This is a genomic window from Opacimonas viscosa, from assembly GCF_024199005.1.
GTDB lineage: Bacteria > Pseudomonadota > Gammaproteobacteria > Enterobacterales > Alteromonadaceae > Opacimonas > Opacimonas viscosa.
The window spans coordinates 1-57671 of sequence record NZ_JANATA010000015.1 but is presented as its reverse complement, the minus strand read 5'-3'; the positions used below and the strand labels follow the sequence as shown (position 1 = coordinate 57671).

At 42.4% G+C, this 57671-nt stretch carries 44 protein-coding genes, 1 tRNA gene, 1 other RNA gene and 1 riboswitch (1 of these 47 running past the window's edge); of the genes, 12 read left to right on the top strand and 34 right to left on the bottom strand.

Features of this window, described 5'->3' with window-relative positions; all coding sequences use genetic code 11:
* The 12 genes from NLF92_RS09160 to NLF92_RS09105 form a co-directional block, all read right to left on the bottom strand.
* On the bottom strand, positions 1-799 hold the 5' portion of the coding sequence (locus tag NLF92_RS09160) for a Wzz/FepE/Etk N-terminal domain-containing protein (RefSeq protein ID WP_254101073.1). Its footprint begins 167 nt before the window's first position; only the first 799 of its 966 coding nucleotides appear in the window; it begins with the start codon at positions 797-799; its stop codon lies off the left edge, out of view.
* Positions 800-810: 11 nt separating this feature from the next.
* Positions 811-3621, bottom strand: coding sequence for an SLBB domain-containing protein (locus NLF92_RS09155; RefSeq protein WP_254101071.1), 2811 nt, complete (start codon positions 3619-3621; stop codon positions 811-813).
* 36 nt (positions 3622-3657) lie between these two features.
* Positions 3658-4278: a hypothetical protein gene (locus tag NLF92_RS09150; protein WP_254101069.1), complete on the bottom strand. Its 621-nt coding sequence runs from the start codon at positions 4276-4278 to the stop codon at positions 3658-3660.
* Positions 4279-4433: 155 nt separating this feature from the next.
* The gene (locus NLF92_RS09145; protein WP_254101067.1) at positions 4434-6458 is read right to left on the bottom strand and encodes a YjbH domain-containing protein; all 2025 of its coding nucleotides are present in this window, start codon (positions 6456-6458) and stop codon (positions 4434-4436) included.
* A complete protein-coding gene (locus NLF92_RS09140) occupies positions 6458-6820 on the bottom strand; it encodes a MarR family EPS-associated transcriptional regulator (RefSeq protein WP_349293224.1) in 363 nt (120 codons plus the stop codon). Before NLF92_RS09140 ends, NLF92_RS09145 begins: the two co-directional genes overlap by 1 nt.
* Before the next feature lie 347 nt (positions 6821-7167).
* Entirely contained in the window at positions 7168-9351 is a 2184-nt protein-coding gene (locus tag NLF92_RS09135) for a YjbH domain-containing protein (RefSeq protein WP_254101063.1), read from the bottom strand.
* A gap of 197 nt (positions 9352-9548) precedes the next feature.
* Entirely contained in the window at positions 9549-11144 is a 1596-nt protein-coding gene (locus NLF92_RS09130; RefSeq protein ID WP_254101061.1) for an autotransporter outer membrane beta-barrel domain-containing protein, read from the bottom strand.
* Between the two features lie 253 nt (positions 11145-11397).
* The gene (gene rfaH, locus NLF92_RS09125) at positions 11398-11985 is read right to left on the bottom strand and encodes a transcription/translation regulatory transformer protein RfaH (protein ID WP_254101059.1); all 588 of its coding nucleotides are present in this window, start codon (positions 11983-11985) and stop codon (positions 11398-11400) included.
* A 142-nt stretch (positions 11986-12127) separates the two neighbouring features.
* Positions 12128-12204: transfer RNA gene (locus tag NLF92_RS09120), tRNA-Trp, on the bottom strand.
* A gap of 309 nt (positions 12205-12513) precedes the next feature.
* Positions 12514-13182 carry a nicotinamide riboside transporter PnuC gene (gene pnuC / locus NLF92_RS09115; RefSeq protein WP_254101057.1) on the bottom strand — a complete coding sequence of 223 codons (669 nt, stop codon included), beginning with the start codon at positions 13180-13182 and terminating at the stop codon, positions 12514-12516.
* 81 nt (positions 13183-13263) lie between these two features.
* The gene (locus NLF92_RS09110) at positions 13264-15471 is read right to left on the bottom strand and encodes a TonB-dependent receptor (RefSeq protein WP_254101055.1); all 2208 of its coding nucleotides are present in this window, start codon (positions 15469-15471) and stop codon (positions 13264-13266) included.
* A gap of 128 nt (positions 15472-15599) precedes the next feature.
* A riboswitch (TPP riboswitch) is annotated at positions 15600-15704 on the bottom strand.
* 200 nt (positions 15705-15904) lie between these two features.
* A complete protein-coding gene (locus NLF92_RS09105) occupies positions 15905-17818 on the bottom strand; it encodes a sensor histidine kinase (protein ID WP_254101053.1) in 1914 nt (637 codons plus the stop codon).
* A gap of 306 nt (positions 17819-18124) precedes the next feature.
* On the opposite strand from NLF92_RS09105, the gene NLF92_RS09100 reads away from it, so the two are divergent.
* Complete coding sequence (locus tag NLF92_RS09100; protein ID WP_254101051.1) at positions 18125-20761, top strand: GNAT family N-acetyltransferase; 2637 nt, start codon at positions 18125-18127, stop codon at positions 20759-20761.
* A 142-nt stretch (positions 20762-20903) separates the two neighbouring features.
* Here the strand turns inward: NLF92_RS09100 and NLF92_RS09095 are convergent, their stop codons facing one another.
* From NLF92_RS09095 to NLF92_RS09045, 11 genes are all read right to left on the bottom strand, one after another.
* Positions 20904-22211: a tetratricopeptide repeat protein gene (locus tag NLF92_RS09095; protein WP_254101049.1), complete on the bottom strand. Its 1308-nt coding sequence runs from the start codon at positions 22209-22211 to the stop codon at positions 20904-20906.
* Positions 22211-22825 carry an energy transducer TonB gene (locus NLF92_RS09090; RefSeq protein WP_254101047.1) on the bottom strand — a complete coding sequence of 205 codons (615 nt, stop codon included), beginning with the start codon at positions 22823-22825 and terminating at the stop codon, positions 22211-22213. The genes NLF92_RS09095 and NLF92_RS09090 overlap by 1 nt, the downstream gene beginning before the upstream one ends.
* A 4-nt stretch (positions 22826-22829) precedes the next feature.
* Complete coding sequence (locus NLF92_RS09085; protein ID WP_254101045.1) at positions 22830-23228, bottom strand: ExbD/TolR family protein; 399 nt, start codon at positions 23226-23228, stop codon at positions 22830-22832.
* Positions 23229-23240: 12 nt separating this feature from the next.
* Positions 23241-23765 (bottom strand): MotA/TolQ/ExbB proton channel family protein, encoded by a 525-nt coding sequence (locus NLF92_RS09080; protein WP_254101043.1) that lies wholly within the window; start codon positions 23763-23765, stop codon positions 23241-23243.
* Position 23766: 1 nt separating this feature from the next.
* On the bottom strand, positions 23767-25125 hold the full coding sequence (locus NLF92_RS09075; RefSeq protein WP_254101041.1) for a MotA/TolQ/ExbB proton channel family protein: 1359 nt from the start codon (positions 25123-25125) through the stop codon (positions 23767-23769).
* A 5-nt stretch (positions 25126-25130) separates the two neighbouring features.
* A complete protein-coding gene (locus NLF92_RS09070; protein WP_254101039.1) occupies positions 25131-25898 on the bottom strand; it encodes a DUF3450 domain-containing protein in 768 nt (255 codons plus the stop codon).
* Between the two features lie 241 nt (positions 25899-26139).
* The gene (locus NLF92_RS09065; protein ID WP_254101037.1) at positions 26140-28089 is read right to left on the bottom strand and encodes an alpha/beta hydrolase family protein; all 1950 of its coding nucleotides are present in this window, start codon (positions 28087-28089) and stop codon (positions 26140-26142) included.
* A 27-nt stretch (positions 28090-28116) separates the two neighbouring features.
* Entirely contained in the window at positions 28117-28998 is an 882-nt protein-coding gene (locus tag NLF92_RS09060) for a class I SAM-dependent methyltransferase (protein ID WP_254101035.1), read from the bottom strand.
* Positions 28999-29146: 148 nt separating this feature from the next.
* Positions 29147-31759, bottom strand: coding sequence for a TonB-dependent receptor plug domain-containing protein (locus NLF92_RS09055; RefSeq protein WP_254101033.1), 2613 nt, complete (start codon positions 31757-31759; stop codon positions 29147-29149).
* 406 nt (positions 31760-32165) lie between these two features.
* Positions 32166-32262: signal recognition particle sRNA small type (gene ffs / locus NLF92_RS09050), an RNA gene on the bottom strand.
* 61 nt (positions 32263-32323) lie between these two features.
* Entirely contained in the window at positions 32324-33373 is a 1050-nt protein-coding gene (locus tag NLF92_RS09045; protein WP_254101031.1) for a Glu/Leu/Phe/Val family dehydrogenase, read from the bottom strand.
* Between the two features lie 229 nt (positions 33374-33602).
* Here NLF92_RS09045 and NLF92_RS09040 point away from each other — a divergent pair, with 229 nt between their 5' ends.
* Complete coding sequence (locus NLF92_RS09040; protein WP_254101111.1) at positions 33603-34070, top strand: Lrp/AsnC family transcriptional regulator; 468 nt, start codon at positions 33603-33605, stop codon at positions 34068-34070.
* A gap of 8 nt (positions 34071-34078) precedes the next feature.
* Here NLF92_RS09040 and tyrR read toward each other — a convergent pair whose 3' ends face one another.
* From tyrR to pspA, 4 genes are all read right to left on the bottom strand, one after another.
* The gene (tyrR, locus tag NLF92_RS09035) at positions 34079-35632 is read right to left on the bottom strand and encodes a transcriptional regulator TyrR (protein WP_254101029.1); all 1554 of its coding nucleotides are present in this window, start codon (positions 35630-35632) and stop codon (positions 34079-34081) included.
* A 136-nt stretch (positions 35633-35768) separates the two neighbouring features.
* Positions 35769-36206 carry an envelope stress response membrane protein PspC gene (gene pspC / locus NLF92_RS09030; RefSeq protein WP_254101027.1) on the bottom strand — a complete coding sequence of 146 codons (438 nt, stop codon included), beginning with the start codon at positions 36204-36206 and terminating at the stop codon, positions 35769-35771.
* Complete coding sequence (gene pspB / locus NLF92_RS09025) at positions 36203-36442, bottom strand: envelope stress response membrane protein PspB (protein ID WP_254101025.1); 240 nt, start codon at positions 36440-36442, stop codon at positions 36203-36205. Before pspB ends, pspC begins: the two co-directional genes overlap by 4 nt.
* A 21-nt stretch (positions 36443-36463) precedes the next feature.
* Complete coding sequence (gene pspA, locus NLF92_RS09020; RefSeq protein WP_254101023.1) at positions 36464-37123, bottom strand: phage shock protein PspA; 660 nt, start codon at positions 37121-37123, stop codon at positions 36464-36466.
* Between the two features lie 244 nt (positions 37124-37367).
* On the opposite strand from pspA, the gene pspF reads away from it, so the two are divergent.
* Genes pspF through NLF92_RS08990 form a run of 6 tightly spaced genes read left to right on the top strand, consistent with a single transcriptional unit; the run spans position 37368 to position 43922 of the window.
* Entirely contained in the window at positions 37368-38525 is a 1158-nt protein-coding gene (gene pspF / locus NLF92_RS09015; protein WP_254101021.1) for a phage shock protein operon transcriptional activator, read from the top strand.
* Positions 38526-38527: 2 nt separating this feature from the next.
* Entirely contained in the window at positions 38528-40237 is a 1710-nt protein-coding gene (locus NLF92_RS09010) for an ABC transporter substrate-binding protein (protein ID WP_254101019.1), read from the top strand.
* Complete coding sequence (locus tag NLF92_RS09005) at positions 40237-41256, top strand: ABC transporter permease (protein WP_254101017.1); 1020 nt, start codon at positions 40237-40239, stop codon at positions 41254-41256. The genes NLF92_RS09010 and NLF92_RS09005 overlap by 1 nt, the downstream gene beginning before the upstream one ends.
* Positions 41249-42142 (top strand): ABC transporter permease subunit, encoded by an 894-nt coding sequence (locus NLF92_RS09000; RefSeq protein WP_254101015.1) that lies wholly within the window; start codon positions 41249-41251, stop codon positions 42140-42142. Before NLF92_RS09005 ends, NLF92_RS09000 begins: the two co-directional genes overlap by 8 nt.
* Entirely contained in the window at positions 42139-43143 is a 1005-nt protein-coding gene (locus NLF92_RS08995) for an oligopeptide/dipeptide ABC transporter ATP-binding protein (protein WP_254101013.1), read from the top strand. Before NLF92_RS09000 ends, NLF92_RS08995 begins: the two co-directional genes overlap by 4 nt.
* Positions 43143-43922, top strand: a complete 780-nt coding sequence (locus NLF92_RS08990; RefSeq protein ID WP_254101011.1) for an ATP-binding cassette domain-containing protein — start codon at positions 43143-43145, stop codon at positions 43920-43922. The genes NLF92_RS08995 and NLF92_RS08990 overlap by 1 nt, the downstream gene beginning before the upstream one ends.
* A 191-nt stretch (positions 43923-44113) precedes the next feature.
* Here NLF92_RS08990 and NLF92_RS08985 read toward each other — a convergent pair whose 3' ends face one another.
* Genes NLF92_RS08985 through NLF92_RS08975 form a run of 3 tightly spaced genes read right to left on the bottom strand, consistent with a single transcriptional unit; the run spans position 44114 to position 47313 of the window.
* On the bottom strand, positions 44114-45244 hold the full coding sequence (locus NLF92_RS08985; RefSeq protein WP_254101009.1) for a sodium ion-translocating decarboxylase subunit beta: 1131 nt from the start codon (positions 45242-45244) through the stop codon (positions 44114-44116).
* Between the two features lie 3 nt (positions 45245-45247).
* Positions 45248-47035, bottom strand: a complete 1788-nt coding sequence (gene oadA / locus NLF92_RS08980; RefSeq protein WP_254101007.1) for a sodium-extruding oxaloacetate decarboxylase subunit alpha — start codon at positions 47033-47035, stop codon at positions 45248-45250.
* A gap of 11 nt (positions 47036-47046) precedes the next feature.
* Positions 47047-47313: an OadG family protein gene (locus tag NLF92_RS08975; RefSeq protein WP_254101005.1), complete on the bottom strand. Its 267-nt coding sequence runs from the start codon at positions 47311-47313 to the stop codon at positions 47047-47049.
* Between the two features lie 704 nt (positions 47314-48017).
* Between NLF92_RS08975 and NLF92_RS08970 the strand changes: the two genes are divergently transcribed.
* Positions 48018-48230, top strand: a complete 213-nt coding sequence (locus NLF92_RS08970; protein WP_284700405.1) for a response regulator transcription factor — start codon at positions 48018-48020, stop codon at positions 48228-48230.
* A gap of 445 nt (positions 48231-48675) precedes the next feature.
* Here NLF92_RS08970 and NLF92_RS08965 read toward each other — a convergent pair whose 3' ends face one another.
* Positions 48676-48918 carry a hypothetical protein gene (locus NLF92_RS08965; protein WP_254101003.1) on the bottom strand — a complete coding sequence of 81 codons (243 nt, stop codon included), beginning with the start codon at positions 48916-48918 and terminating at the stop codon, positions 48676-48678.
* Between the two features lie 376 nt (positions 48919-49294).
* On the opposite strand from NLF92_RS08965, the gene fic reads away from it, so the two are divergent.
* Both fic and elbB read left to right on the top strand, forming a co-directional pair.
* Positions 49295-50404 carry a protein adenylyltransferase Fic gene (gene fic / locus NLF92_RS08960; RefSeq protein ID WP_254101001.1) on the top strand — a complete coding sequence of 370 codons (1110 nt, stop codon included), beginning with the start codon at positions 49295-49297 and terminating at the stop codon, positions 50402-50404.
* Between the two features lie 70 nt (positions 50405-50474).
* Positions 50475-51128, top strand: coding sequence for an isoprenoid biosynthesis glyoxalase ElbB (gene elbB, locus NLF92_RS08955; RefSeq protein ID WP_254100999.1), 654 nt, complete (start codon positions 50475-50477; stop codon positions 51126-51128).
* A gap of 11 nt (positions 51129-51139) precedes the next feature.
* Here elbB and NLF92_RS08950 read toward each other — a convergent pair whose 3' ends face one another.
* Positions 51140-52711, bottom strand: a complete 1572-nt coding sequence (locus NLF92_RS08950; protein ID WP_254100998.1) for a histidine kinase — start codon at positions 52709-52711, stop codon at positions 51140-51142.
* A gap of 79 nt (positions 52712-52790) precedes the next feature.
* Between NLF92_RS08950 and NLF92_RS08945 the strand changes: the two genes are divergently transcribed.
* On the top strand, positions 52791-53417 hold the full coding sequence (locus NLF92_RS08945) for a response regulator transcription factor (protein WP_254100996.1): 627 nt from the start codon (positions 52791-52793) through the stop codon (positions 53415-53417).
* Between the two features lie 28 nt (positions 53418-53445).
* On the opposite strand, the gene NLF92_RS08940 is transcribed toward NLF92_RS08945, so the two are convergent.
* The gene (locus NLF92_RS08940; protein WP_254100994.1) at positions 53446-54834 is read right to left on the bottom strand and encodes a DUF1501 domain-containing protein; all 1389 of its coding nucleotides are present in this window, start codon (positions 54832-54834) and stop codon (positions 53446-53448) included.
* Between the two features lie 10 nt (positions 54835-54844).
* Positions 54845-57271: a DUF1800 family protein gene (locus tag NLF92_RS08935; protein WP_254100992.1), complete on the bottom strand. Its 2427-nt coding sequence runs from the start codon at positions 57269-57271 to the stop codon at positions 54845-54847.
* Positions 57272-57671: the final 400 nt, after the last annotated feature.

Below are 57671 nucleotides of genomic sequence, written 5' to 3'. Positions count from 1 at the left end.
TCGCAAGCATGATGGTTTCTGTTTGTGATTGAATTAGCTCAAAAAATCCTGCTTGTAAATCAGCTAGCTGTGTTGCTTGTATTTGTTCTTTTAGATAATCAATGGAACGCTGTGCTTGGGCGACATCTTGTTCACGGATGGTGTTGTTAATCTCTTGCACTAACCAGTCTACCCACTGCTTTGCTACATATGGTGAAAAGTGTTCTACCGATATCGTCACAAAACTCGACTCTTTGTCTTGTGAGACAGATAATAAGCCCTTAAATACTTCGTGCGCTTCCTGTACTGATGGTTCAGGCGTCCGTGGAGCATCCACTTCACGTAACCACTCCTTATTATCTACATCATAGACGTCACTATTTATGAGGACGGTATTTGAACCCGAATTCCACCCTTTTGCCGCCATCAAATCGACCATTACTGGATACTTATTCACAAACTCCGCAAAAAAAGCCCTAGATTTGAGCACTTCGATACCCATCGTTGTTTTATCACCGCCACCACCAGGTAGTGATACCCCAGCTAATGACGCTAAACCACCAAATTTACTTGCCAGTCCGCTCATGCCACCACCATCTGCTCCTACTGGCGCTAATAGTGCTTCTGAGCGATAAATATTTGGCATGGATAGCGCAAACACTACAGCTAATACACTCGCGATAAATGTCGTCCCGATAATGATTTTTTTGCCAGCCCATAGTGCGGTAAAGAGTTCTTTTAAATCGATTTCATCATCAGCATAGTGATTATGTTCTGGTGCTGGTTTTGGTGCTTGATTAGTAGGAGTTTGAGTATTCATATCATGCACTCCTATAGTCCACGTATTGCAGCGACTGCAACCGCGCTGTTATAGATAATCTGGGTAACTTGCTGCCATAAAGTTAAGTTGTTTTGTAAATTCACGTCTAATGGCACTACAATCGTGTCACCTGGTTGTATATTCGCACTATTAAATACAAACCAATCCGCTCTCGGTTTGATGATTCTACCGTCTGCGCGGATCACAAATACTTCAGAATCATCAGCAAACGTTGTGGTTCCACCTGCCATATTCAAATAATCATTGAGTGTATAGTTTGAATCAAACACATGAGCAGAGTTCATATGTACCTCTCCGATGATTTGTACAGTAGCCGGTTTTCTAGGAACATAGATAGAGTCATTTGCAAACAACACAACAGGGTCGCCTATACCTGATATCTGACCGACTAAATCTATTGCCACTCGGCCTAGGCCATCTTCGGCTGTTTCATCGACAATTTGTGTTAACTTGGTTAAATCAGGTGTCGCTTGTTGTACCGGTAATGTCGATGACATCGCCTTACCAGCCATCGCAATTTCTAATTGCTTGGTCAGCATTTTTTCCATGCGTTGGATTTCTCTACGCTGGGATACCGCAACAGAATCTCGCAAAAACACAGTGGCTCCTGGATACGCCAAATCCGTAAATCCGCCAGCACGCTGAATCACCTCAGCTATCGTTTCACCGTCACGAATCAAATAACGTCCAGGAAAAGTAAACTCACCGGCTAACGTCACATACTGCTTTTCATACCACTCAGGGATACGTTGAATTTGTAAATTGTCTTTCGGTTTTAGCACCGTTTGATTATTCGCTAATTCATATTCCAAAGGGACTCGAACTGTCACACGTTCTGCATTTGATTTGGTATCCGTCTCAAAACGTGAAATCTCAGCTTCTTGTAAATACGCTGCTTCTGTCAGACCACCTGCCGCATGAACTAACTCCGCAATACTCATATTCTCAGAATAAGGGTAAGTACCTGGGAAACGCACTTCACCTGATATCGTCACTAATAAGTTAGCCACGTCCTTGGTCACTTGCGCTTGTAATCGTTCGATAATCGGTTTCAGTGTCTCAGCACGATCTTGGTTTTTGCTAAATAGGTACAGCGTATCTTCAGCTTGTAAGGTCAGGGCTAATTTATCAGCACTTTGTAGATCTAACGTTTCGGTCGAAAGCTCTCGTGCACTGTTTGTTCTCACTAACACCGCATAACCCGATTCTGCTTCTAGATTTAAGTTGCCCGCTGCGGCTAGTAACTTTTCGACAGTCATGCCATTGATAAACGGATATGCGCCAGGCTGATTTACTGGACCAGTCACAGTGACAACGTTAGCTGGGGTATTCAGGCGCGTCTGTCCACGAAGTTGTGCTATGTCTGCTTTGATCAGACCATCACGCTCACCAGAGTTACTAAAAAACACTAATTTGTCACGTGGCGCTAATGGGATAGCTTTGCCATTTAGCACATCACGCATGGCGAACTGTTCGAAAAATATCTCACGTGTGACAGGCGTTTCACGACGAATTAATGCATAACCTAAATCAGCATTCGGTAATAAGTCTTTGACATCACTGATGATGTCACTCACTGTCATACCCGCTGTATAAGCATAGTTACCAGGACGGAATACATGACCTGTTACTGACACCACATCTTCTAAACTATCTAAGATTGAAAATACGCGAACAGTGTCACCGTTCACGAGTGTTTGATCCAGATTATCTTGCTTGGTTAAATCCACATCAATTACAGTACGTTGACCGTCGGTATCGATGCGATTCACTTTTGTGGCGGGTAAAAATGACGTCGGTAAAAAGCCGCCACTGAGTTGTACTAAATCAGCAAAGGTTTGCTCATCTTTTAATTCAAAAATGGCCGGGCGTTTGACTTCCCCTGAGATCCCCGCTGTACGACCCACCGGTGGGATAAAAATCACATCACCAGGTAACACACGAATATCATTACTGGTATCCCCAGATAGCATCAAATCGTATAAATCAAAACGACCAACAATCTCACCATTACGCTTTAACTGGATATCACGTAATGAACCGGTCTTTTTCACACCACCACTTACGAAAAGCGCATTGGTTATCGTAGATAGCGCACTAACTGTATAAGAGCCCGGACGATTTGCTTCCCCCAAGATAAAAATACGAATCGAACGCATCTCACCTAGGGTGGTGATCACATTTTGACCGATAGTGCGTTGCTTGACTTCTTCGCTGAGGTATTGCTTTAATTCTTGGAAAGATAAACCAGCGACTTGGAAAGGACCTAAATCTGGGACGTTGATCGTACCGCTTCTATCTACAACTAGAGTCACTTGGGTATTCGATTTACCGTAAAAATTCAGATTAATGTTATCACCAGGCCCGACAATATATTCTGCTGGCACAGGGATATCAGTTGCCGGAGCAAAGGTAGTCGGTGCACCTGCAAATAAATCATAACCAAACATCTTTAATGGTGGTTTAGCATTGCGAGATTCTTGTTTATCAGCCGTTGTTTCTTTTAGAGCTTCTTGGACGTCAGCTTCTGGTGCTTTGCCTTGTGAAGTACTAGGAGCAATGGGTGTTACTACAGTGGGAGTAGTGATTTGCTTTGCACTACCTACTGCACCACCCATCACAGCATTCAAATCCACACCGTATTGCTTGGCCAACGCTTCTTGCTGGGCCTTTGGTAGTTTTTTAAATTGTTCTAGCTGTGCAGGGCTAATAGTTTGTGCATTCACAGTTAGACTCACACTAGTAGTCAGTGTTAAGCCCACCATGGCTGTAGCCATCATAAAACGAGATAACGAATTCAAAGGTTTACTCCCACCTATGTCTAATATTTATGTTATTTAGCGTATTTGTTCTAAAACCAATTGTTGGTTTAAAAAAGGCAGCCACTGTTCTATCTGAATAGGCTGACCTTTGCTATTTGTTCTTACCTGTACGGTATGCTTTACTTTGCCCTGGCACTCTTGGGATTGACCAAAAGGCACGTACTGCCAAGGTGTACATTTGAGCGTCGCATAATTGACGTCGCCTAGCTTAATTTGTCGATATATGTGTGTTGTTTTAGCTGAATCTGCTGGTACTGCTAGTTCTGGTGATAATGTTTGGTCAGTACTTGGCAGTATCTTTATATCAATCTGGTAATCTAGCGCACGACCAGCAATGTCTGAGATAAAATGAATACCCGTAAATGAAAAGTCCACATATCCATCGTTCTCTGAAGTAAACCGCATTTGTCCATCAGTGGTGTTGTTTACCCTCTCTACCGTCCCAAAAACCGTATAAGCACCGATGCTTAGCTGCCAGCGTTCTGGTTTATCAGACAACGCATATCGTACCGTTTCGACAAAGGGTAACGAAACATCATATGCCCCTTCACCTAGATTCCCAGTAGATGAAGTACACCCCTGAGTTAACAAAGTGATTATAAGAGCGAAACTAAACCAGATTATTTTATGGGTCATTTTGTGAATTTGAACATCTTAGTCATCTTGGTCATTTTGCTCGTCCTAGGCATCTTGGACATTTTGGCCATTTTGCTCTTCTTGCTAACCTTGCTGTTCTTGTTGCAAATCACCCTGACCGGATATTCACAGTTCGCTAGTTGAGCGCAACACACTTATTGGAAGAGACTAGGCCTCACATCTCGGTGTTGCCACCACAACGTGCCTTTTTGAGCACTGAGCATCGCCCCATTATTGCGATTCAAATCCCCAATTTGAGAGGTAAATCGTGTTTTTATCCGTGAGCCTGTCACAGAGCCTAATGGTATGCGTAAAAACAAGCCCTTATCAGAGAAGTGTTGTTTGGTGCCATTGATGCGTTTTTGGGTATCTGTCGCCCAAATACCAAACTGCCAACCGTTCGCAAAGGTTCTTCTAAGCTCCAAACGTATGCCAGTATCTTCTGCTAAGAATCGTCCAGCATGTACAGCGGCATCCAGATTATATATCGGCAATGACCAATATCCAGATATTAAAGCTGCCGTACTTTGGATATCACTGAGCTCAAACGTACTATCGATTTCGCGTAAGCACGTATGAGAAAAAGACGCACCCACTGCGATACGTGACAACCAAGGCTGGTACAGCAACTCACCGCTGAACCCTACGTGGTTCATATCTAAGTAACCAACCTCGGCCTGATAATGCAAATGCGCCACATCAGAGTACAACTGAGTCACATGGCTATCCGTAAATTTCACTGATGCACTGGCCAAACGATGGTCACTCGCCATAAACCGTTCTTGTAACTGGCTGTTCACCGGGATGAGACCGTCTGCGCCAAGCTGAGCACCTGCAGTGTCTTTCGAGAAATTATCTGCCAAATCCACTTGGTAACTTGCTTGGACTGACCAATTTCGGGTCAATGCCCAATCCATCTCTGCAGATGCAAATAATTGGTAAGCCATCTTAGTATTTGTAGCTGCTGCAGTACCATCCATAGCTACTGTAGTAGCATCACTTTCATTAGATAGTGCTGTGTTGTCTATTTGTGATGGCGTTTGCGGTAACCATAAACGATTATCGAGATGGATAGTAAACTGCGGACCTTGGGTCAAACTGTTTTTATTCACCCATGACAGCGTATCATTCGTGACGGGCTGCAACTGCGTAGGTCTCGCTGAAGTAAGCTGTGTATAGTTAGCAGCTTGGTTTACTTTATGCGACTTAGCAATAGGTTTTAGAAACCGATGCAACAAATGCCCTTGGTGCTCTATCACATATTCAATATCGTCAAATTCTGTCGCATAACGTGCACTCAGTACACTATGTGCACTCGCCACAGCATCTGGCCAATGGCTGTAACGGTTTTGTTGTACGACAAGTTGTAAGCGTTTATCCGTGATCTGTGCCACTGACGTGTTTACCGAGATATACGACAGTAAACTTTGGATAGCTAAACGCTTATCTTCATTCGCTTGTGCGCTGGACAGTTTGATAAAACTCGAGCTGGAAGCACCTTCACTGCTAAAACCCAACGCATTGGGATGTAATTGCGTATTTAACCGCTTTTTACTATCCAGTGTGATACTCACACCGAAACCGAGATTCTGCTCTGCAGAATGCGTCACACTAAACGCAAGATTAGGCGTCACTTGCCAACTCGCCCCTACTTGCCAATCAGCCGCGTGATAGCGAGCCTGGTAAGTATCACTATAAGACGTCGTATTCGCAAAGACTGTCACCCGTTCTTTAATAAAATGGTGTGAGGCTTTGGCGAACCAGCCATCTAAGCTGGCCCCTGTGGCCCAACCTAACTGCACCGCAGAATGCCCTAAGCTATATCCAGCCTGCATAAACTGAGAACGTTCATCCGCAGTATCTAAAAAATCTTTCACACCGACCACGAGATTCGGCAGGCTATTTTGTGCCTTGACGATTTCGGTACTGGCATTGTATTGGTAACTTTGCGCATCTTGGTTGTACGCAAAACCTAAATGTAACCACGGTGCTGCTTGGTAATCGACCTGCGTTTGCTTACCTACTGCAGTATCACTGATAGATAACCTAAACTGGCCATCGGTCGCTTGGACGGTCTGTGCATGCCCTAAACCAGAGTGCCCTAATGATAGTGATGATAAGAAGAACAAGACACTAAAACAGACCCGATTTTTGCTGATACTTAATGTCTTTTTGCGCATTAATCTTGGGCCGAAGTCTGGTCTGCGACCTCTGCTTTTAATGCTGAAATTTCCGCTTTTAACAGATCGTATTCAGCCATTTTGGTTTTTAAAAATTGTGCCGTTATTTCACCTTTTTCGACCACACCACGCGGGGTAATGAAATAAGAATAGGATTTTTTGTTGTCGGATTTGATGAAGTTTTCAACTTTAATGAAACCCTTTTCCACTAACGCCTTCACACAATAGTTCACACTACCCAAGCTCACCCCTAAATTTTTTGCCAGCTCACGCTGACTCGCATTAGGATTGTGCTCAATAGCTTTTAAAACTTTGTATTTAACAAACTCGCGTTGAGTAGGAGACACGTCTAACGTCCTTATTTCGATGCAAAAGAAGTGAATTATTTTGTTTTAGGTAGGCTACCGCAAGGAAGTACATAAATACTTCCTTGTATTTACCCTCCGAGGAGGAGTTTTTAATTTTTTTCGAAATTAAGCAGATGTTATGACCAAAAAGAAGTCGCCAAATAAATGCTTACTGTTCATGTATTGAACTATAACAAAATCGCTATAGTCCGGCTATAAGAAAAATTCTTATTTTTAGTAAATATTTTGCAAAAGTGATCTTTTTTGCAATAAACCCTTTTTAACAATAATTAGCTAAGAATTTTTTATCTGTTCTATCCATAAATAATTAGACGCTATCCAAGAACTTAATCCCTGCTATTTTAACCGCCATTACTCTCTTTTTCGTATTTGCCACTTATGCCATCTTTTCCATATTTGGCATAGGCATCACGTAGCCGTGGTAAGTTTTGTTCGATATAGGCCAACGACAAACGGTCAAAATCAAAGTAACGCCCTTGCATCTGTGCTAAATAGCCGGGACGGTAAGCACGGTTCACAAAGATCTGATTGGTCCCTTTGTAGCTAGATGTCCCTAGACCATAAGACCACCGCTCTCCCATACGCACTTGGTAACCATGTTCTGCAACTGACATGTTTTTGCGCGTCCCCAGCGGAATAGTAAAGCCAATGCCTTTGATACTCACATCCGTCTCACTCATCCACACACTGAGTAAGGAATCACCCAAGTGCGTCGACAAGCCCAGCGTGTAACCGCGGTCACCACGCCAAAACTGGCCAGCTTCGGCGTACATACTGATATCTAAGACCGGCAGGAAATGACGGTATTGGGCGGTATATACATAACGATTAGGACGATTCGCTAAGCGCGAGTCAAGATACGCATAGTGATAGCTCAAACGATGACGGCCATCTAGTGACTGCCATCCCGCTTGGAAGGTCGCCACGTTGTGTTCTTCGTTGTATTGTTGTTTTGCTACACCCACGCTCCCAGCAACATAGATGTTGTAGGGCAGTTGGTAGGTCTGTCTAAGAAAGAGGTTTTTAAGCCCCGTAGGTTGTCTATATTTCCACAACGCTCCCCCTAAATCAAAATCAGAAGACTGTGAAATCTTAATATCATAGTCTGCTGATACCTCAGCTCCTTTCCACAAAGGCATATGGATATTTGAACGGATGCTTAGGTTGATATCTGCCTGCCCGATTTCTGTACCGATAAAGTTTGGTAATATAGGATAGAACTTCACTCGCGGAGTAAACCATGGTGTGTTGTCTCCCCCTAGCCAATCAGCCGTCACTGCGGAGCGATCTTTTGGTGTCAGTGCGACAAACTGCGGATCGAGTGTCTTGCCCTCATAAAAATTCACAAGTTCTTGCATATTCACATTTAAACGCAACGTCGGGATCTCATATCGAGACAGCGTAAAATCCAAGTTCGTAAAATAACCGGGTAACTGACTTGCGGCCATGCCGAGCACCACACCAATTGCATCCATCTGGTTGCGGTTGTACAGCGAGTTCTCAACACGCACTAAAATTTGGGTATCACGTGCCCCGACCCATACATTTTCAAAACCATGATCGGCTAATGCGTCTTTCAATTTTGTCATAGCGACGACGTTATCGTCATAATGCTGACTTTGTGTAAAATCGATATGTTTGGGTGTATATGTCCCGTAATCACGGTCACTCAGAAACCAGCCGAAACTATCAGCTAACTTTTGTGTTTCATAGTTTTGCTCATCTAGACCTGAATCCAGTCCCTGAAATAAATTCGCTCGAATCCCCACTTGGTAAAACACTTTGTCGTTGCCTGTGCCAGCATCGTAATCACCCGTAATGATAGAGCCATATACTTGGGCTTGGTTAGCCAACCAAGACTTTGGCGTTTTAAATTTAATCGCCGCTGCGTTATTCACGCCATCATTTTCTGCTTGGAGTTGTAACCATTCAAATGGTTGGTATTGGATCCCGTAGAAACCACCTTCGTAACGTTTTGCAGTGCCACCTATTGTTGAACGAAACTCTCCTGTTCCCACTGTAAAACGAAAATTTCGCCAATCCTTACTCGCCGCCACAAAAATACTGTCTAAATGATTCGTTATCCCACCGACATCTTGATAGCCCGCAGCTAGACTGAACCATTCTTTTGGGATAAACGTTGCTTGGTATTTGAGGTTTGCTTGTAAATCCGAGCCTGTATCAAAATCGCCACCAGAGTTCCGTATGGTTGCTTCAAAACCAGGAAACGGACTGGCTGTTAACGACAACACATTACCGTCTTGATACAAACCATCAGAGGTACCATTGCGGTAAGAACCATTATCGGTCAAAGTCGCATATGACCAGTGAAGCTCACCAAACTGGATCGCATTGGCAGTAGGGACGTTGATTAACCCACCAAACCCTTGGACATTGACATCCGTATCTACTTTTATACTCTTTATGTTTGCCATATCTTCTGCATGCACATTGTGTATACCACACACTGCGCCAAGCGTAATGGCCAGAAAAGTCTTCGATGTCTTTTGGATAAAGGATTTCATAAGCACTCTTTTGGTTACTTTGTTTGGGGTTACTTTTTTTGGGTTACTGTTTAAAGTGTTTGTTAAGCGTTCTTTATCAATGTGTTTGTTCTCAATGTATTTTATGCCTCATAATAAATAGCACATAAAAAAAGGCTCAGAAACTGAGCCTTTTTAGGTGTTATTTCACACTGTTTGGTAACAACAGCCGTGGGGTATTAGATACCGCCACCACCTGTGCCACCTGTACCACCTGTACCGCCAGTACCTGTACCTGCATTACAATCGTAAACGATTGGAGCCACTTCATCATTACCATCCGCTAAGATTTGTACTGAGAAGTCTGGTACGCCAGCAATGCCAGAGTTTACGTTTACATCGTAAGTAGCACCGCCAACTAAGTTAGCTAATGCAAAATCACCGTTGCTCACGTGATTTGCAGTAACAAACGCATCCATAGAGTCTGCTTGACGATATGTCACAACAGCATTGGTGTCTGCTGTAAATACCGTGTCATCACCTGTACATGTAGCAGTGATGTTTAGGTTCTCACTGACGGTTGTACCTGGAGCAACTAAGCTGACGTTCACAGAGCCACAAATGTTAGCTCCGTTGACTTGTGCCCATGCATTACCAGAAGCGTCTTTCACTGTGATGTTCGCCGTTTCAGAAGCTGATTGTGTATCGTCAAACGATAATGTCGCTTGGGCTGCACTTAATGTATCAATCACTGTACCAGAGATAGAACGTGTCATGTTGAACACTAAACCATCTACCGCAGCATCACCTGTGAAGTTCACAACAGAAGCTGTCGCACACAAGTCATTTGCTACCACGTTACCCGCTACGAAAGTCGTTAAGTGATCGATTTGGAATGTACCAAGATAGAAACCGTTATTTAAAGCGCCGACTAATACCGTGCTGGTTTCATTTGCCCATACACCTGTTTCTTCGTCATATGATTTAAGGGCGAGTTGGTCGCCTTCCATCACATCACGGTTTGCAGGAATGTTCATCGTCACTGTGATAGGTGCAGAGAATTTCTTAATCGCGTTACCATTTTCATCAGTAAAGTTAATGATTGTTGCAGCGACAGGAACAAATACATCTGTAGATGTGCTGTCTTGTAAACCTGCCGGTAATAAATCAGCAATAGCTACTGCATCAGCGCCGCTATCATCAGAATCAATCGCAACCACTTGGAAAGTAATGTTAGAACCAGAAATTGGGTTACCGTTTGCGTCTTGCAAGATAACTCCTGCAGGTACCGTTACAGTAGAAGCACCAGAGGTTGCCGCAGCAGCGATAACCACTTCCGCAGCTACTTCACCGCCTGCTACTGTAGCCGTTTCTTCAACAACCTGAAGACCAGGCGTCGTTTCTGAGATAAGAGAGAACGCTAAACCGTTTTCTGCACTCGCGTTAGCGATATCAAACACAGTAGTTTGGTCTAGGTAACCGTCTGCTTCGACTAAGATAGTCACCGCATCAATCGCAGTTAAGGTATCAAAACCAAATACAAAAGAACCGTCTGCAGAAGCGATTTCACTGACACGAGTAAATGTATCATTTAATAGACGAGGCTCAATTGTTGGGCCGCCGTTGCTTAAAAACGTTAATGTCGCACCAGGAATCACATTACCTGTATTTGCATCAATGACGTTACCCGTTACTTCAACAGCAATCGTTGGTGCTACAGGCGGTGGTAAAACAACATCTGGAATGTTTGGGGCATCAACACCACCACCAAAACAACCGCCAAGGCCGATGGATGCGGCGAGCGCGATAGCAATGTGTGAACGTTTGAATTTCATATACAGGTTCCTTTTGAATAAGTATAAGTATAAATTTAGAAATTAGTTTGCAGATAGTTTAGAAGCATTTAAAAAAATTGCAATAAGAAAAAGGCTTAGTTTTTGAACGGCTACCGCAAGGCAGAATTCTGATGTAGATTTCTTCCTTGATAGATTTTACCTAGGGTTCTTTAATACCCATTGAGTTTGTAAGACTCCGCTTACATACCTAAATTTTTAAAAATAATAACAGAGCAAAATGCGTAATTCAAATTTAATCAGTGACCGTAAATTCGTTATTTTCTAATTCAATCAGCACCGGCTTATTTAATAACTGAATTAATAACAACGCACGGTTTTCGCCTTTGGGTTCTTGGTAAATCGCTTGGATGTTGTTGTAAGCAGGAGTGTCTATCAACACTTTTACGCCTTTGCTAGGCACTTTTTTGTCGACACTGACGACTGTTTCCAGTTCTCTAAAGGTACTGATCAGTTTGTTTGGGACCTTCTGGTAGTCTTTGCCTGATTTGACAAACCCGATCACACCTCGCGTAGAGCGCACCGATGTAAAGTTATGCACACCGTGGTCCAGCTCCGCAAAGACATAATTAGGAAAAAGTGCTTCTTCGACCACTTGGCGTTTGCCCCGTAAGACTTTGGTGATATTTGCCTTTGGGTAGAACGCAGTAATGCCTTGATTCGCCAAATGCATGACCGCACGACCTTCTTCTTTGGCTTTGACATAGAGCAAATACCAGATTTTGCCGGTTGGGCTATTCAACAGATCTGCAGAAGATGATTTAGCGGAATGGTTAATCGACTTTATTTCAGGGGATGCGTTTTTAGAAGTCGTGGTGGTCATTCTTCGGCTCCTACAAGCAAAACAGGTATTACTATATCAGTAAGCGATATATGTGGTAGAACTGGCTTATCTTTTTACACAACACTATAAAAATCGTTTTAAACAGTAATTTAAATAGCGCTTTAGATAACGCCTTAAAAATTGGCAGGGGCGGAGGGATTCGAACCCCCAACCATCGGTTTTGGAGACCGCTGTTCTACCAATTGGAACTACGCCCCTGCAACAAGACACGCATTATACAAGCCAAAAGTGAAACGGCAAGCAAAATATTGTCTCGATGGGCGATATGATAGGTGGATATCTTAATTACCGGCCATAACTGTAGGATAATACCTATAGGTTAATAACCATAGGATGGTAACTATAGATCATTAACTATCGGGCATAAGTGTCGACGAATCACTATTGAGTCACTTTTATCGGTTATTAGGTTTAGGTTATCGGCTATCGGTGATCAGGTTTAGGTTATCGGCTATCGGTTATCAGGTTTGGGCTATCGGTTATCAGATTTGGGTTGTGGATTGTCGGCTATCTGCTTTGGACTAAGGCTTTACGCCAAGTAAACAACCCATGGACCGAAAAGCCAACATAGCTCACAAACAACAAACTAGAAAAATACAACTCATATGAATAATACAACACCACCGCAGCACTATTAATCACAATCCAATAATGCCAGTTATGGTAGATTTTGTGTGCCACCATATACGTAGCCACGACACTAAAAACCGACACATAGGCATCTAAGCACAGGGCCAATGAAAGCGGAGTAGCAGCATCTAGTCGTAACCAGACCAACACAGCCCCTATTAGCGCAGAAGAGCAGATAACAATGGACTGCTTTGGGGCTGACCACTGCTGAATGCCCAAAGCCGAAGCGTGCTCCTGTTTTGGTTCATCAACCCCTTGTTTACCCTGCCCTCCCGTCCATTGCCAGTAACCGTAGCCGGCCATGACCATGTAATAGGCATTTAGTAACATACTAAACAGCAGTGACACATCCCAAAATACATACGTAAATAAGGCTGTAGAGATAAACCCACAGGCCCAGCACCATACATTTTGGCGCCCGACCAAATAGATATACGCTAGCGCAAACACCACCGCCCCCAGTTCAGCACTAGAAGCAGCACTGAACTGAGTGAGGATGTGTTGGAACACACCAGTTAGGGTATTGCTCGCACTAGCTTCTGTCATGGTATTTTCACCGAAATAAGCTGACCTAATTTATCGAACGTGATTGATCAAACCGAATGTTGATAAACGATTCATGACAACCTAAAAAGAATAACTTGCCGTCACCGCAAAACGACGTCCGTTACCCCATTGGTAATAAGGTTCTGGCGTTTCATAGTAATCACGAGGATCATTGCTAAAACCACCAAAGCCACGGACATAATACGTTTTGTCTAACATGTTCTTGACAGAAAACTGTAATTCAATGTCTTTGTACTGATAACGCGCACTGGCATTTAGCAGCGCATACGCTGGGTTTTCTACATCATGCCCATCAGAAAAACGATGACGACTGCGACCTTCCACTTGGACATTTACTCCCCACGCATCTGTTAACTGCAGATCACCAAAAACACTGTAGGTCATTTTCGGTGCCTGGGCAGCATCTTGTTCGCTGATGACTGTGCCATCGGCTTGGGTATAGCCTGAGTAAGTCGCATCGAGTAAACCGATATTTGCTCCCAATTGGGTAGCAGCATTAGGTTGCCATGCCCACTCGAGTTCTACCCCACGATTAGTACCGTTATCCGCATTCGCAATCACATCAATAAACTCAGTGACATTGGCATCATTCACAAACGTCGTAAAGTCCGAGATTTGTGTGTTTTTGCGCTGCATATAAAACGCGGTTAAACGGAGTTGGGCATCAGCAAAACGACGTTTTACCCCGACTTCATAGTTCCAATTATACTCTGCCGCAAAAATACGCTGATTATCCGCGACCCGTTGGTCAGGGTTGAAACCACCCATCTTATAACCTCGACTAATCGATGAGTACACCGTATTGTCGTTACTTTGGTAACGCAGCGCGATTTTACCGCCGATGAGTGTATCGTCATTGTTTTCAGTAAAACCCGAATTATCCGCATAATAAATCTGGGCGCGTTCTACTCGTAACCCCGTTTCCAAGGTCACTTGTGGTGCGATTTGCGCATCAACTTGACCAAAAATGGCTAACTGCTCTGGCTCATACACCGACGTGAAATTTGGATCAGCATACGTATATGTTCTCTCCAATGCCTCTTCTGATGCTTTATAAAACGCGCCAACGACCCACGCTGTGGCCAAATCAGTATCGTGGGAGGTGCTTGATGCTAATGGGGTTTGGGCTGAGGCTTGGGCTGAGGTTTGGGTAGGAGACGCCAAGCGATGTGAACGGGCTGTGAACTCCAACGTCGCTGTATCGCGCTCACGCTCGTATTGGTCCACTGACGCATATTCCCAAGGGTGAAAACCAGGATAGGTCCAGTCTTCGTCGTACGCATAGTCTGACTCTGAGTGGATTTGACCTGCATGTAATGAGTATGTACCCCAATCTCCAGACACTGCATACTTTAACGCGACGCCAGTGGCTTGGCTGTCATCTTTGCCTGGCTGGTCAGATAACGTGACATTGTCGTTGTCCAAAGAAAAGGCATCATAACCATTATTAATATCCAGTTTTAACGCTTGGAGGGTCAATACACCGTCATCGCTGGTATCCATCTCCAATGTAAAGCGGCCAGCGGATTCATTGATATTGTTGGTATCATCAGTTTGCAAATATGCATTGCGCACAAAACCATTATTTTGCACTTGTGAAAACGCGCCACGGAAACGTACCGAATCGTTCAGCGCTTGACCATAAGCAGCTTTAACTTCGAGCTGGTTGTCTTGGCCCAGTGTTAAACTCACATCACCACTAGCCTCTTCGGTCGGTTGTTTTGATACGATGTTTAACACACCAGCTAGCCCAGATGTACCATACGCAGTGGCTTGTGGGCCACGCAGCACTTCTACTTGTGCCACATCCAACAACACCCCCAAAGACCCTAAACCAGACACATCCCAGCCATCTAACATGATCCCCACAGAAGGATTAACTGGTTCACTGAATTGACTGCGCTCACCGATGCCACGGATCTGCACAAACTTGGCGCGTGATGCCCCCGAAGTCAAACTCACGTTCGCGGCAGTGGCTAAGATATCTTCTAAATGCGCTGCGTTGCGTAAATCGATTAAACTTTCGTCAATAATCGTCGCAGAGTTGGCGATTTCATCAACGCCAAGACCTGATAAGTCACCCGTTACAACAAGGCGCTCAATGCTTTGAGTTGAATCTTGTGTGGTTGCTAGGTTGGGTAATTGTGCAGCATTTTGCGGTTCTGATACTTGCTCTGTCGCAGACGTGTTTTGTGCGAGTACAGACGTACTCGTTAAACCAAACGTACTTATCAGTACAAGATGTATAAGAGAAAATTGATTTTTCATAAAAGGATCGCTTTTTGTTGTTCTGCTCAATACAGATAAGTTAACAATAAGAGAACCGGAAGAAAAAACGGCAGGTAATGATGAAGCGCTTTGCAGTGTGGGTGTGTGCCAAAGAAAATGCACACCACCGAAAAACGATTTTCCTATTCCTACGCCGGCATTATCCGGATCAGGTTTCAGGGTTTCAATTGATCTCAGCCGTAATCATGATTACAGCACCCCTTGGACGGCGAGGAATATAGCGGAAAACACAGACTAGTGCAAGGTAACTAGGGTAAATACGTCTTTACGACAAGTGCCTGCATGTAAAATGTACTAAGGGAACAACCTTAGCAAAATGGATTACTGGAAATTTAATTAACGAGAATTTTTATTTACGAAACTGTTATTAACGTAACTTTTATTAACTTAACTTATATTAACGAGAGTTTTATTAACGAGCATGCGGTAGAGTTAACACAAACTCAATGTAATCTCCCCCATGCTCCGATATCTGAGGTTTTTGTGACTTGTTGCCCAAATGTACAGCTATGTGCCACTCATTTCGCTCACAAATATCGGCCACTATACCCAAACCCAAGCCATAGCCTGAGGTTTCTGCTTTTTTGTTATGGCGGACAAATTTAGTAAACATGGAACTACATTGTTCTTCGGTTAAGCCTTGTTGAGCATTTCTCATGGATAACACAAACCCTTGGAGATTTAATTCCCACTCCAATTCTATCCAACCATTGGCAATATTGTATTTGATCGCATTGGAAAATAAGTTGTCCAAGGTCATTCGCAAAGAAGTGGTATCAAACGTCATCGACAATTCATCGAACCGATTACTCAACACATCTAGTCGGATATTTGCATCGTAGCTTTTGGGCTGAAATACCAGCAAGGCATCATTGATGGGACCCAAAATATTCTGAGTCACGGGATCCAAAGTCAAACGCTGGTACGCTTTTAAGTTAAGGACGTGCTGCACTAACTCCTGCATACGGGCTGTGTTTTTCGCAATCATATCAATATGTTCTTGTTGCCCCGTCATTTGCGGCTCTTGTTGCAAGGTTTGTATCGGAGAGGAAATTAACGTCAAGGGGGTATTCAACTCATGCGAAATATAACTAAACAAGTCGGACTGCTCCGCTAGGCTCGTTGATAACTTTTTGTTCACACGCTCCAATTTGTCCTGACGCACAGCGATTTGGTCATGTAAGCGGTTAAAAAAACCAACCGCTACAATAAAAAATGCCAAGACACTGACCAACAACACCCAACTAGACATGGGAATGCTAAAGCCTTGATATAAACGCAATTCAACAGGAGCAGCAAATAGTTTACCTTGGTAGCTGGTGCTGAGTTCCCAAAAGCTAAATCCCCATGAGGTTAACGTTGACGAGGACCCTGCTGGAGTTGCTGACGAGGAGGCTAGCGGTGATATAGAAGAGGTAGCAGATGAAGATGGGGGTACTGATGGATGTGTTGCTGCATGTATTGATGGGACTGCCTCAGTCTGCTGTGATGTCGTGGACGTGGCATCATGTAACCACAAGACTTCGCCGTCAATGAAGCCAAAACCCATCGATAACGATTGCCCTAACAGGGCTTGATCCAAATAATTATAAATAGATTGGTGAGACAACAGTAACGCAATGACTAATTCTGGGGTATCAGAGGCGCGAGATACTTGATTCAATGAGAGTGCGTAGCCTCCTTCAATTAGCTTAAAACTATCCATAAATGTTTTGTTGTGTAGACCTAGATTCATATCTTGTGGGATCAGGCCTAAGGGCAAAATCTCGTCCTTTGGTCCTTGCCCAAGCAAGCCTTGCAAACGAGGGATATTGGACACATCCAACCCAATCACACTCTTCGTATGATTTGACATTGGGTGCACGAAAGTCGTCACAAAATTCCAAAGTTCAGGTGTTTTACGTATCAGAGTTGGCCGACTATCTGGCACGTTGCCTTCGGGGTAATATAATTCTTTTAGTATAAAATCAGCGGTACTGCGGGATTCGATATCTGCTTTTGACAAACGCTCAATCGTTGATAACATATAGATGAATTCATATGACTCTGTCAGTTGTTGTGCAAATGTCCTAAGGGCTTTTTCGGTAGGTCTGGGCTCTTGGGCCATGAAAGCAGAATATATATCAGCTAACTGCAAAGCACTGTTTTCTAGATCACCCAGCTCTTTTGCCAGAAGTGCCATGCGCGCATCTAAATTAGCCTGTGCTTTTTGTATATCCCCGATAACAATACCGGTCATCAAGCCCAACATAACAATAATCAAAGCATATAAACGGTAACGTTTGATCTGACTTAAAGCGGATAATGTTCTACTTGTTCTAGGCATAGGGGCTTCGCTGTTTATCCTCGACTGAACTAAGGGATTTGTCTGTCATGTTTTTGTATGTGCAGTTTTTTTTAGCTCTGGCAAAGATATCTTTATTTGCAATAGCTTTGTTTGCAATAGCTTCGACAGTGCTAAAGGTGCTTATCATCTTTACTAGCTTTATGGTGCTTTATGGTTCTGATAATACACACATTTGATACAGAGTTCGAGGTGTTCTGGCTCCGAGACGACTCCAAGATGGGTCTGCAGACAAACTGTGTTATCCTACAGAGGTTTCAAACTCACTAATGGCGACTTATTTGCACCATGCGTAATTTGGCTACATTTCCTGATAGTGTCTCTCTGTTGACTCGTTTACACGAGCAAAGACGAGATTTACCCGTAGACTGCAAAGTTTTGGTACTGGGTGAACAACCCAGCAACGTCAATAGCGCTACTATCACCTTCTGCCCAGCAACTCGCTACACGTCCCTCCTCGGTCAAGAGTTTGATGTTGTGATATATGACTTACGCGCTTCGTTCAGAGCATCGGTATTTTTAGTGTTGAGTGGTTTGGTGCGTGGCGATGGCTGGCTGTTTTTAACTAACCCCGATGAGGCTTTTTCAGGTTTAACGTTTTCTTTTGACGCAGTTGAGAACTCGGCTGAAAGGACAGCTGAGAGCGCGGCTGAGAACTCGGCTGAAAGAACAGGTGAAAACTCGGCTGAAAGCACAGCTGAAAACACGGTTGAGAACTCGGCTAAAAGAACGGCTGTGAACCCGGCAGTGAACTCAGCTAAAAGCACCGCTGAAAACGCACTTAGCAAAAAACCGTCGTATTTGCTCCAGCACCTGCTCGCCCATATCCCCAAACATTTCGATGTACTCCCGGATGACTTTTTCACAAAGATGGGATCCGAAAGTTTTACTAAGAAATGGCAAGAACAGCAACAATCTGCTATGAGCACACAACAAGCAATTCGAGCAGATATAGTGACGTTCATCGTCGATAATTTATCAGTTCATCAAAAGTCGCTGGACAGTACTCATAGGATAGACCAAAACCAAGGTTCTCATACTTATCATCATGTTATCACTGCGCCACGAGGTAGGGGGAAGTCATATCTGTTGGGCCAGATTATTAACGATCTGGGTACTCTACTGCCTAGTGCTCTACTGCCGAGTACTCTTCTGGCGAATGCTCTACTGCCGGATGCCAAGAGTACTGTAAACAGTGCTGTCAATAATCTTGGCCAGGATCGTGTTAAGGGGGCTGTCAATAATGCCGTTAAGAACGCAGTTAAGGGCGTCGTGAGGATTGGCGTGATTACCCAAAACCGTCAGCACTTAGAGGTTTTACTGGGACAAAGCTCTCAGTACCTACAGAACTCTCATGGCTCTGATAGCTCTCATAGCTCTCATAGCTCTCATAGCTCTCATGACTCTCATAGCTCTCATGACTCTCAACACATGCAGGGCTCGAAAAGTTCTCAACACCCTCAGAGCTCGCAAAGTTATCACCACTTTGGAAACATGAGTATTTTGCCACCGGATGCCGACTTTACCCAATACCCTGTCTTTGATGTTGTCGTGATTGATGAAGCGGCAAGTTTCCCTGTTGAGTTACTACTGCACTACCGCAAACACGCAAAACACCTAATATACGGTACGACTACGCATGGCTATGAAGGAACAGGGATGGGGTTTACCCATAAATATCTCCCCAAAGTCATGACTACAGATACTATCCAACAGTACACATTGTCAATTCCCTTTCGGTTTTTAAGCCCCTGCCCTATTGAAGAAGTATGTGATGAGGTACTGTTTAACGATATATCAGACAATGAAGAATACCCTTTCGTGGATGGTCTGCATTGGATCTCAACCAAGACGCTTCGAGAGCACACAGAATATGCCAAAGCAATGCTATCGGCTTTGATGCGCTTGCTCTCGCTAGCCCATTACCAAACCACACCTGATGATCTGCAACGGATAATCGACAGTGATGACATGCGCTGCTTAACCTATGTGCAAAACAGTTCCTTGGTGGGCTGTGTATGGATTATTGAAGAAGGGTTACAGCCATGCCCCCATCATCTTAAACAAGCTATTATGCATGGTTCTAGGCGTGTCTCTGGGCACTTAACCGTCCAACAAATCGCCCATGGCTACCATATCCCAGAACTACTGGAATGGCAGATATGGCGCATAAACCGGATCGCCGTTGTACCTCACCACCAACAACAAGGTATCGGCAAGTTAATGATCAACGCCGTTATTCAAGAAGCTCGTGCAAATACGGTGCATGCTGTCACCAGTTCCTTTGGGGCGGAAAGTGGCTTGGTGGCGTTTTGGGAAAAACAAGGATTCATGATCTGGAAAGAAGGACAAAAGGCGAACAAGGTTACAGGCTATCACAATTGTATTGTTGGTATGGTGCTCGCCCAAGGTGATCCAATTGAACAAGTAGCTAAAGAAGGTTCGAAAAATCAAGAAGAACAACTAGAGTCAATAGAACATAATGTCAATCGTCAAATTCAGACGAGTTATCAATTATCTCAGCAATGGTACTCGTTAATTCAAAATAATATATCTGCAGTCTCCAGTGAAAATCACCTTGGACAGGATCCCACGACATTTACTCAAATATCTACAAAATTAGATGTGCTAGATAGTCCTGCATATAAAAATAGCGTATTTGTACAAAATCAATTAGCCATTATTCGGCAATTTATAGCGGGAAGCCGTTCGTTAGAAAACACAGAAGCCAGTCTATTTTGGTTAATTACAAGCCAGCTCAACACTAGCTCGACGCCTATCGCTAAACACATCAAGAACAATCAAATGTTATTAGACAGGTACCAAAGAGGGTATGCAATTAAAGCGTGTTGTGAGAAATATAAGATCACAGGCAAGAAAATATTCAGTGAAACGGTTAAACAGTTTATGGGCGAGCTCTTGTAATGACCTAGTTTAATACTCAGATTGATGAAAGATCATGAGCGGCTATATCCCATACAGGATAAAAAAATAAACCATAAAAAAACCCGCCTACACGGCGGGTTTTTCACATCAAATATCTAATAGTAGATAACCACTAGGCTCTCTAAATAATGATACCGCGGTTTTTCGCTTTCTCTTTGATATATGGTGCCCAAGCACTTGCGTTACGGCGCATAGAAGGAGACTTCTTCGCTTCCATCGCGTGCTTGTATGCAGTACGGAACTTGTTCTGGTAGAAGTTCGCTTCCATCAATGAGAAATGAATACGTGCAGGATTCTCAATGTCGTTGTCAATAGCTTTTTGTAAAGCAACAACAGCGCCTTTGTAATCTTCTGCCGCAATCAACAAGATACCTTGTTTACGATACAACTCAGGATCATTTTCAAAATTAGCCGCGATACCGTAGTTCTTGGCCGCTTTTGCGTGATACTTAGCCGAATGATACGCATTAGCTAACTGACTATAAGTCGTTGCATTCTTTTCTAACAAACCATTATCAACATACTTCTGAAGCAGTTTTGCCGCTTTGTGTGGTATATCATTGGTTGAATACAACTGCGCTAACGCTTTGATTTGCGATACTTTATCAAGGAAACCTTGGTTATATGCAATCTCAAATGTAGATAACGCTTTCTTATAATCCTCTACTAACATATAGAAGAAACCAAGCTGTGACCACCACTGTTTGTTGTCAGGGAATTTACGTACTAACTCCTCAGCAACCGCAACAGTTTGTGGATAAAGTTTACGCTCATAATAAGACGTCAACTTCAATACATATGGATTTTTGTTTGGCTTGCCTTCTGCATTGTATAAAGCAATAGCTTTATCCGCAGGGGCAATCATTTTATCCAATTGCTTAGTTTCATAATATGCTTGGGTCATACGTGTATAGATAGCTGGATCTTCTTTACAAGTGAAATCCATCCAAGACTGATACCACGTGATAGCCGTCTTGTATTGTTTTTCTTGTAAGTTTAGATCACCTAATAAACGCAATGTATCAGCATGTTCGCGATCGTTAAGTTCTTTTTCTTTAACAGCAGCTGTCAGTTTTTCTAAAGCCTGAGGACCTTTGCCCTTTTGTGCAGCAAGAATGTTACCCACAAAACGGTTCACATACGCCATATCAAAAGTATCAGAAGTATCAATATCAAGTAGGATTTGGACAGCCTCATCCGTTAGATCTTGATTGTATGCTTCAAACGCTTTTGCGACCTTTTTACCCGTTCTTTCACTAGGTAAATTCGTTTTACCCGCTTTGTACCCTGGGCACATAACAGGTAAAACAGGTGCTGGCGCAGCTTTCTTCGCGGCATTATCTTCTGCTTGTGCATAAACACTGCTAGAAAATACAAAACTGGCACTCAAGGTGGCTGCTAGAGCTGTAATTTTAACTAAATTCTTCATTATGATTTATCCAATTTGAAATCTAGTTGAACTTGCATGTTGAACTGCTTTTGAGGCTTTCCTTCAACAATCTTAGGCTTGTATTTCCACTTACGTAAAGCACGTTTTGCTTCACGGTCGAAAATGCGCTTAGGATTCGCTTCTAAAACTACTACATCCGTTACACCACCCACTTCGTTGATCGTAAATGATAAGATTACATAACCTTCTTTACCATCACGAGCTGCTTGTACTGGGTACTTTGGCTCGATACGAACAATAGGTGTTGCATCACCATCACGGCGCATATTACCCACACCACTAAGGTTGATATTTGCACCACCAGTGTCTACACCTGGGATATTTAAACTAAACCCATTAGCATCTGGTTCCGCTGGCTCAGGCTCAGTTGGCTGCATTTTCGGCGGCTGCTGAGGTGGTGGCGGCGGTGGTGGAGGCACACGATTACGCGTTTGCGTATCTTCGTCTGGCTCACTCATTACAATATCAATCACTGGCGTTGGCGGAACTTCTTCTGCCGGACGGTTCGTGTTTTCAATTAATTTTGCCATAACAACGAATAGCGTAAATGCTATACCGGCGCCTAACAATATAGAAACAATAAAACGTACCATATTATTAACCCCTCGTCGCTACAGAGATCTTGTCAACACCTGCATCTTTGACTTGATCCATAACTTTTACGACTAATCCATGCTTCGCTTTTACGTCCGCTTGGATAATCACGTAATCAGTTGGCTGTTCTGTTAACAAACGTTCGATGTTAGCACGGACAGAATCCGATTTAACTTGGCGCTTGTCTAACCATACATCGCCATCTTCAGTGATCGCAATAAAGATGTTGGCATTTTTTGGCATAAAAGACTGAGATGCCTCAGGCTTATTTACTTCGATACCGGCTTCTTTTACGAAAACTGTCGTAACGATAAAGAAGATCAGCATGATGAATACGATATCCAACATAGGCGTCATATCGATCGCTGCATCTTCTTCTTCAGTTCTGACTTTACGAGCCATAATTTCCTCTCTCTAATGATGAGGCAGACTATCTACTAATGATTCACGTGCCATCTTAGCTTTCGCTTCTAGACGTGAACTCACAAATAAACCAGATAGTGCCGCAACCATACCCGCCATAGTCGGAATAGTTGCCATTGAAATACCTGCCGCCATCAAACGTGCGTTACCTGTACCCTGAGTAGCCATAGTTTCGAATACAGTAATCATACCTGTAACCGTTCCTAAAAGACCAATCAATGGACACATAGCCACTAACGTTCTGATAATTAACATACGTGCGTTTAGCGCATCAGACGCTTCTGAAATCCAAGTATCACGGATTTTATGCGCATACCATGAGGTAGTGTCTGCTCGGGCGTCCCATTTAGCGATAATATCGCTTTTGACTTTTGGGAACACCGAAGTCACATACCAGTAACGCTCAACCATTAATACCCACATAAGGAAGAGCGCAGCGGCGACGAAATAAAGTACGTCACCGCCAGTAGCGATAAAGTCCCTGACAGATTCCCATAATCCAATCAGGTAAATCATATTACGCTTTCTCCGACTCTGCGTGAGTAGCAATGATACCAGCAGTCTGCTCATCTAATACATGAACAATTGACTTGCTGCGAGCTGCCACGATGCTGTGAGTTAAGATTAATGGTAATGCTGCGATGATACCCTGTGCAGTTGTAACAAGCGCCATTGAGATAGAGCCCGCCATGATACGAGGGTCACCAGTACCGAATAATGTGATTTGCTGGAACGTTGCAATCATACCAAGTACTGTACCTAGTAGACCTAATAAAGGTGCAATCGCTGCAAAAATCTTGATGATGTTGATACCAGAATCGATGCTTGGTAATTCACGTAGAATCGCTTCATCCAATTTCAACTCTAGATTTTCAGTATCTGCAGATTTGTTTTCTGCATACACTTTAAGGATACGACCTAACGGGTTTGCGTCAGATGGTGAACCTACATTAGCTAACTGTGATTTAATCTTACCACCGATAAGCGTTAGGCTAACTAGCTTATATACACCGATAAGTAAGCCAATAATTAGCATAACCGTGATGATATAACCTACTACGCCACCTGCGTGATAACGCTCAGATAACGTTGCTTTTTGCTTTAATAGGCCCAAGATTGAACCGCGTGAGGGGTCAACATAAACCGCAACAGTACCAGACGTAGCATCACGTAAGTCTTGTGCAGAAGAAACCATGTAACCATCTGGTTGACGACCTAGTGGAACGATTTGGTCATTCGCGTCATCGTAGATGAGGTAGCCTTGGTCACCAACTAAGTTAAATGTACCGATACGAGTAACAACTTGTTCTTGTGTACCACCGTCCAAGCTAACTACATTTGTAGTGAACTTAGAAACACGACCTGATTCAGTCATTTCAGTTTGTAACGCAAACCATAAGTCTTCTAACTCACGGATATCTGGTAAACCTTTAGATTCTTCAGACATACGTGCTAAGAACTCATCACGACCTGGGAATTCAGCAGAAACGATAGACGTCGAGATACGGCCATATGCTTCAGAAGAAGACTGACGAACCACACCAAACATTTCACCTAACGTACCCGTTGCTTGGTCTAACTCAATCGCTTTCTCAGATAACGTCACTTCGTTATCAGCAAAACGTTTTGCTAAACGGTCGCCACGGTCTTGCTCAGCTTTTAATTCACGCTTAGCTTTGTTTAACAAACCTTGTTTGTTAGTACGCTCTGCGATAAATGCTTTTTCACGTTGGGTATTAGTACGTGCTTCAGAAACACGGTTACTTTTAACTTGCTCTAATAATTGCTCAAGAGACTTCGCTTCTTGGGCTTGTGCAGAGAAAGATAAAACTGCTATTGATGCTGCAGTTACAAGCGTTTTAATCATTGTTTTCATTATTATTACTCCGCCTTAGCTGCGCGAATAGGTAGTTTGATAAGATCAGCTGGAACTAAGTTACGAGCCATACGAACAGCTGTAATTACAGAACCTAAGTACTCATCGCCTAACGCTTCCCAAGAGCGAGTTTCGTTATTCCAGACCCATGCATTTTTCTGATCTAGTGATAACGCTAATAAAGCAGTACGGCCAAGGTTGAAGAAATCAACTGTTACGGTAGTACCGTTGTTATCAATTTCACCTTGATATGCTTGGATACGTGTGCCGTATTCGTTTTCGATTTGGTATGCTTCAATCACCTGACGGAACTGCTCAGATACTGTTACATTTGAATTTGACATAACATCGCGTAAACGGTCAACACGAGCTAAACGCTCTTCTAAGTTGATCGGTACGTCAAGTTTGATAAATTGCTCTAAAGAATCAATCATGCGGAACATAAGCGGTACAATACCTTGCTTAGTTTCTTCAATTGAATCGATTTGACGTTGTAAGGAAGCGATATTGGCTTCTTGGTCAGCGACTAAGCTAGCAACATAATCGTTATAAACTTTAAGATTCTCAGTTTCATCAACGACTTGACGGTATTCAACTAATAAGTCTTGTGCTTGCTCATATAGAGAGTTGATTTTCTCTTGAGATTTTTTTGCAGCTGCATGAATCTTTGCTTCTTCTTTGTGAAGGTTATTCAATGGATCTGCAGAGACAGCGTTACTGCTTAGTGCGAATGCACCTAAAACAGTAGAGGCAATAAGAGTTCTCTTGCTCATTTTGGACATAATTCCCAACCAATTTTGTTATGTTTGATTCGCCAATATCTCCACAATGCATTATGTAAGATATTGGTATGATTAAAAAACATTGTTATTTTTCGATGAATAATGGATGCGAGACGCATCCATAACGTTGCAATAATCCCATATCACAACTTTGTTATCAAGCTTACAATTAGTTAACAAGGCAAATAAATGTGTTGACAATGCCTTGTTAACTTAACCGATTTATGTAATTTTAGTTTTTTAAGTGTTGCGCTAAAAAACTTTCCATTTGATTATAAAAGTCGTATTTATTTTTATCTTGTTGATAACCGTGACCTTCATCTCGAACCATCGAGATATAAGGTTTACCAATACGCTTTAAGTTTTTACTTAACACTTCGTACTGTTCCATTGGTACACGGACATCTTCACGGCCATGAGCGATGAATAGTTCTGCCTTAATTTTGTCAACATTCAATGCTGGTGAGAACTCACGTAGACGCGCCTCATCTGTACCTGTAACACGATCTAAATATTTACGACCAGAAGCACGTTTGGGTATGTCACCTGATTTTTTAAACTCAATCAGTGAATACACTCCGACGTAGCCTATCCCACACTTGTACAAATCAGGTTCACGTACCAAGCTTTGTAGAGTACCGTAACCACCATAAGAGCCGCCGTAAACGCACATGCGATCTTTATCTGCATAACCATTTTCTACCATGTACATCGTGGCATCTGTCATGTCGTCGATCATCTTGCCGCCCCATTCATTGTAACCCGCTTCCATGAAGTCAGTACCATACCCGCCTGAACCACGGAAGTTAACAGAAACCACTGCATAGCCACGGCTAGCCAAGAATTGGGCTTCACGGTTCCAACCCCAATAATCACGAGGACCATGTGGACCACCATGGATTATTTGGACTAAAGGATACGGTGCTTCACCGGTCGTCGGTAATACTTTGTAGCCACGTAATTCCATACCATCACGAGCTTTGAACTTGATTGGCGTCATCTTCGCCATCATGTTCGGATCGATTTCACGTTTAGCGACAGCTAATTCACGAATGCTCGGCGATGAACCATCTAAACCACGATTAAATAAGTAAAACACACCGGGGTCACGGTCTGAGCTAATCTTGAAGACCATCTTATTACCGTCTTTGGTAAAAGATGTCACCAACAAGTCAGACGTAGTTTCATCAATACCAAAAGTGGCATACATTTGTAACATGATCTTTTTCATTTCACTGTCGTCAGATAAGAAGACCATGCGGTTGTAATCACGCGCAAACGAAATGACTTCTAAAGCACCATTGTAAAGACGCCCCGTGCCACCGATTTCAGCTACCTCTTCTCGATGGACTAATGTGGCCTTTAACGTCGCTAACTCAACCGCATATATACTCGGTACTTTTGACTCAATATCCGATGAAACATAAGCAATCGTGTTGTCTGCATTAAATCCTAAAGGGCTGATATTTACCCCTTGTTTGTACAAGGTGGGCATTGCTGCTTTACGCCACTTGCTCGAAGGCGTTTGTTTTACGTAAAACGTATTTTTACCTTTACCAAAATCATCATCATCTGACTCTTCATAAGAGAATGCAAAGCGCGGTATACCATCTGAATCGGCGATGATCGCTTGGGCCCCACGAGGTTCTCCACCGATGTAACTTTCTTTACCGTTATCAATATTAATCGTAAACAACTTAGCAGCGCCTTCATCCGCCCAATGTTGTTTGGTCACTAATATTTTGTCCGGTTCAGCTGGCATCATGCTAATGATATTGTAACGGGTTCGTTGTGGCACGGTTAACTGACGACCATTCTTGCCATCCAAATCATAAGCTACATAAATAGCTGGACTGCCACGCGTGTCTAAATACCCGACAAATTTCGAATAGGACAAAATAAAACGGTCATCACGAGGCCACATAATACGGCTACCAATCCGCATAAATTCACCAAAGTTTATCTTGGCTTTAATTTGCGTTAGACCTATATCCATAATCGCTAACGTATTTGAAGTGCCAGAATCGTAGATAACTGCCAGATGTTGGCCATCTGGAGAAATACTCATCGTGGTAAACTGAGCATCCTTAAAAAAAGCTTCCATAGGAATCTTTGATGGGTCAGCTGACACCTGCATTGAGGTGACCAATAATGTCACCAATATCATTAACCAACTTCGCATATTTATATCCTTCTGTTTGGTTTTAGTTTAATTTTTTGAACCGGTAAAACAATACCCTAAGGTACTGCCTTGAAAATCTAAGGTAGTTATCTGCCAAGCAACCTGGTTATCCAGTACAATTTTCTGCGTGAGCATCGAAGCGGTTTCTGCCGCTGCGATTTGTTGTGTTAATCGCTCAACTTGTAGCAGTATACCTTGGCGTAATTTTTGGAGCTGTGCAACACACCATCCAACATTGTTATTAGACTGTAAAAGGTAAAATATATTTTGTCCAATCAATTTGATGTCATCTTGCCCCTCTGTTGCCACTGATTGTAAATGTAGATTTAAGTTTTGTAGCAAACGATTTTTTAATTCAGGAAAAGATAAGCGCTCACACGTATGTATTGTCTGCCAAAACGGATCTTTTAGTACTTGGTTGAAGGCAGTAATAGACACTTTTGACTGCTTGGTAATGATGGCATCTGGATGATGCATGAAAATGGCAAACCGCCCATGCGGTTTTAAGCAACGTACGATCTGTGAAAAACTTTTAGTAATGTCACTATATTCAAAACCATACATACTCACAAAATGGTCAACGGATGCATCAGCCAGTTCTAACTGCTCAATATTTTGTTGAGCAAAGGTAATTTTGTCGTGGAGTTTATCTGGTTTAGCTGTCGCAGAATCAATATTTACCCAAGCAGCACAGTTTAGTTCTGTTCTACTTTGTGTAAATAAAGTAGCCAGTGCACCGTTACCTGCAGCTAAATCAACGACAATGTCGCTGTCTTTGAATGCTGCAAATACATCTAACCAAAACTGATTCAGTGTGCCATATGGCCCTTCTGTTTCTGTATAGTCAAAAGCAAAGCTGTTTGTCGTAGTAGGATCTGCCCAGTAAGCATCCCAAGCTTGTGTCGTCATAGGTTTATCTTTTTTTTGTACAGGATAGCAAAAGAAAACTAGCAAGCAAAGTACAGTTCTAGTTCTACAAAACTCATTTGTAACAAAAAAATTCAGACAATAAAAAAGCGAGCCTAAGCTCGCTTTTTTGATACTTCGTTAACTAATCTTAGAAAGATTGTGTGTAACGTGCGTATACGATACGGCCGTAACCGTCATATAGGCTGAAGTTATAGTCACGTGAACCGTCTGGGTCAGTGTCTAAGATTGGATCTTTACCACCTACGTTACGCGCACCAACAGTGATTTTACCGTTCCAGTCTGCGTTGTAAGTAACTTGGATATCGTTAGTGATCCAGTGTGGAACAGGAAGATATTCACTACCTGAAAGACGCGCTGTGTCACCAATGATGTTTACGTTCCAAGCGATGTCAAAATCACCGATTGAGTAGATGTTCGCTAACACACCACGGTATTGTGGGAATGCAGAGAAATCTAACTGGCTGTTGCCATCAACGTCATACTTCTGAGTGTAAGAAACCGTTAGGTTTTGACGAATTGCACCATACTCGTTTAGATCGAAGTTAGTGTTTAAGTTCAAGTCAAGACCAGAAGTTTCTAATGTACCTTGGTTACCGAAACCACGAACGATACGCTCAATTTCACCAAACTGGTTACGCTCAACAGACATACCCGCTGGTAAGTTCTGTCCAGTGTTGATTAAGTTAATCAACTCACCAGAAGTGAATGACTTAATACGGTTATTGATTTGGATGTTGAAATAATCAAGAGAGAAATCTAACCATTCAGTCGCTTCATATGCTAAACCTAATGCGAACTGTTCAGAAGTCTCAGACTCTAAGAACGGGTTAGCAATTGAGTATGCATTGATTTGGTCAGAACATGTTTCTGCAAGACCTACAGCTAAACAGTGTTGTGGGTCACGAACTGAATCAGCAGAGAAAGATTCTTTCTGAGTTAAGATATCCAAAGTAGGAGCACGGAAACCTTCACCATAAGAAGCACGAAGTACTAACTCATCAGTTGGGTTGTAACGTACTGAAAGCTTAGGAGATACATCTGAACCATAATCAGAGTAACGGTCACGACGTAATGCCGCTGTGACTTCTAAGTCGTCTTGTACTGGGAATACTGCTTCTACGAATGCAGCACTTGCTTGACGAGTACCGCCAGCAGAGTTACCCGCAGAACCACCGATTACACCACCTTCTGATAATGAATCGTATTGGTCAGAGTATAAGATGTCACGCCATTCGCCACCGACGATAGCTACTGCTGTGCCACCTTCCATGTCGAATAAATCAAACTGAACAGAACCGAAAACTTCGTCTTGGTTGTAATCACCAATACGTGAAATAGTTGCTTTCATTGAGTTTAGAACTGATTCTGGGTTACGCTCTAAATCACCCACTAAGTAAGTACCTTCGTTCATGTACTGCTCAGCAATTGGGATTACAACGTAGTTACGACCGATGTCATAAGTTTTAGATTTGTTACGACGTACACCGAAATCTACTAATACACCGTCGATATCGCCTTCAAAACCAACTAATAAATCTTGTAAGTAGTTATCCACATAACCGTCACGATTACCTAAACCAGCAAAACGGTGAAGGATTGAAACAGCATTAGAACCTACTGTTGGATCTGCATCAGCATTGTATAAAGAATGGTTGAATGCAGGATCGTAGTATGGAGAATCTGGGTTAGTTGGGTTGTTCGGGCTAGCCGCATCAACGTCAACAAACGCTAGAGATGGTGCATAACGACCAAATGACTTAGATTTAGTCATGTTCATGTTCGCGTATACAGACCAATCATCATTGATCTCATAACGGCTGTTCATGAAGAAACCTACGTTACCAGTAGACGCTTCATCAGCAGATACAGATGCGAAGTTGAAACCACAACGGTTGTTTTCGCCAGCTGAATCAGTTATCGCAGGACCGTAAGGGATAGTGTAGAACTCACCTTGGTCACATGCATTTGGAATACGAGTCCAAGATGCGTCAGTACGGTTATAATCACGGAAGTTTTGTGAGTAGAAAGAACCACCCGCAGAATACCATGGGAAATCACGTGCAAAGATAATGTCACGGCTGTTCCAAGAAACACCACCTAACATAGAACCTTTATCAGAAGACGCACCAAAGATTAAAGAACCTTCTTCACGGTCACCGCCTTCACGCTCGATTTGAGCAGCACCAAGACGCATTTCAACACCGTTGAAATCTTTACGAGTGATGATGTTTACAACACCACCGATAGCGTCAGAACCATATACCGCTGATGCACCATCAGTTAGGATTTCGATACGCTCAACAGCTGCTGCTGGGATACCGTTAAGATCCTGTGAAGAACCTGTAGAAGGTGAACGTGCTAAACGACGACCATCAACAAGTACTAATGAACGGCTAGCACCTAGACCACGTAAGTTGATCTGAGATACACCCTGTGCAGATGAACCAGACTGAGGACGGAAAGAACCAGTCGAGTTAAAAGAAGTGTTACGTAATAAGTCAGCTACAGAAGTTTGGCCTGAGAAGTCAATTGCTTCACGGTCGATAACTGTTACTGGTAACGCACCTTCAAGGTCAGCACGCTTAATACGTGAACCTGTTACCTGAATTTTTTCAACAACTTCCGCTTCCGCTTCGTCGCTGTCTTGTGCTAAAGCAGCTGTAGATACGCTTAGGCCAGATACGGCACCAAAAGCGATCGCTAACTGAATAGACTTTGCTAGTTTAGTGTTTGTAAACATGTATTGTCTCCCTAGGGCACTATACTTAAATAGTGATTAATTTATCGTTTTTACGACTTTTTATGGGCGAGGAAAATTTTACCTCAACTCGCATACTAACCATAAGTACAGGTAAGGGTCAATAGAATGTTTCCGGATGTTTCGAAAAGTTCAATCTTATTTCATAAAAAATATATTTTTTGTTAATAAAAAGTTATGAAGACCAATAGTTTAAGTATTCATCAGTCCTTGGAGTTGGTATGACGAGTTTTTTTACTAAAAAATACTTTTTGCTGTGTTTTTAGCCTGAACATGTAAAAAATCACAGTGTACTTTGACTCCTGAAAGTCAAAACACTGAAATATATAGTGTTATTAAGATTTGGATATACTGAGAGAAAAAAATGAATTTTCGAAGAATGGTGGTGAACCCTAAGCCACATCTGTGCACATAAGTCATTTGCTGTGGCTGCTCCCTTCCGGGCCTGACCAGGTTCACAAATTATTATTGCCAGAGAACCTAAGGCTCACCATTGACGCTGGGCATTATGCCTATTTCGCTGAACGCTTGCAATGGTCTAGCGTGCTATTTTTTGAATTTAGCCTCTGCTAACAAATTCGCTATCATATTCGTCGCTTGATTTTCTGCTTGGCTGCGTTTGAAGATATCCGTCAAAGTATCCCCTATTGATTCTATATGCGCCTTTAACTGCTCAGGGGTACTTTTTATACTTTGATGATATAGATCAATAATGCCTGCTGCGTTAATGACATAATCAGGGGCATACAAAATATCTCGCGCCAGTAACACCTCTCCAAAGTCATCACTCGCCAATTGATTATTGGCAGCTCCTGCAATAACGACCGCTTGTATCTCATGGATTGTATCTGAATTAATAGAAGCTCCCATCGCACATGGGGAAAACACTTCCGCAGCGACTTTATGAATATCCGCGATAGCTACTGCTTTAGCGCCCAGTTCTGTAATAGCACGGTCAACATTGGGTTGGTATGTATCGGCCACAATCAATTTTGCACCTGCTGCATGTAAATGCTCTGCCAAGCGATACCCCACTTGACCTAAACCTTGAATCGCTACGGTAACATCAGCCAGTGATTTACCTAAACGAAAAGCGACAGCTGCAGCCATACCGACATATACACCATAAGCGGTTGCTGGTGATGGGTTACCATCAGCAGATTCACCTAGATAGTTAAAATGTGCACTTAACCCACCAGCATATGCTGTGTTTTCAGCCATATATTTAATGTCTTGGACAGCAATACCAGAATCCTCAGCGACGATGTATTGCCCTTGTAAACTGTCGACAAAACTGCCCATTTTGCGCATCAACTCAGGTGTTTTGTCAGCACGCGGATCGGCAATAATCACTGACTTACCACCCCCTTGTGGTAAATTCGCTAATGCCGCTTTGTACGTCATACCCTTGGCGAGACGCAGTACATCGGTTAACGCTGCAGCACTATCTGCATAAGGATACATGCGACAACCTCCCAAACTTGGCCCTAATGCAGTGTTATGCACGGCTATAATGGCACGCAAACCAGTCACTTCATCGTTGATAAAAGCGACGTTCTCATGTTGATCAAATTCTTTGTGATCAAAAACTGACATAAATGTTTCCTTTGTGCGTGTGTATTATAAATGTGTGTCATTCAACAATTTTCATCTAGAAAACATCATCTTACCGTCCGGATACTAATAAGGTTTTGCGTTTATTCGGCTACTTTCGTCTACATAGCACAATAAATCATTTGCTTAGAAATATAATTTAGGATATATATCCTAAAATACTCCTGCAACTCATTACAAAAATAAAAAGAGACCGAATATGAAACTTGATATCAAGCTAGACAAATTTGATAGAGAAATATTACGAGTTCTACAGAAAGATGCAACCATCTCCATGGCTGATTTGAGTCAAAAAGTGGGGCTTTCTCACACTCCCTGCTGGCGCCGGGTGAAAAAAATGGAAGCAGAAGGTCTGATCTTGGCCAAGGTGACCATTTTAAATAGTAAAAAATTAAACCTTGGCGTTTCTGTTTTTATCTACGTGACATTAAAAAACCACGATGGTGACTCCCTGACTGATTTCGAGAAAGCCGTCCAAGATATCGATGAAATCGTCGAATGCCATACCACGAGTGGTGAGAAAGATTACCTGTTAAAAGTCATTGTTGAAAGTATCGAGGAATATGAAACTCTGTTGAAAAACAAACTGACGCACTTACCATTGGTAGATCACTTGAGCTCTACTTTCGCTTTAAAACAAGTCAAAAATACCACAGAGCTCCCAATTAAAAACGCCTGATTAGGCGTTTAAATTTTGACTGTAGCTTTATTGATCCCATACTCGCGTAACTTATTCGCAATGGCAGTATGGGACAACCCCAATTTCTTGGCCAACTGACGGGTAGAAGGATAAGAAGGATATAATTTACGTAGTAAATCTTTCTCAAATTTCTTCACTTCTTCATCCAACGTGCCATCGAAGTTTTCATCAATGAAACTCACCGTAGTAGAACAAGACGGTAAATGAATATGTGATTTGGTAATTTCATTCCCTTCGAGTAACGTTAATGCGCGGTACAAAGCATTTTGTAGTTGACGCACATTGCCGGGCCAAGGGTAGGTATTGAGATATTCCACGCAAGACTTACTTAGCTTGGCGACATTACGCCCTAATTTAGCACAGTGTTGTTGAATAAATGCTTCCGTTAGCGGAATGATATCTTGCTTGCGCTCACGCAGTGCCGGCATCACTAAACCCAATACATTTAATCGGTAATACAAATCTTGTCTAAATTTACCTGACTCTACCAGTACACCCAAATCTTTGCAGGTCGTACACACCATGCGCACGTCGACTTTGACGGATTGGTTATCCCCTATACGCACGAATTCACCGTCCTCCAGGACTCTCAATAGTTTGCGTTGGAGCTGTTCTGACATGTCTGCCACTTCATCCAACAATAACGTTCCGCCCTGAGCATGTTCTAATAAACCGATCTTGCCTTCTGGTGAACCAAAAGTGCCTTTGCCAAAACCAAATAGTTCAGTTTCGGCAACATCATCGGGCAGCGCAGCACAATTCAATGCCAAAAAAGGACCAGCATGACGACTTGAAGCGTCATGACACGCTTTAGCGATAAGTTCTTTACCCGAGCCGGTCTCACCAAAGATGACCATTGGCCCATCCAAAGCAGCCATTCGTTTCGCTTCTTTGATGACTTTACGCATCGCTGCTGAGTGCGCATGAAACTTATCAAAAGAGTTCGTTTCTTTTTGGTGAAATGCTTTAAATTGTTGACCGAGTCGCAACTCTGATTTGAGAATAATCACCGCACCAGCCAAGATATTCTGGTCAGTGTCGGGGACAAAAACGGGTAACAAGTCGGCTATGTAATCTTGCTCGACGTATTTCACTTTAAACGTTTGCGCCAAAGTCTCTTTACTATCGAGCCATTTGGTAAAATGAAAACCTTTAATAAGTTCTGAAATCTCTGTGCTGTACAACATACTGGTATCGTTATCGACACTAAATTTAGCGGCATCGTTGAACAACACCACTCGACCTTTCATGTCGATAGAAAATACAGGATCCGGCATAGTTTGAATGATTGCTCTTAATTCGTTTCGCTCTCGCTCGATAGGCATAAACAGTGTCGTTTTCACATCTGCTATACCCGGAATACGACGAATTTTTGGCATGAACTGCTGGAAATCAGCAAAATCAATATTCGGGAAGTTTAGGAAAATTTTCCCTTCTTCAGCAATTTCAATCCCTCGGAGATCAATCTGATGAGCCGTTAACAACTCCAGCACATCTTGCGTAATCCCGAGTCTATCCTCACATGTAATTTCCAAACGCATTAGTACTTTACTCAATATATGATGAAAGGTTATCTATGTGAATTAATACGCAAATGCAGTCTGTTAGATCATATAAGAGAGGAAAAAAAGGCTTCAGATATAACAAAATGAAGCCTGTGTAATGGGAGAGTTTTGATTAAAGTTTGTTCAGTTCGCGGTCTAGTTGATACGCTTTGCTTGTCACATAGGTTTCCACATCTCGTAAGCGTCGTTCACATTGGTCAAACATCCCTTTGATGTCCTTAAATGCCTGCTTTGGTGGCTCACCTGCTTGCCACACTTTTTGTTTAATTTCGATACGCTTGCTATCTTTGCTGTACCAACCTTTCGCCGTACCTGATAATCCCACCACGTTAGTGGTATCCACCGGCAGGTCTTTGGGACGCACATCCATGATGAACCACAAAGCGATATACGCAACAAAGATAAATGGACCGGCCAACAAGAAGAATGCCGTAATGGTCAAAATCCGTACTAACCAAGTTTCTACACCAAAATACTCGGCAACACCTGCACATACACCGGCAATACGTTTGTTACTATTACTGCGATAAAGGGTGCCTGACGTATTCATAATTTTTGTCTCCACTGCGGGCTTTGTGTATCCAAGATGTCTTCCAAGGTTTTGATACGATCTGACATTTGCTCGGCTTTATCTACTAAGATCTGCATGTCTTTAATATCATCTTGCGATAAACCTTTGTTGATTTGACGCTTACTTCGGTAGTGTAAAATCAACCAAGTTGGCGCCACAAAGATCATAAACAAGATCATGGGGACGCCTACAGCTACAATAAAAAACTCTTCCACAATATGCTCCTTGGCTGTTGATTATTTTTTAGCTAAACGTTCTTTTAGCGCAGCTAATTCATCATTGACCTTATCGTCAGCTGCCAAATCAGCAAATTCATCGTTTAGCGATTTTGTTCCTAAGTCATAAGCATCGACCTGCGCTTCTATATCGTTAATTTTGCGTTCGTACTGCTCAAAACGCCCCATCGCATCTTCGACTTTGGCACTGTCTAATGTTTTCTTAACATCCAAACGAGAGGTTGCCGTACTGGCGCGTAACAAAATCGTTTTCTGACGTGCTTTGGCATCCGCCAATTTTGCCTGTAACTGACCAGTTTCTGCTTGGAGTTTGCTTAATTGCTCTTCAACATTGGCTAACTCTTGGGCCAAAATACTGGCTGTCTCTTGACACTTTGCTCGCTCTTGCAAGGCTGCTTTGGCTAAATCTTCACGATCTTTAGTAATAGCCAACTCCGCCTTACTCTCCCAATCAGCCGCTTGTGCTTTAAGTTTTTCGATTTGTACTGCAATGTCTTTTTTGTTGGCAATCGTTTTTGCTGAAGTTGAACGCACTTCAACTAAGGTATCTTCCATCTCTTGAATGATCAAACGGACCATTTTTTGAGGATCTTCTGCTTTGTCTAACAAAGCATTTAAATTTGAATTAACAATGTCGGTAAAACGTGAAAAAATACTCATAATGTTTCCTTTTTTCTAAAAGTCGTATCCTCGTGCGATACGTGGTAATGCGCTTATTCAGACAATACGTGTTGTCTAAGTAGCATTTGACACTCTAGTACTTACAAGTGTTGTGCCAATCTGCAAATCCGCTCTAAGCTATTGATTTTAAATACCTTACACAAAAACATACATTTTTACCACTGGCAGCCGTTAAGTAAATACACTACTATTTAGTAAAATTCGCTAACGCAACAGGATGCCCATGAGTCGTTTTCGCCAACAAGATAATCTAATCGGTCAAGCTAATGTATTTTTAGAAGTATTAGAACAGATCTCCCAAGTTGCTCCACTCAATAAACCTGTCCTCGTCATTGGCGAACGTGGCACGGGTAAAGAGTTGATTGCTGCGCGTTTACATTATCTGTCACAACGTTGGGATCAACATTATCAAAAGTTAAACTGTGCGGCTTTGAATGAGAGCCTACTCGAAAGTGAATTATTTGGTTATGAGGCGGGTGCATTTACTGGGGCCAGTAAACGCCGTGAAGGTCGATTTGAAATCGCCAATAACGGTACGTTATTCTTGGATGAATTAGCCAATACCTCAGCAATGATCCAAGAAAAACTCCTCCGAGTCGTCGAATACGGCGAATTTGAACGCGTAGGTGGCTCCAAAACGGTTAAGGTGGATGTCCGGCTGGTGGCAGCAACGAATGAAGATCTACCGGCGCTGGCAGCAAATGGTGAGTTCCGTGCTGATTTATTGGATCGCTTAGCTTTTGATGTCATTACCATCCCTCCCTTGCGTGAACGCCGTGAAGATATCATGGTGTTAGCCGAACATTTCGCGATCAATATGGCACGTGAATTAGAAATGGAATTGTTTAGTGGATTTAGTAGTAAAGCCTCCGATATCCTGTTAAACCATAGTTGGCCAGGCAATATTCGTGAATTGAAAAATGTGGTGGAACGCGCAGTTTATCGCAACAACAATCCTCATGTACCAGTACATGAAATCGTTTTAGACCCCTTTGCGTCTCACTTTCGCCCACAACAACGCATCAAAGCGCCAAGTACCTTACCTGCACAGTCTGTTGCGGCAGCCCAAAATAACGGGAGTACTGCACCACAGCCCCCCGTTCACCAGAGTGCGCAAAGTGCAAGTTCTGGACAAATAAACCCTGTAGAAGCATTGACAAACAACACGCTTCCACAGGACAATAAGCTCACTAAAAACATACAGTTTCCCATTGATTTCAAAGCATATTCACAGAATTATGAAATCGAGATCCTGAAGCAAGCTCTAAAAGAGTGTCAGTATAATCAAAAGCGGACAGCTGAAAAGTTATCATTAACCTATCATCAGTTACGCGGTTATCTGAAAAAGTATCACTTGCTAGAGGTTGGCAACGAGGAGTAAATATGTCCCTTGGACAATGCCCTAATACAGCCTACAGCCGCTACCGTTCGGTCGCTATCGGCATGCTGTCTATGTTTGCGTTGCTGGGCATAACAGCCTGTTCTGACATCACCGAAGACACTGTCAAACAGCAACACTCAAGTACATCAGGTATTATTTACTGCTCAGAAAGTAACCCAGGTTTTTTTAACCCACAAATCGATACTTCAAGTACGACATCGGATGCCTCGGCACACCAAATTTATAGTCGCTTATTAGATTTTGATGAACAAACTGGGCGAATTATCCCCGGCCTTGCTACAAGCTGGTTAGTGAGCAAAGACGGACTGACTTATACCTTTCAATTGCGCCGTAATGTCGCGTTTCACACCACTGAGTATTTTCAACCCTCCCGAAATTTTAATGCTGATGATGTCATCTTTAGCTTTCAACGGTGGTTAGATGAAGATCACCCGTATCATACTGTGAACGGTGGTCTGTATCCTTACTTTGATAGTCTAAACTTGGCCCAGACCATCAAATCGGTTAAACGCATTAACGGATACCGTGTAGAAATAACATTATATCAACCCGATTCCTCATTTTTAGCTAATTTAGCGACTGACTTCGCCGCTATTTTATCTGCACAGTATGCCGCATATTTATCCGCTTTGAACAAACCAGGTGATATCGATTATCTTCCCATAGGCACTGGACCTTATCGCTTTAAAGAGTTCCGTAAAGATCAATTTATTCGCTACTCTCAACACCCTCAATATTGGCAACAAACAGAACGTCCCGAACACCTTATCTTTGATATTACCCCTTCGAGTTCTTTGCGTTTTGCAAAATTGATTACCGGCGAATGCGATACGATTGCTTATCCGTCGCAAACAGAACTCGAAGTGATGCAGGCTAATCCTAGGATCACAGTCCAAGAAGAACCAGGATTGAACATTGGTTTTTGGGCTTTCAATACAAGCAAAGCTCCGTTTAACGATCCTAAAGTACGTCGTGCGCTAGCATTGGCGATTGATAAAAGCACTATCTTGGATGCGATATATTTTAATTCAGCGACTCGGGCCCGTTCCATTGTCCCCCCTGCTTCGTGGGCATTTTCTCCCAATATTACCGATTTAAATTACAACCCTGTCGAAGCGAGACGTTTACTCAAAGAAGCAGGTTACGCCAACGGTTTTAATATGAACCTGTTTGCGATGCCAGTGGTCAGAGATTACAACCCAGATGCACCTAGAATGGCTGAACTTATTCGCAGTTATTTAGCTGATATCAACATCGCAGTAGATATTCAAACCTCGGATTGGGATAAGTTTAGGGCCGACTTGAGTGCAGGCAAACATGATAGTGTGTTGATTGGTTGGTCGGCAGACAATGGTGATCCTGATAACTTTTATCGCCCTTTACTGACCTGCTCAGCGATCCCTTCTGGGACGAATCGAGCGATGTGGTGTCATCCCGAATTTGATGCCATTGTTAATGCTGCGATTGCAACAAATGATATTGATGAACGCAAAGCATATTACCAAACAGCCAATGAAATCATTGCTCGTGAGATCCCTTTAACGCCCATCGCCCATGCGTTTCGCTACCGTGTACATAACAACAACATCAAGGGCTTAACGATAAACCCCTACGGTGGGATTCGTTTTGCGAATGTCCAAAAAACACCAAAAGTGCAACAGGTACAGAAACCACAGCAGGAGTCACGCTAATGCTCAACACCTTAGTGCGTTACTTTAACCTGATTGTGATCACCTTATTCATCCTATTATTAATCTCATTTAGCTTGGCGTATTTTTTCCCTGGTGACCCCTATACTAATCTAACCGGTAAGATGCTTTTGGCTGACACCGATGGTCCACTTGCCGCAGCGTTTCGCGAAGGCAATGTGTTACAACAATTTTGGTACTATGTACAAAACCTTACCATGGGGAATTGGGGGCACAGCTTTAGTTCTGCCCTCCCCTTGTATGACCAAATCTTTCAAACACTACCCGCGACGCTGGAACTGACGTTTTATGCGTCGACGTTGTCGCTGGTGATTGGGATCCCTTGCGGCATGCTGGCTGGTTTTTTACACCACAAAAAAACCGACTACACTTTCATGTCTATGAGTATGGTCATGGTGTCTTTTCCGGTATTTTGGCTGGCATTGTTGTTGATTCTCATATTTAGTTTGCAACTGAATCTGCTCCCGATGTCGGGACGGTTGAGCTTACTGTACGACATCCCAGAAACGTCGGGCTTTGTCTTGATTGATATCATTAATAGTTCGCATCCTGACCGCGATGCGGCTTTGTATGATGCAATCCAACATCTCATTTTACCTACTATCGCGGTCAGTTTTATCACCACTGCGGTATTTCTAAGGACCACCAGACGTGCCATTGTTGATGTCATGGCGACCGAATACATCAAAACAGCACAAACTCGCGGGTTACCTTTTTATGTGATTTTTTCGCGTCATGTGTTGCGCAATGCCATGCTCAGCATTTTGCCTTTACTGGCGATTCAAATTAGTACGCTAGTCACGAATGTGATGATTGTGGAAACGGTGTTTTCGTGGCCAGGAGTCGGTCATTGGTTGATCCAAGCGATCTACGAACGCGATTATCCGGCCATCCGTATTGGGATGTTGTTGGTGTCTTCGATTGTTGTATTCTTTGCCATGAGTCTTGAGTGTATCAGTCGTTTAATCGACCCTAGCAGGGATAACAAAAAATATGCCTGATGTGAATTTATATGATGATGAGTTTCACCCAAGCCCATGGCAAAGCACCTGGCGTGAGTTTAAACAAAGCCATATTGCATTGGTGGGTTTGACGACATTAAGTTTTTTTGTGGTACTCGCTATATTAGGCCCTATACTCACCCCGTATGCTCCTGACCTACAAAATACCACTGCATTGTTGTTACCCCCAGCTTGGCATGATAACGGCTCAGTATTGCATTTATTAGGGACTGATGTCCTAGGTCGAGATATGTTATCGCGGATCATTTATGGCATCCAAGTCACCTTTGGTGGAGCGGTAGGAGCTGTGTTATTCGCGCTGATCATCGGGACGGCATTTGGCGTTATCGCCGGCATGACCAGTGGGGTGCGTTCCAGTATTTTGAACCACGTCTTGGACACGTTTATGGTGATCCCCAGTTTGCTGATTGCGATTATCATCGTCGCCATTCTCGGTGTCGGTTTGTCCAACGCGGTACTTGCGATAGGACTCGCTCTCATCCCGCGCTTTGTGCATGCCACTCGTAACTTTATCAAAGAAGAATTTAACAAAGATTATATCAAAACCGCACGCTTGGACGGCGCCTCATCCGTACAGATTTATTTTAAAAATATTCTTCCCAATATGATTGATGTCATTATTGTCCAAGGTACCTTGGCGATATCGGTGGCCATTTTGGATATTGCGGCACTAGGCTTTTTAAACCTTGGGGCACAGACGTTGTTACCGGAGTTAGGTGTGATGATCTCTGAAGGCCTCGCCACGGCTTATATTGCACCATGGAATATTCTCTTACCCGGATTGAGTATCTTTTTAATGGTGATTAGTATCAACGTAGTAGGTGATGGTTTACGTTCTGCCTTACGGAATAGGATGAGCCAATGATTTTATTAGACATCAAAAACCTCACGCTAGAAATCGAAAGTAATGGCGTACTCGTCAAAGCTCTAGATAAAGCCTCACTGATCTTAGAAGAAGGTGAGATACGTGCTCTAGTGGGTGAGTCAGGCTCAGGTAAAAGTTTAATCGTCAAAGCAATATCTGGGGCCCTTCCTCCCCAATGGATAGTCACAGCTGATAGGATGACGTGGCGTGGGCAGAACTTGTTGACGATGACCCGAGCCGAACGTCGTAAAATTATGCGACGTGATATCGCAGTAGTTTTCCAAGATCCGGTCGCAGCGTTAGATCCCTCAGCCACATTACAAGAGCAATTAACCGAAAGTATCCCAGAAGAATTTGTTGCAGGGACCTGGTTTTGGCAAAAGCGTCGCTCTCGTTTAGACATTGCGCATAGCCTGCTGCACAAAGTAGGTATCAAAGATACTGAGTACTGCATGGCGCACTATGCCCATGAATTACCGGTAGATATTTGTCAAAAATTTATGATTGCTATGGCGTTAGTATCACAGCCTACGGTATTAATTGCTGATGATCCTACGCGTGGTATGGAAACCAACACAAAACGCCAAATCTTAAGCTTATTTAAAAATCTCAACAAAACTCGGGATTTGAGTATTTTATTCGTGAGTCATGACTTGGTTGCTATATCATCCATGGCTGATACGATGACGGTTCTGTATTGCGGTCAAACCGTCGAAGATGGGCCTTTTCAATCTGTCCGTAAAAAACCATTTCATCCGTATACCAAAGCATTGATGGACAGCGCACCGAGTTTCAGTCCCGACTTACAACCCAAATCGGCACTCATTGCGCTAGGTGGTACTATTCCCACTTTGCAGCATCTACCCATAGGTTGTCGTTTGGGGCCTCGTTGTCCTCGTGCCCAGAAAAAATGCGTAGAAACGCCGGTTTCTCGAAAAATTAATCAACATACCTACCGTTGCCACTTCCCGATGCACCTTGATGACAAGGGGATCCTCTAATGTCTTTATTGCAAATTGATCAACTGTGTTATCAGCCCAAACGTCCTTGGTATAAGCTCGCTGGTGATGATGGGTTTCAGCTAGGTCCAGTGAGCTTTAGTCTGGAAAAAGGTGAGACGATTTCAATTATTGGGGAGAATAGTTGTGGTAAATCACTGCTGGCTAAATTAATCGTCGGAGCTGAGACACCGACGGCTGGGCGTATTTTACTCAACGGCCAAACCTTAGAAAACAATCACAAAACTCAAAGGGCTAGTAATGTACGGATGGTGTTTAGACACTCTGCACATGCGTTAAATCCCAGTCTATCCATCGGTCAAATGCTCGATGAACCGTTGCGCTTGAACACCGCATTAAGTGCTAAAGGCCGTTCTGAGAAAATATTTAAGACTTTGAAACTCGTCGGCTTGATGGCGGACCATTTCTATTTTTACAAACACATGTTATCAGATGGTCAACAACAGCGCGTGGCTCTGGCAAGAGCGCTGATACTCGATCCACAGGTCATTGTCGCAGATGAACCGTTTGCCGCACTTGATCCTTCGGTGCGTTCACAGACGGTAAATTTGTTGCTCAAGCTACAAAAAGAACTTGGGCTAGCTTTTATTTTCATCTCACATAACCTCGGGATTGTCAGGCATATGTCAGATCGCACCATTGTTATGCATGATGGACAAATAGTCGAAATGAATCTCACACAAACGTTGTTTTTAGATCCACAACACAGTGCATCAAAACAATTGATCCACGCCCATAATGCGTTGTTGAGTTTGCAGTAAGCGTTTAGGTAGGCATAAGTAAAACTTCACCTAAGTAAATCTACACCTGAAATATCTTTTAACTGAAAATGAAGATGGTACTGAGAATGATGATGGTACTGAGGGTGAAGATGGTGCTAAGAATGATAATACTGATAGACCGTGTTCGCTTAACCTTATCGTGCTAAGCGAACACGTGTTTTGGGATGGAATTAACCGACTAAGGCCAATAATATACCTGCCGCGACTGCAGAGCCAAGGACTCCAGCAACATTTGGTCCCATAGCGTGCATGAGAAGGAAGTTGTGTGGATTTGCTTCCAAACCTACTTTGTTCACCACTCGCGCAGCCATCGGCACTGCAGATACACCTGCAGCCCCAATCAATGGGTTAATCGGCTCACTACTAAATTTCGCTAATATTTTGGCCATTAAGACACCAGCCGCTGTACCCACACCGAATGCTACAGCACCCAAAGCAAGAATACCTAAGGTCTCGGCAGTCAAAAACTCTTCCGAAGATAGTTTTGAACCTACCGCTAAGCCCAAGAAAATGGTCACAATGTTGATCAATTCATTCTGAGCTGTGTTGCTTAGACGGTCTACCACACCTGACTCTTTCATCAGATTACCCAAACAGAACATACCCACCAGTGGTGTCGCTGTTGGCAAGAACAGTATCGTTAAGAACAAAACAGCTAATGGGAAAATGATTTTCTCACGGGTCGTCACCACACGTAACTGCTGCATCTCGATCTTACGCTCAGCTTCGTTGGTCAATGCTTTCATAATAGGCGGTTGGATAATCGGTACCAAAGCCATATATGAATATGCAGCAACAGCAATTGCGCCTAATAATTCAGGCGCTAACTTTGATGCTAAAAAGATCGCAGTAGGACCATCAGCACCACCAATAATCGCAATCGCAGAAGCATCTTGTAACGTAAACTCAATACCAGGAATGAAATTCATCGCAATCGCACCAAACAAGGTTGCGAAGATACCAAACTGAGCCGCTGCACCTAACCACAAGGTTTTCGGGTTAGCAATCAAGGCACCAAAATCCGTCATCGCCCCTACTCCCATAAAAATAAGAAGTGGGAAGACACCGGTATCAATACCGATGTAGTAGATATAGTGCAACACGCCACCCGCTTCTGAGAAGCCTGCTAATGGAATATTTGTTAATAAAGCACCAAAACCAATAGGTAATAATAACAATGGCTCAAATTTCTTTACGATGGCGAGATACAATAAGCCAAACCCAACCAACATCATAATGATTTGGCCTGATTCAAAATGGGCTAAAGCAGTGCTCTGCCAAAGAGTATTTAACTTATCCATGGTTTATCCTAACTGAATAATAGCTTGACCGGCTGTGACTGAATCCCCTTCGGAGATTTCAATCGCAACAACAGTCCCGGCATGTTGAGAACGGATTTCTGTTTCCATTTTCATAGCTTCCATTATCGTGACCACTTGACCTTCACTCACTACATCACCGACACGCACTTGCAGTTTAAAAATATTACCCGTTAGTGGCGCACTAATGGTTGCACTCGCCGCTCCAGGTACCGCTGCAGGGGCACCACTAGCAGCCGCAGGAGAACCAACGGAAAGCGCTACAGGGTTGACCGGTTCAGCACTCGTTAACTCACCATCAGGTGCAACAGTCACAGCATACTCTGTGCCGTTTACATTGACTGAGTAATGGCTTTCACCCGTCGCGTTAACATTCTCACTAGGTGCAGTTGGGACTGGCTCAAAAGCACTCGGATTGTTTCGATTCTTAATAAACTTGAAGCCAATTTGTGGGAACAAGGCATAGGTCAAGACATCATCTACCTTGTCTGCAGCAAGCGTTGCAGATTCTGCGCTAACTAATTCATCTAACTCAGCTTCAAGATTCGCTAATTCTGGGGCCAACTCATCGGCTGGACGACCAGTGATCGGCTCTGCACCAGCTAAAACACGGGCTTGTAATTCGGCATTCACTGGCGCAGCAGTGGCACCGTATTCACCTTTTAACACACCTGCCGTTTCTTTGGTGATAGATTTATAACGCTCACCCGTCAACACATTTAAGACCGCTTGTGTACCCACAATTTGCGAAGTAGGCGTAACAAGTGGGATAAAACCAAGATCTTCTCTGACGCGAGGAATTTCTTTTAAAACTTCATCCATTTTATCGCCAGCATTTTGTTCTTTTAGCTGGTTTTCCATGTTGGTTAACATGCCGCCCGGTACTTGGGCTGTCAGGATACGTGCATCGACACCGCGTAAGCTACCTTCAAATTGTGCGTATTTCTTACGTACTTCACGGAAATATGCAGCGATATCTTCTAAACCAGCTAATTCTATACCCGTGTCTCGCTCTGTGCCTTCAACCATGGCAATCAACGTTTCAGTAGCACTATGTCCATAAGTCATACTCATTGAGGAAATAGCGGTATCCAACATATCGATACCGGCATCAATCGCCATTTGGTAAGTGGCGGTACTTAAACCTGTAGTGGCATGGCACTGCATGGCAATTGGTACATCAACCGTTTCTTTTAACGCTTTGACTAATTCTGCACAGTCATAAGGTTTTAATAGCCCTGCCATGTCTTTGATGCAAATAGAGTGAACACCCATATCTTCAAGACGTTTGGCCATATCTAGCCATAAACCCAAGTTGTGTACTGGGCTAACCGTATAAGAGATAGTCCCTTGGGCATGAGCGCCTACATCAACGGCGGTTTTAATGGCGGTTTCTAGGTTACGAACATCGTTCATGGCATCAAATATACGGAACACGTCAACACCATTAGTGTGCGCACGCTCAACAAACTTAGCGACTACATCGTCAGCATAATGGCGATAACCAAGTAAGTTTTGTCCACGAAGAAGCATCTGTTGCTTGGTATTTGGCATCGCTGCCTTTAACTGGCGAATGCGATCCCATGGATCTTCACCTAAATAACGGATACAGCTATCAAAAGTCGCTCCCCCCCAAGATTCAACCGACCAATAACCCACTTTATCGAGTTCAGCAGCAATCGGTAACATATCGTCAATACGCATACGTGTGGCAAGTAATGATTGATGGGCGTCTCGTAAAACTAATTCGGTTAACGCTAATGGCTTAGACATAAATGTCTCCTTTATTGACTTACATTACCTGAACGGTAAGCTGAAACAGCCGCTTTTATTGCGGTAATGGTTTGCTCATCATTGACTGCTGGCGCAGGCGCTTTGGGTGGCGCAGATGGACTGACTAATTGAGAATTATCAGGAAAGGCCAGCACTATCTTGGTCATTAGCTTTACACTGACGACTAAAATGCTCAAAAATATAAAAACCATAGACATACCAACCCCGAGTAAGGTTGCAGCCTCTTGGAGGAGTGCTGTTATAGTATTTGATTCCATATATGTACCTTAATGAATAAATTTTCTGCTCGTATTATTAGCGATCGTAGTATGTAAAGACAACTTCTTTTTTACCAATTATGCCAAAACCCTCCGAAAATAGGCGATAAAATAAACTAAAGTACCTCATCCGAACGATAATTTTTACATACCAATAACATTACCAAAGCCTTTTAATCCAATAAAATAAGTACTTACAACTGTTTTCATCCGTGATGATGTTACAAACTCCGAAAATGGTAAGACCAATTTACGTTTTTTATAAAACTTTGGTTCTAGATCCATGATGATCGGTTAAAAAATGCAGAAATTTGCCTAAATCTGCTTCTTTTTAGCATATTTATGCGTTTTAAATGCGTTGATGCTAATGCCATTGTTTGATTTTTTCGTGGTTTATCGAAGAAAAGCACGTTATGGAGTCTAGCCTCTTGTAGAAGTTTAGGTATAGGTCTACACCAAGTTACTTAATCGGTTACTTGGTGTAGACTCGTTATAACACCTGATTGAAAGAAGTGATATGGATTCTAACCAATTATCTACCATGATATTTCGGACAGTTTTAATAAATTTAAATATTGATTTAACAAGGACTTAATTAATATCAATGCTTTAGTAGTATGAGTTTCATAAGCAAATTTTAAATTATTACCTATGCTAAAAACAGTACTTAATTTGAAGTATTAATTTAACTAGGAGTAACACAGATGAATACTGACTTCAGAAATTTATCACCGAGAGAACGTCAAGTCATGCAGCACATTTCCATGGGAAAAACGAATCGCAATATAGGAGATGATCTATTTATTTCAGAACGGACTGTAAAATTTCATTGCGCAAATATTTACAAAAAGTTAAATGTTGGGAATCGCACCACACTGATATCAAAATATTATAATGATATAAAGGATTTACATTAATATATTGGTACATAAAGTACTTTGAATCACCCAGACGGTTCAAGGTGCTTTTATCTGACTAACGTTTTGTGGTAACAATTCCACCACGATTTGATTGATACTTTACCTGCGGCAAAATCTGATATCACAAGATTTTCATGTAGGTTCGGACTGTTTAGAACTTCGAATTTTCCGAAAAAATCTCTTCTTTAGCTAAACGCCATCTTCTGTAGATATTTTTAAAAACCAATTTAATGAAGCTATGCCCTATTGGTAAAGTCTTTTAATTGGAAATAAAGGACATGATACGAACAAGATGCTCGTTGGTGCAAAGAATGAGGTGACGCTCAATGAACTTTGCATCGAGCGTATGTTTATAACCTAGGATTTATCAACGGTACGTTCTTTATCAAAATTTAGGGAGAAAACCCCGTGATCAGATCTTGCTCTGTCGCGGGGTAGTTTACTACTGTAAATAACGCCTACCAATTTCTTCTTTTATCCTTCTTAAATCTTTGGAATACGTGTATCCAATATAAGGAACACTGCGTGTGGAAGGACATATTCTGTAGTTATATTGATAACGTTTATCAGCTTCTGTTGCTTCAGCCTCGCTATTTTCCAGTTTTTTACGTAAAAAATAATTATTTGTAGAGATTCTTTTTAGGATTTCCTGTGGTGGTATTACTATAGAAATAGTCTGTTTCATTATGGCTCCGAGAATTGTTTTAATATATTAACCTGACTTTATAATAGGCAAGATCTTAGTTAATTCACCGCTAATTAGTATGGAATAAGTCGTAAGAATTAAATCACATCACTTTTTATTTATTGTCCTACAATGCCAACGTTTTCCACCCTAAGAAAAATACTTAGATAAGTGGTATATTTCGATGAGCTAGTACAAAGGAATTCAGCTAAATCATTATTATGACTTCGTTACCAAGATGAACATTGATGTCTTTCGTTTAGGGGTGCCTTAATTTTCATGTCTAATTAATTTTGTTTTATCGACACAATAGCTTTACAAGTCGATCCTATCGACATAAGCTACATATATGTCGATAAAGCTAGGATATTTAAACATGAGCTGGCAGCCGGAAGTGCCTTTCAATAACATACCGATGTTACCTCCAAGCGGGCAAGTGCTCGAAAGTATTGAAGTACTCAAGGCCTGTATTCCCGCCAGAGCAGCATTAGCTGAATTGAAGCAGGCTGGTGAACTGTTGCCTAATCAAGGTTTATTAATTAACCTGATTCCATTACTTGAAGCAAAAGATAGCTCAGGAATTGAAAATATTGTCACAACGACAGACCGACTGTTTCAATTTGCCCAAGAAGACAGTGGAGCAGACAACGCCACCAAAGAAGCTCTCCGCTATCGAACAGCTTTATTCGAAGGATACAAGCAACTCGCACAAAGACCATTAAATACAAATATGGCAGTTGAAGTATGCAGTACCATAAAATCAGTGACAATGGATATAAGAAAAATACCTGGAACAGCGTTGAGTAATCAAATAACCGGGGAGGTAATATACACGCCACCTGTTGGTGAAGATGTGCTGCGACATTTGCTATCGAATTGGGAGCAATTTCTTCATGCCGACGATGATATCGATCCACTTATAAAAATGGCAGTATCTCACTATCAGTTTGAAGCAATACATCCTTTTACCGATGGCAATGGCCGTACTGGCAGAGTCATGAATGTCCTTTACTTAATAGAAAAAAAATTGCTGACACTGCCAATTTTGTATTTGAGCCGATATATAGTTCAAAACAAAGAGGAATATTACAGATTGCTTTTGTCGGTTACTCGTGATGGCGAGTGGCATCGGTGGATAATATATATGCTCAACGCAGTCGAACAAACGGCTAAATGGACAACCGGTAAAATTGCAGCAGTGAGAAAGCTAATTGAACACACCACTGACTATGTTCAATACCAACTACCCAAAATATATAGCCATGAACTCGTTAAAGTTATCTTCGAACAACCTTATTGCCGCATTAACAATTTAGTAGAAAGCAACATAGCTAAACGACAAACAGCCTCTGTATATCTCAAGCAGCTGTGTGACGTAGGTGTACTAACAGAAATAACAGCAGGAAAAGAAAAGTTATTTATTCACCCTAAGCTCATCAGACTAATGACAACTGAAAACAATGATTTCTCGCTCTACCAAAAATGAGGAAATATGAGATTATGAAAAAACGTAATAATATCAGTCAAGCATTTACTGTCGTACTGGAGGTAAATCAATGAGTAAACATATCGCAGTAATATTATCCGGCTGTGGGGTCTATGACGGTGCGGAAATTAATGAAGTTGTATTGACACTTCTACATCTTGAAAAACAAGGTGCTATATATACTTGTTTCGCGCCCAATATCGACCAATTCCACGTAATTAATCATTTGACCGGAGAGTCAGTGGAGCAAACGCGTAATGTGCTGGAAGAATCTGCGCGAATTGTACGCGGCAACGTCCAAGATTTAGCATTATGCCAGCCAGATGAATTTGCCGGACTCATCATCCCTGGTGGATTTGGCGTTGCTAAAAATCTATCCGATTTTGCAGTAAATGGTACAAATATGCAGGTATTCGACGCTGTCGCAAAAATCGCAAAAGCATTTAAAAATGCCGGTAAAGTATCTGGCTACATGTGTATTGCCCCGGCCCTTGCTCCACATATTTTTGGTAAGGAAGTACAGATTACCATCGGTCACGATGCCGACACTGCGAACGCTTTAGAAACAATGGGCGCAACCCATTGTGTCGCAGATGTGGGTGATATCGTGATTGATGAGACGCACAACCTAGTGACAACACCTGCCTATATGCTTGCTGAAAACATCGCACAAGCAGAAACTGGGATCCGTCGCTTAGTCGAAGCAGTACTCGCGCGCTGCTAGGGCAAGATAAATTAATCCAATGGTATAGAGACTTGGTGCTCTGTACCAAATTCACTACTCCATAGTTTATGCGTGCCATTGAGTGCATAGATTCGTTCTTTAATGCCTAAAATACCTAAGCCACTCAATGGTTTCGATTCATTATTCGAAAATCCAATACCATTGTCTTTTACCGCCATAACGACACTTGATTCCGAGACATCTATCTTAACTACAATTTTAGAAGCGTGAGCGTATTTCATTGAATTTGATGATGTTTCTTGAAATATACGATATAACACTAGCGCAGTATGTGACGGGATGATTTTGCTATTCCCTTGTACTTTTACAACCAGCTTTACTTGTGCTTTTTTTAAAAGCTCAGCTACGTCTCCATATTGTATTGCATCTAACAATCCTAGCTCAGATAACCCTCTAGGATGCAGTGCATTCATCATGCGATGTGTGGTTTCATTAATATTTTGTGCAATATGTTTGAGTTGCCCTAAAATATTCAATCCTTCTGGTGGTTGGAATGGCTCCAAAAGTTTCATTTCAATACGCATGGCAGTCATACTTTGCCCGATTTCATCATGTAACTCTTTAGCAATCCTCTGGCGCTCTTGCTCCTGGATGCGAAAAATGTTTTGATTGAGTTTGCGGTTTAGCTCTAGCGCTTCTTCCAGCTGGCTAGTTTTGGTTTTTAACCTATCGTTTTGCTCTTGTAAATCAGTCGCATACTGACGATTAAGTGTTACCACAGATCCCAAAATAATACTGAGTACGGATAAGCTAACAAAGAATGTTTGTTCGGGTAATTTATTGACCGATGATTCAATCACTGCGACATAATAAACAATACAAATTACGACAATACATAGACTCACTAAACTTCCGGACAAGCCATGCCTATATGTCACACCTATAATGGTAAAAATAACCACTATCTTTGCATAATTGATCTCAACAGAGTTATCAGGAACGAATAACACACAAGTCATAATTGCAGTCAAAACAAGTATATCAAGCCACGAATATCGCTGAGATTCCTTATAGCCATTTGATTTGGTAAGATCGAGCATCACAACAACAAACGTCACCATGAACAAAATCCCCATGGTATCACCAAATGCAAAAGACAAAATTTGATTAAATAACGTTAAATCAAAATCTACATTTTTTTGTAAAAGTAGGATTCTAATTGTTCCATAACAAAAAGATGTGATAAATACCCCTATAATGAATACCACACTTTGTTGTGGTCGCTGAAAATTTAATGTTGAATAAATCTGACAAAAACAATATGCAAAGACAAAATAACTCAGGACAGGTAATAGGTTACTACCCAAGATAGTGTATAGACTTTGATGTGTTGTACCGGTCAGGATATCTAATACGAAGGAGGCACATAAATCAGCACTGAAAATACTTATCCAATAACACTTGGGTAAAAAAAGATACGCACATACTCTTAAACCTGCAGGCAAAAAAATCAACGATGCTGTATCTATAATAAGTGCATCAAAATGCAGAAACCAAAGAAACATCCAGCCTGAGATATATCCTCCAGCGACGAATATGTGTTTACTGAAATATTTAAACATAGGAAAAATTCTTATAGCACTCCATTATGGATTCGTTAAGATGAACATTATTATTTAATAATCGCTAGGCAAACATATCATGATGATTATTGGCATTGTTGACGACCATTCCATTGTAAGTGAGGGCTATCAGCGTTTAGTTGAAGCTCACGGCATTCATATTGCTTTTTCAGCGCGTACACTTGAAGTGGCTCACAATGCACTAACTGAAGTCAATATTAACTGTCTAATATTGGATATTTCATTACCTGACGGCAATGGTATCGAATTTATTAAAACAGTCTTATCTGCACAACCGCAATGTAAAATCCTAATCGCATCAATGTATAACAAAGAGCCATTTATTTCTCGTGCTTTTACAGCAGGTGCTCACGGGTATATTACTAAGTCCGAGGCTGCAGATGAACTCATCGATGCATTAAACACGATTTATTCTGGAAATACCTATGTTGGTAAAGCCGTCGAGTATCGTCAAACTAGCATCGATGACTATGATTTAACGTCGCTGACTGACCGCGAAATATACTTACTAAAATCTGTTGCAATTGGCAAATCCATTAAAACTATCGCCAAAGAACTCGACATTATGCCCAAAACGGTCCACGCACACCGCGCTAACTTAGTTAGTAAACTCGGTGTCCGTGAGAACGCTGAATTGCTAAAAATCGCCCTTGATGCCCAACTTGTAGATCTCAATAATATCTAGCTCGCAACATCTAATCTACTTTTATCCATTAACTAAACAACCCAAAGTCCACATCATCGAAACGCCCATAGGTTGGGAACACATCGGTAATTTGTGACGCACTGAGGCCGAACCATTTCGCTAAATTTCCTGCATATTGTTCAACAGAAAACTGTGGGATGATAGTGTTTTGATAAACATCACGTGAGCCAAGTTGATATTCAGGTAATGCACCAATGACTTGCCCCCCATTGACCGGAGTGCCCATTACGAATTGGTGGCCGCCCCAGCCATGGTCGGTACCGTTAGAGTTGATAGTCATCGTCCGGCCAAACTCTGATTGCGTAAATGTCACAACTCTGTCATCAATACCTCGTGCTTCAAGGTCTGCTTGGAAAGCCAGCAATGACTCGCCCAACGCTTGCATCAGTGCAGGGAAAGTAGCATTTTGATTATCATGCGTATCAAAGGCATTCATTTCAATAAATATCACTTGTCGATGCTGCCCTAAAGTCGGAGCAATTTCGATCAGCTGTGCAGCTCGCTTAAATTGATCAGTTAAACGCGACAACTCTCCATCGACAAAAACATTATTCACGGAGGTAGGATAATCCACAGCTAATCGTTGTGTGGCATCGAGAGCTGCTCCCAGTATTTTGTTATTATCCATTGCTGAATTAGCTACGCGATTATAAGTATCGGCAAACAAGTTACGTCGAGAGGCGTTTTGCAAGCGGTCAAAAATAGTCCGTTGCATATTATCCGTCTGATTGCCCACATTTACGTAGAGATCCATGTTTTGAATATCTTGCGTATTGACTGAAAAAGGATTTAATTCCTGACCACGAATAAATTTTGTTGCTCGACCCAAAGAAATATTATTTGGAATAGCAGAACTATTCGCATTCATCGCCTCAATAATACGTCCGCCCCAACCTGATTTTTCACCTAAATTGACAAACCCCGTCTGCCAGAGTTTTTCTTGATCACTGTGAGAAGCAAAGAATGGAGGCAATATTGCGTCGTTCACTTGTATTTGATCAAGCGTTGTAGGTTCGCGCAACGGGCCGACATTAGCAACCAGAGATAGCTTGTTTTGAGTAAACATCTCGGTAAAGCTGTCCATAAAATTGGGCATACCATAACTATCTAAGGTTTGATTACTAGGCTCCCAAAGTTTCACGCCGGCTTGTTCATAGGTAAGGTTGTTACGAATATTACGATATGCAGTCAATCCCGAGCTGGATGTGGGAATAAAGAGAGACAGTGTATCAGCGCCACCTTTGAGGTTGACACAAACAAGCGTTTTATAATCGCTAATATTACTTGCACTATTAGCCATATTAGCTAAAACATTGATACCTTGCCCCATCGCTGGAGCTGTTGCTCCAAGAGTTAATGACGCTAATCCGGATTGTAAAAAAAATCGTCTATCCATCACTATTCTCCTATTGTTGTATGCGAAATTCTGAGGACGACATCACCATGTAGATCAAGTCAATGAGAAATTGATGACGTTCAAGCAAATCACTTGACGAGGAATCCCATGCTGGATCTTGGCCATCAAATACATGCTGGTAATTTTGAATAGTCTGGATGTCTAAAAGCGTTCGTCTGTATTCCTCAGTCATCCCACCAGCAAGTAAATATAAATTTAGGAAATCAATGACGCCTTCGAACCCGTTTTCATCCCATACACTGATAAGGGGGTCTGGGTCAAAACCGGTTGCATGCCATTCTCTTGGCAAGCCACTGGAAACTTGCTGTTCCCAAGTAAGTGGGGATTTTATCCAACGTGTCATTTGTACTTCACTAACAACATTAGATTCTGTCAATATTTGCGCCTCTGGTGCCACTAAACCCATTCCGGCGATATCGCCATTAGGGGCAAAATCTGGACGAAAAAAGTTAAATACGCTATCTGAATCAAGCGCTTTTTGGGTATGGGCACATCCCAAAGGACACCAAATATTACTTCCCCACAGGTTATCAAGACTAACTTGAGGTTCACTTAATAATTGAATATCAAATAATCGAATAAAATGTGTTTTTTTCAGTACCGGCTCTTTCAGCTTTCCATATAACGATGTGTCGACCGACTCTGGGTTTCGTGCTTCTGAGTCAAATAGAACTGCTTTGACCGTCGCCGCGATGTCACCGCGTACTCCATTACCGTTGTTGTTAAACACGGCACTGACTCTTTCAATATATCCAGGAGTTGGGTTACTCGTGACCATTTGACGAATGAGGTGTTGAGCAAAGAAAGGGCCTAAATTTGGGTGGTAGAACAAGCTATCCATGACAATTGCTAAATCTTGTTCAGCCGTTTGACCGGGCGGAATATAATAACCACGTAACAGTTGTTTTTCCGTTTTTTGGTGTATATGTTGATAAGCCACCATATCTGTCCCCGCCACAGAATTAGGGAAACAATGGATACTACAACCAAAGTTATGGTAGTTTTCACGGCCATTACTTTCAATTTCTGGCGCCATGTAATACCAACCTGTTAGGGCTGCGGCATAATTCTGAATCGTTTGTTGATTATAAGTTTCAATAGGTTCACCCGTTTCATCTAATTTGACGGAACCGTCTTGATTAAGTTCAGCCAAACCAATGGTAAACAATTGCATGACTTCACGAGCAAAATTTTCATCAGGCCGAATGTTGCGACTGGGGTCGGCTTTTTGATTACCAATCATATTCAGATAGTGCCCCATAGTTGGGTGCAGAGTGACATCTTCGAGGAGATCGCGAAAGTTGCCCGTTGCATGTGTAGCTAACCTATCCCAGTAAGTCGTAAAAGCAGAGTCTTTATGACCTAAATCTGTTTGTGTTGACACCACAAATAGCTGACTGAGGGTATAAGCAATGCGATGACGTAATTGATCTTCAGCATCAAATGCCGTCATGTTAAAAATTTCTTGTATCCATTCTTTTCCATTTTCAGACACACCATCAATATCGCCAGTTTCAGCTTCTATAATTTCTCGCAAATCAACCCATTTGGTTTGTGGTAAGGACATTTGTTCTTGAAACCATGCCTCGCCCCCCAATTCTTCTAAACGTGCAACCGATTCTACCGTCGGTCCAAAGGTCGCTTGTTTTAATAAACGTACAGCATCGACAGTATGATTTATGAATCCAGCGGGAGGTGGACTAGGTGCAAAATTTGGCAGTGCCATTGGTTCTGGCATGCCAGGCGTAAAACTCATGTTGGCTGTGTCAGTAGCCCCACTTGAGTCAGTAACTGTGAGAGATAATGTATACTCACCGATTGCATCAGGACGAATTTCAATAACACTGTTGGTAGGATTATCTATCGATGCTTGACTGTAATTAGGGGATGTCAGCGACCATTGATAACTAAGAGTATCACCATTATCAGGGTCAGTACTTTGTTCAGCACTTAATTGCAAAGGTTCACTGGCAACAACGTCCATTCTTGAAAGCGTTATCGCTGCGGTCGGTGCTGAATTCTCAATCACCTCATTAACGGTAATTGCAAGAGTTAAAGTAACAGTATCAGTCCCATCACTAACGGAAATAGTCGCGGTGTCTGACCCAAAAAACCCGGCATTTGGTGTATAGTTAAACGTACCATTAGCATTGAGCGTAAGTTGACCATTTTGAGTTCCACTGGTAACAGAATAAGATAAAGTATCTCCATCAGCATCACTGGCATTAATTGCGCCAGCGCCAGTAGTGTCTTCATCAATTGTTAAACTAGTATTTGCTGCGGTAGGCGCATTATTACTTGGTTGAGTAATGGTAGGATTTGGGGCTGGGGCTGGAGTGCTTGAACTGCCGCCACCACCACATGCGGTAATAAATAGAAAGGAAACTCCCATTAAAACAACACGATTAAATTGCATCTTATACTCCGTAACACATAACGACTATTGAGTACAAAGCTAGCAAAATACCATGAATGAGTAACTAGGAATTATTCCTAGGTGCAATGCTAAATCGTTCCTGACGATTTAGTCGAACCTCTATCGGTTTTCTTGGGGCACTATCGGTTCTCATCCTAGCAAATCGCAGGCATAAAAAAAGCCCCTTTATAGGGGCTTCATTTATGGATTGGCGCGTGCGGAAGGATTATCTCGGGCTCCTGCCCTCGCCGCTGCGCGATGCACATTCGTGCAATGCTAAATCGTTCCTGACGATTTAGTCGAACCTCTATCGGTTTTCTTGGGGCACTATCGGTTCTCATCCTAGCAAATCGCAGGCATAAAAAAAGCCCCTTTATAGGGGCTTCATTTATGGATTGGC

Coding starts and splice junctions, on each gene's coding strand:
- NLF92_RS09150 (WP_254101069.1), bottom strand. CDS start 4,278: ATGACCCATAAAATAATCTGGTTTAGTTTCGCTCTTATAATCACTTTG.
- NLF92_RS09145 (WP_254101067.1), bottom strand. CDS start 6,458: ATGCGCAAAAAGACATTAAGTATCAGCAAAAATCGGGTCTGTTTTAGT.
- NLF92_RS09135 (WP_254101063.1), bottom strand. CDS start 9,351: ATGAAATCCTTTATCCAAAAGACATCGAAGACTTTTCTGGCCATTACG.
- NLF92_RS09130 (WP_254101061.1), bottom strand. CDS start 11,144: ATGAAATTCAAACGTTCACACATTGCTATCGCGCTCGCCGCATCCATC.
- rfaH (WP_254101059.1), bottom strand. CDS start 11,985: ATGACCACCACGACTTCTAAAAACGCATCCCCTGAAATAAAGTCGATT.
- pnuC (WP_254101057.1), bottom strand. CDS start 13,182: ATGACAGAAGCTAGTGCGAGCAATACCCTAACTGGTGTGTTCCAACAC.
- NLF92_RS09110 (WP_254101055.1), bottom strand. CDS start 15,471: ATGAAAAATCAATTTTCTCTTATACATCTTGTACTGATAAGTACGTTT.
- NLF92_RS09105 (WP_254101053.1), bottom strand. CDS start 17,818: ATGCCTAGAACAAGTAGAACATTATCCGCTTTAAGTCAGATCAAACGT.
- NLF92_RS09100 (WP_254101051.1), top strand. CDS start 18,125: ATGCGTAATTTGGCTACATTTCCTGATAGTGTCTCTCTGTTGACTCGT.
- NLF92_RS09095 (WP_254101049.1), bottom strand. CDS start 22,211: ATGAAGAATTTAGTTAAAATTACAGCTCTAGCAGCCACCTTGAGTGCC.
- NLF92_RS09090 (WP_254101047.1), bottom strand. CDS start 22,825: ATGGTACGTTTTATTGTTTCTATATTGTTAGGCGCCGGTATAGCATTT.
- NLF92_RS09085 (WP_254101045.1), bottom strand. CDS start 23,228: ATGGCTCGTAAAGTCAGAACTGAAGAAGAAGATGCAGCGATCGATATG.
- NLF92_RS09080 (WP_254101043.1), bottom strand. CDS start 23,765: ATGATTTACCTGATTGGATTATGGGAATCTGTCAGGGACTTTATCGCT.
- NLF92_RS09075 (WP_254101041.1), bottom strand. CDS start 25,125: ATGAAAACAATGATTAAAACGCTTGTAACTGCAGCATCAATAGCAGTT.
- NLF92_RS09070 (WP_254101039.1), bottom strand. CDS start 25,898: ATGAGCAAGAGAACTCTTATTGCCTCTACTGTTTTAGGTGCATTCGCA.
- NLF92_RS09065 (WP_254101037.1), bottom strand. CDS start 28,089: ATGCGAAGTTGGTTAATGATATTGGTGACATTATTGGTCACCTCAATG.
- NLF92_RS09060 (WP_254101035.1), bottom strand. CDS start 28,998: ATGACGACACAAGCTTGGGATGCTTACTGGGCAGATCCTACTACGACA.
- NLF92_RS09055 (WP_254101033.1), bottom strand. CDS start 31,759: ATGTTTACAAACACTAAACTAGCAAAGTCTATTCAGTTAGCGATCGCT.
- NLF92_RS09045 (WP_254101031.1), bottom strand. CDS start 33,373: ATGTCAGTTTTTGATCACAAAGAATTTGATCAACATGAGAACGTCGCT.
- tyrR (WP_254101029.1), bottom strand. CDS start 35,632: ATGCGTTTGGAAATTACATGTGAGGATAGACTCGGGATTACGCAAGAT.
- pspC (WP_254101027.1), bottom strand. CDS start 36,206: ATGAATACGTCAGGCACCCTTTATCGCAGTAATAGTAACAAACGTATT.
- pspA (WP_254101023.1), bottom strand. CDS start 37,123: ATGAGTATTTTTTCACGTTTTACCGACATTGTTAATTCAAATTTAAAT.
- pspF (WP_254101021.1), top strand. CDS start 37,368: ATGAGTCGTTTTCGCCAACAAGATAATCTAATCGGTCAAGCTAATGTA.
- NLF92_RS09010 (WP_254101019.1), top strand. CDS start 38,528: ATGTCCCTTGGACAATGCCCTAATACAGCCTACAGCCGCTACCGTTCG.
- NLF92_RS09005 (WP_254101017.1), top strand. CDS start 40,237: ATGCTCAACACCTTAGTGCGTTACTTTAACCTGATTGTGATCACCTTA.
- NLF92_RS09000 (WP_254101015.1), top strand. CDS start 41,249: ATGCCTGATGTGAATTTATATGATGATGAGTTTCACCCAAGCCCATGG.
- NLF92_RS08995 (WP_254101013.1), top strand. CDS start 42,139: ATGATTTTATTAGACATCAAAAACCTCACGCTAGAAATCGAAAGTAAT.
- NLF92_RS08990 (WP_254101011.1), top strand. CDS start 43,143: ATGTCTTTATTGCAAATTGATCAACTGTGTTATCAGCCCAAACGTCCT.
- NLF92_RS08985 (WP_254101009.1), bottom strand. CDS start 45,244: ATGGATAAGTTAAATACTCTTTGGCAGAGCACTGCTTTAGCCCATTTT.
- oadA (WP_254101007.1), bottom strand. CDS start 47,035: ATGTCTAAGCCATTAGCGTTAACCGAATTAGTTTTACGAGACGCCCAT.
- NLF92_RS08975 (WP_254101005.1), bottom strand. CDS start 47,313: ATGGAATCAAATACTATAACAGCACTCCTCCAAGAGGCTGCAACCTTA.
- NLF92_RS08970 (WP_284700405.1), top strand. CDS start 48,018: ATGAATACTGACTTCAGAAATTTATCACCGAGAGAACGTCAAGTCATG.
- NLF92_RS08965 (WP_254101003.1), bottom strand. CDS start 48,918: ATGAAACAGACTATTTCTATAGTAATACCACCACAGGAAATCCTAAAA.
- fic (WP_254101001.1), top strand. CDS start 49,295: ATGAGCTGGCAGCCGGAAGTGCCTTTCAATAACATACCGATGTTACCT.
- elbB (WP_254100999.1), top strand. CDS start 50,475: ATGAGTAAACATATCGCAGTAATATTATCCGGCTGTGGGGTCTATGAC.
- NLF92_RS08950 (WP_254100998.1), bottom strand. CDS start 52,711: ATGTTTAAATATTTCAGTAAACACATATTCGTCGCTGGAGGATATATC.
- NLF92_RS08945 (WP_254100996.1), top strand. CDS start 52,791: ATGATGATTATTGGCATTGTTGACGACCATTCCATTGTAAGTGAGGGC.
- NLF92_RS08940 (WP_254100994.1), bottom strand. CDS start 54,834: ATGGATAGACGATTTTTTTTACAATCCGGATTAGCGTCATTAACTCTT.
- NLF92_RS08935 (WP_254100992.1), bottom strand. CDS start 57,271: ATGCAATTTAATCGTGTTGTTTTAATGGGAGTTTCCTTTCTATTTATT.